56 protein-coding genes (2 of these 56 cut by a window edge) are annotated in these 55013 nt (G+C 65.2%); 35 read left to right on the top strand and 21 right to left on the bottom strand.

Translation table 11 applies throughout. The annotated features are described in order from the left end of the window. The 6 genes from dusB to ruvB all read left to right on the top strand — a co-directional run. A protein-coding gene (gene dusB, locus ACP7EY_RS13565; protein ID WP_426194363.1) for a tRNA dihydrouridine synthase DusB crosses the window boundary here: on the top strand, positions 1-219 show its 3' portion. Its footprint begins 807 nt before the window's first position; the window shows 219 of its 1026 coding nt (coding positions 808-1026); its start codon lies beyond the left edge, outside the window; it ends in the stop codon at positions 217-219. Between the two features lie 117 nt (positions 220-336). Beyond that, positions 337-570 carry a helix-turn-helix domain-containing protein gene (locus tag ACP7EY_RS13570; protein ID WP_426194365.1) on the top strand — a complete coding sequence of 78 codons (234 nt, stop codon included), beginning with the start codon at positions 337-339 and terminating at the stop codon, positions 568-570. Positions 571-640: 70 nt separating this feature from the next. Next, positions 641-2215, top strand: coding sequence for a bifunctional phosphoribosylaminoimidazolecarboxamide formyltransferase/IMP cyclohydrolase (gene purH, locus ACP7EY_RS13575; protein WP_426194367.1), 1575 nt, complete (start codon positions 641-643; stop codon positions 2213-2215). A gap of 63 nt (positions 2216-2278) precedes the next feature. Continuing rightward, positions 2279-2815, top strand: a complete 537-nt coding sequence (gene ruvC, locus ACP7EY_RS13580; RefSeq protein WP_426194369.1) for a crossover junction endodeoxyribonuclease RuvC — start codon at positions 2279-2281, stop codon at positions 2813-2815. Positions 2816-2855: 40 nt separating this feature from the next. Further along, positions 2856-3434: a Holliday junction branch migration protein RuvA gene (gene ruvA / locus ACP7EY_RS13585; protein WP_426194371.1), complete on the top strand. Its 579-nt coding sequence runs from the start codon at positions 2856-2858 to the stop codon at positions 3432-3434. Between the two features lie 31 nt (positions 3435-3465). Next, positions 3466-4539 (top strand): Holliday junction branch migration DNA helicase RuvB, encoded by a 1074-nt coding sequence (gene ruvB, locus ACP7EY_RS13590; RefSeq protein ID WP_426194373.1) that lies wholly within the window; start codon positions 3466-3468, stop codon positions 4537-4539. 51 nt (positions 4540-4590) lie between these two features. Here the strand turns inward: ruvB and ACP7EY_RS13595 are convergent, their stop codons facing one another. Beyond that, positions 4591-4995, bottom strand: coding sequence for a hypothetical protein (locus ACP7EY_RS13595; protein WP_426194375.1), 405 nt, complete (start codon positions 4993-4995; stop codon positions 4591-4593). Between the two features lie 167 nt (positions 4996-5162). On the opposite strand from ACP7EY_RS13595, the gene ACP7EY_RS13600 reads away from it, so the two are divergent. After that, the gene (locus ACP7EY_RS13600; protein ID WP_426194377.1) at positions 5163-5612 is read left to right on the top strand and encodes a YaiI/YqxD family protein; all 450 of its coding nucleotides are present in this window, start codon (positions 5163-5165) and stop codon (positions 5610-5612) included. A 15-nt stretch (positions 5613-5627) separates the two neighbouring features. On the opposite strand, the gene ACP7EY_RS13605 is transcribed toward ACP7EY_RS13600, so the two are convergent. Beyond that, positions 5628-6095, bottom strand: a complete 468-nt coding sequence (locus ACP7EY_RS13605; RefSeq protein ID WP_426194379.1) for a DUF2147 domain-containing protein — start codon at positions 6093-6095, stop codon at positions 5628-5630. A gap of 23 nt (positions 6096-6118) precedes the next feature. Then, complete coding sequence (locus ACP7EY_RS13610; RefSeq protein ID WP_426194381.1) at positions 6119-8923, bottom strand: valine--tRNA ligase; 2805 nt, start codon at positions 8921-8923, stop codon at positions 6119-6121. Between the two features lie 199 nt (positions 8924-9122). Here ACP7EY_RS13610 and ACP7EY_RS13615 point away from each other — a divergent pair, with 199 nt between their 5' ends. From ACP7EY_RS13615 to ACP7EY_RS13640, 6 genes are all read left to right on the top strand, one after another. After that, the gene (locus ACP7EY_RS13615; RefSeq protein WP_426194383.1) at positions 9123-9755 is read left to right on the top strand and encodes an ANTAR domain-containing response regulator; all 633 of its coding nucleotides are present in this window, start codon (positions 9123-9125) and stop codon (positions 9753-9755) included. Between the two features lie 255 nt (positions 9756-10010). After that, positions 10011-10415 (top strand): response regulator, encoded by a 405-nt coding sequence (locus ACP7EY_RS13620; RefSeq protein WP_426194386.1) that lies wholly within the window; start codon positions 10011-10013, stop codon positions 10413-10415. A gap of 87 nt (positions 10416-10502) precedes the next feature. Then, entirely contained in the window at positions 10503-11609 is a 1107-nt protein-coding gene (locus ACP7EY_RS13625) for an S-(hydroxymethyl)glutathione dehydrogenase/class III alcohol dehydrogenase (RefSeq protein ID WP_426194388.1), read from the top strand. 265 nt (positions 11610-11874) lie between these two features. Continuing rightward, positions 11875-13722 (top strand): M56 family metallopeptidase, encoded by a 1848-nt coding sequence (locus tag ACP7EY_RS13630; RefSeq protein WP_426194390.1) that lies wholly within the window; start codon positions 11875-11877, stop codon positions 13720-13722. Positions 13723-13848: 126 nt separating this feature from the next. After that, positions 13849-15087, top strand: a complete 1239-nt coding sequence (locus ACP7EY_RS13635; protein ID WP_426194392.1) for a hypothetical protein — start codon at positions 13849-13851, stop codon at positions 15085-15087. A 58-nt stretch (positions 15088-15145) separates the two neighbouring features. Further along, positions 15146-17452 (top strand): UvrD-helicase domain-containing protein, encoded by a 2307-nt coding sequence (locus tag ACP7EY_RS13640; protein WP_426194394.1) that lies wholly within the window; start codon positions 15146-15148, stop codon positions 17450-17452. A 70-nt stretch (positions 17453-17522) separates the two neighbouring features. Here the strand turns inward: ACP7EY_RS13640 and ACP7EY_RS13645 are convergent, their stop codons facing one another. From ACP7EY_RS13645 to ACP7EY_RS13655, 3 genes are all read right to left on the bottom strand, one after another. Next, complete coding sequence (locus ACP7EY_RS13645) at positions 17523-18290, bottom strand: BPSS1780 family membrane protein (protein WP_426194396.1); 768 nt, start codon at positions 18288-18290, stop codon at positions 17523-17525. Then, on the bottom strand, positions 18287-19246 hold the full coding sequence (locus ACP7EY_RS13650; RefSeq protein ID WP_426194398.1) for a homoserine kinase: 960 nt from the start codon (positions 19244-19246) through the stop codon (positions 18287-18289). Before ACP7EY_RS13650 ends, ACP7EY_RS13645 begins: the two co-directional genes overlap by 4 nt. Positions 19247-19352: 106 nt before the next feature. Further along, complete coding sequence (locus ACP7EY_RS13655; RefSeq protein ID WP_426194400.1) at positions 19353-19784, bottom strand: hypothetical protein; 432 nt, start codon at positions 19782-19784, stop codon at positions 19353-19355. Between the two features lie 210 nt (positions 19785-19994). Here ACP7EY_RS13655 and polA point away from each other — a divergent pair, with 210 nt between their 5' ends. Beyond that, the gene (gene polA / locus ACP7EY_RS13660; protein ID WP_426194402.1) at positions 19995-22745 is read left to right on the top strand and encodes a DNA polymerase I; all 2751 of its coding nucleotides are present in this window, start codon (positions 19995-19997) and stop codon (positions 22743-22745) included. A gap of 193 nt (positions 22746-22938) precedes the next feature. Then, complete coding sequence (locus ACP7EY_RS13665) at positions 22939-23688, top strand: ZIP family metal transporter (RefSeq protein ID WP_426194502.1); 750 nt, start codon at positions 22939-22941, stop codon at positions 23686-23688. On the opposite strand, the gene ACP7EY_RS13670 is transcribed toward ACP7EY_RS13665, so the two are convergent. Genes ACP7EY_RS13670 through ACP7EY_RS13680 form a run of 3 tightly spaced genes read right to left on the bottom strand, consistent with a single transcriptional unit; the run spans position 23689 to position 26576 of the window. After that, a complete protein-coding gene (locus tag ACP7EY_RS13670) occupies positions 23689-24525 on the bottom strand; it encodes a sulfurtransferase (protein WP_426194404.1) in 837 nt (278 codons plus the stop codon). Positions 24526-24535: 10 nt separating this feature from the next. Continuing rightward, positions 24536-25459, bottom strand: a complete 924-nt coding sequence (locus tag ACP7EY_RS13675; RefSeq protein ID WP_426194406.1) for a DMT family transporter — start codon at positions 25457-25459, stop codon at positions 24536-24538. A gap of 1 nt (position 25460) precedes the next feature. Beyond that, positions 25461-26576, bottom strand: coding sequence for an aromatic ring-hydroxylating oxygenase subunit alpha (locus tag ACP7EY_RS13680; protein ID WP_426194408.1), 1116 nt, complete (start codon positions 26574-26576; stop codon positions 25461-25463). Positions 26577-26994: 418 nt separating this feature from the next. Between ACP7EY_RS13680 and ACP7EY_RS13685 the strand changes: the two genes are divergently transcribed. From ACP7EY_RS13685 to dxs, 3 genes are read left to right on the top strand one after another with little or no spacing between them, the layout of a single operon-like run. Next, positions 26995-27279, top strand: a complete 285-nt coding sequence (locus ACP7EY_RS13685) for an exodeoxyribonuclease VII small subunit (protein WP_426194410.1) — start codon at positions 26995-26997, stop codon at positions 27277-27279. Further along, entirely contained in the window at positions 27276-28172 is an 897-nt protein-coding gene (locus ACP7EY_RS13690) for a polyprenyl synthetase family protein (RefSeq protein ID WP_426194412.1), read from the top strand. Before ACP7EY_RS13685 ends, ACP7EY_RS13690 begins: the two co-directional genes overlap by 4 nt. Next, positions 28173-30041, top strand: a complete 1869-nt coding sequence (dxs, locus tag ACP7EY_RS13695) for a 1-deoxy-D-xylulose-5-phosphate synthase (protein WP_426194414.1) — start codon at positions 28173-28175, stop codon at positions 30039-30041. A gap of 14 nt (positions 30042-30055) precedes the next feature. Here dxs and ACP7EY_RS13700 read toward each other — a convergent pair whose 3' ends face one another. After that, on the bottom strand, positions 30056-30607 hold the full coding sequence (locus ACP7EY_RS13700; RefSeq protein WP_426194416.1) for a cob(I)yrinic acid a,c-diamide adenosyltransferase: 552 nt from the start codon (positions 30605-30607) through the stop codon (positions 30056-30058). 74 nt (positions 30608-30681) lie between these two features. On the opposite strand from ACP7EY_RS13700, the gene ACP7EY_RS13705 reads away from it, so the two are divergent. The 3 genes from ACP7EY_RS13705 to glcF are packed head-to-tail and all read left to right on the top strand — an operon-like array spanning position 30682 to position 34495. Then, positions 30682-32163 (top strand): FAD-linked oxidase C-terminal domain-containing protein, encoded by a 1482-nt coding sequence (locus ACP7EY_RS13705; RefSeq protein ID WP_426194418.1) that lies wholly within the window; start codon positions 30682-30684, stop codon positions 32161-32163. A gap of 22 nt (positions 32164-32185) precedes the next feature. Continuing rightward, entirely contained in the window at positions 32186-33271 is a 1086-nt protein-coding gene (glcE, locus tag ACP7EY_RS13710) for a glycolate oxidase subunit GlcE (protein WP_426194420.1), read from the top strand. 3 nt (positions 33272-33274) lie between these two features. Beyond that, positions 33275-34495 carry a glycolate oxidase subunit GlcF gene (gene glcF / locus ACP7EY_RS13715; protein ID WP_426194422.1) on the top strand — a complete coding sequence of 407 codons (1221 nt, stop codon included), beginning with the start codon at positions 33275-33277 and terminating at the stop codon, positions 34493-34495. A gap of 19 nt (positions 34496-34514) precedes the next feature. Here glcF and ACP7EY_RS13720 read toward each other — a convergent pair whose 3' ends face one another. The 4 genes from ACP7EY_RS13720 to ACP7EY_RS13735 form a co-directional block, all read right to left on the bottom strand. After that, positions 34515-36461: a hybrid sensor histidine kinase/response regulator gene (locus ACP7EY_RS13720; protein WP_426194424.1), complete on the bottom strand. Its 1947-nt coding sequence runs from the start codon at positions 36459-36461 to the stop codon at positions 34515-34517. Positions 36462-36595: 134 nt separating this feature from the next. Continuing rightward, positions 36596-37078: a glutathione peroxidase gene (locus ACP7EY_RS13725; protein ID WP_426194426.1), complete on the bottom strand. Its 483-nt coding sequence runs from the start codon at positions 37076-37078 to the stop codon at positions 36596-36598. A 102-nt stretch (positions 37079-37180) separates the two neighbouring features. Beyond that, positions 37181-38317, bottom strand: a complete 1137-nt coding sequence (locus ACP7EY_RS13730) for a PilT/PilU family type 4a pilus ATPase (RefSeq protein ID WP_426194428.1) — start codon at positions 38315-38317, stop codon at positions 37181-37183. Positions 38318-38321: 4 nt separating this feature from the next. Continuing rightward, entirely contained in the window at positions 38322-39365 is a 1044-nt protein-coding gene (locus tag ACP7EY_RS13735) for a type IV pilus twitching motility protein PilT (RefSeq protein WP_426194430.1), read from the bottom strand. Between the two features lie 92 nt (positions 39366-39457). On the opposite strand from ACP7EY_RS13735, the gene ACP7EY_RS13740 reads away from it, so the two are divergent. Together ACP7EY_RS13740 and proC are read left to right on the top strand one after the other, a co-directional pair. Beyond that, positions 39458-40159: a YggS family pyridoxal phosphate-dependent enzyme gene (locus ACP7EY_RS13740; protein WP_426194432.1), complete on the top strand. Its 702-nt coding sequence runs from the start codon at positions 39458-39460 to the stop codon at positions 40157-40159. Beyond that, positions 40152-40985 carry a pyrroline-5-carboxylate reductase gene (gene proC, locus ACP7EY_RS13745; protein WP_426194434.1) on the top strand — a complete coding sequence of 278 codons (834 nt, stop codon included), beginning with the start codon at positions 40152-40154 and terminating at the stop codon, positions 40983-40985. Before ACP7EY_RS13740 ends, proC begins: the two co-directional genes overlap by 8 nt. A gap of 38 nt (positions 40986-41023) precedes the next feature. On the opposite strand, the gene ACP7EY_RS13750 is transcribed toward proC, so the two are convergent. Beyond that, positions 41024-41344, bottom strand: coding sequence for a DUF883 family protein (locus tag ACP7EY_RS13750; RefSeq protein WP_426194436.1), 321 nt, complete (start codon positions 41342-41344; stop codon positions 41024-41026). Positions 41345-41416: 72 nt separating this feature from the next. Beyond that, entirely contained in the window at positions 41417-42271 is an 855-nt protein-coding gene (ubiA, locus tag ACP7EY_RS13755) for a 4-hydroxybenzoate octaprenyltransferase (protein WP_426194438.1), read from the bottom strand. A 189-nt stretch (positions 42272-42460) separates the two neighbouring features. On the opposite strand from ubiA, the gene ACP7EY_RS13760 reads away from it, so the two are divergent. Further along, on the top strand, positions 42461-42880 hold the full coding sequence (locus tag ACP7EY_RS13760; protein WP_426194439.1) for a hypothetical protein: 420 nt from the start codon (positions 42461-42463) through the stop codon (positions 42878-42880). Positions 42881-42889: 9 nt separating this feature from the next. Here ACP7EY_RS13760 and ACP7EY_RS13765 read toward each other — a convergent pair whose 3' ends face one another. Further along, positions 42890-43879, bottom strand: a complete 990-nt coding sequence (locus ACP7EY_RS13765) for a hydrogen peroxide-inducible genes activator (RefSeq protein ID WP_426194441.1) — start codon at positions 43877-43879, stop codon at positions 42890-42892. A gap of 164 nt (positions 43880-44043) precedes the next feature. Here ACP7EY_RS13765 and ACP7EY_RS13770 point away from each other — a divergent pair, with 164 nt between their 5' ends. Together ACP7EY_RS13770 and ACP7EY_RS13775 are read left to right on the top strand one after the other, a co-directional pair. Beyond that, on the top strand, positions 44044-45216 hold the full coding sequence (locus ACP7EY_RS13770; RefSeq protein WP_426194443.1) for a PilT/PilU family type 4a pilus ATPase: 1173 nt from the start codon (positions 44044-44046) through the stop codon (positions 45214-45216). Positions 45217-45252: 36 nt separating this feature from the next. Next, positions 45253-45732 carry an adenylyltransferase/cytidyltransferase family protein gene (locus ACP7EY_RS13775; RefSeq protein WP_426194504.1) on the top strand — a complete coding sequence of 160 codons (480 nt, stop codon included), beginning with the start codon at positions 45253-45255 and terminating at the stop codon, positions 45730-45732. Between the two features lie 4 nt (positions 45733-45736). Here the strand turns inward: ACP7EY_RS13775 and trmL are convergent, their stop codons facing one another. Beyond that, positions 45737-46207, bottom strand: a complete 471-nt coding sequence (gene trmL, locus ACP7EY_RS13780) for a tRNA (uridine(34)/cytosine(34)/5-carboxymethylaminomethyluridine(34)-2'-O)-methyltransferase TrmL (RefSeq protein WP_426194445.1) — start codon at positions 46205-46207, stop codon at positions 45737-45739. Between the two features lie 45 nt (positions 46208-46252). Further along, positions 46253-46999 (bottom strand): phosphoribosyltransferase family protein, encoded by a 747-nt coding sequence (locus ACP7EY_RS13785; protein ID WP_426194447.1) that lies wholly within the window; start codon positions 46997-46999, stop codon positions 46253-46255. A gap of 97 nt (positions 47000-47096) precedes the next feature. Here ACP7EY_RS13785 and ACP7EY_RS13790 point away from each other — a divergent pair, with 97 nt between their 5' ends. From ACP7EY_RS13790 to ctaD, 3 genes are all read left to right on the top strand, one after another. After that, a complete protein-coding gene (locus ACP7EY_RS13790) occupies positions 47097-47993 on the top strand; it encodes a methyltransferase domain-containing protein (protein WP_426194449.1) in 897 nt (298 codons plus the stop codon). Between the two features lie 286 nt (positions 47994-48279). Beyond that, on the top strand, positions 48280-49476 hold the full coding sequence (gene coxB, locus ACP7EY_RS13795) for a cytochrome c oxidase subunit II (RefSeq protein ID WP_426194451.1): 1197 nt from the start codon (positions 48280-48282) through the stop codon (positions 49474-49476). Positions 49477-49489: 13 nt separating this feature from the next. Further along, positions 49490-51094, top strand: coding sequence for a cytochrome c oxidase subunit I (ctaD, locus tag ACP7EY_RS13800; protein WP_426194453.1), 1605 nt, complete (start codon positions 49490-49492; stop codon positions 51092-51094). Here ctaD and ACP7EY_RS13805 read toward each other — a convergent pair. Beyond that, on the bottom strand, positions 51087-51290 hold the full coding sequence (locus tag ACP7EY_RS13805) for a hypothetical protein (protein WP_426194455.1): 204 nt from the start codon (positions 51288-51290) through the stop codon (positions 51087-51089). The genes ctaD and ACP7EY_RS13805 overlap by 8 nt on opposite strands. Here ACP7EY_RS13805 and ACP7EY_RS13810 point away from each other — a divergent pair. The 3 genes from ACP7EY_RS13810 (at position 51289) to ACP7EY_RS13820 (ending at position 53007) form a co-directional block, all read left to right on the top strand. Next, the gene (locus tag ACP7EY_RS13810) at positions 51289-51864 is read left to right on the top strand and encodes a cytochrome c oxidase assembly protein (RefSeq protein WP_426194457.1); all 576 of its coding nucleotides are present in this window, start codon (positions 51289-51291) and stop codon (positions 51862-51864) included. The genes ACP7EY_RS13805 and ACP7EY_RS13810 overlap by 2 nt on opposite strands. Next, entirely contained in the window at positions 51864-52070 is a 207-nt protein-coding gene (locus ACP7EY_RS13815; RefSeq protein WP_426194506.1) for a DUF2970 domain-containing protein, read from the top strand. The genes ACP7EY_RS13810 and ACP7EY_RS13815 overlap by 1 nt, the downstream gene beginning before the upstream one ends. Positions 52071-52146: 76 nt before the next feature. Beyond that, the gene (locus ACP7EY_RS13820; protein ID WP_426194459.1) at positions 52147-53007 is read left to right on the top strand and encodes a cytochrome c oxidase subunit 3; all 861 of its coding nucleotides are present in this window, start codon (positions 52147-52149) and stop codon (positions 53005-53007) included. 91 nt (positions 53008-53098) lie between these two features. Here the strand turns inward: ACP7EY_RS13820 and ACP7EY_RS13825 are convergent, their stop codons facing one another. Further along, complete coding sequence (locus ACP7EY_RS13825; RefSeq protein WP_426194461.1) at positions 53099-53299, bottom strand: twin transmembrane helix small protein; 201 nt, start codon at positions 53297-53299, stop codon at positions 53099-53101. Positions 53300-53373: 74 nt separating this feature from the next. On the opposite strand from ACP7EY_RS13825, the gene ACP7EY_RS13830 reads away from it, so the two are divergent. The 3 genes in view from ACP7EY_RS13830 to ACP7EY_RS13840 are tightly spaced (at most 6 nt apart) and all read left to right on the top strand, a layout consistent with a single transcriptional unit that may run on beyond the window. After that, positions 53374-54084: an SURF1 family protein gene (locus ACP7EY_RS13830; protein WP_426194463.1), complete on the top strand. Its 711-nt coding sequence runs from the start codon at positions 53374-53376 to the stop codon at positions 54082-54084. Then, positions 54047-54691: an SCO family protein gene (locus ACP7EY_RS13835; RefSeq protein WP_426194465.1), complete on the top strand. Its 645-nt coding sequence runs from the start codon at positions 54047-54049 to the stop codon at positions 54689-54691. Before ACP7EY_RS13830 ends, ACP7EY_RS13835 begins: the two co-directional genes overlap by 38 nt. Before the next feature lie 6 nt (positions 54692-54697). After that, positions 54698-55013, top strand: the 5' end (the start) of a protein-coding gene (locus tag ACP7EY_RS13840; RefSeq protein ID WP_426194467.1) for a COX15/CtaA family protein. The gene runs 803 nt beyond the window's last position; the window shows 316 of its 1119 coding nt (coding positions 1-316); its start codon is at positions 54698-54700; its stop codon lies off the right edge, out of view.

Here is a 55013-nt window from a genome sequence, read left to right on the forward strand (position 1 = left end):
TACGGCGAGTTTCTGGGCGTGCGCACGGCGCGCAAGCACATCGGCTGGTATGTGCGCGAGCTCGAGGGCGGCGAAGAATTTCGCCAGCGAATGAACCTGCTGGAATCGACGGCGGACCAGTTGCACGCCGTCGACGCCTTTTTCAAAATGCAAGAATTGCGGGGCGAGCGGTTACAATACCGGCCCGCCAGCGTGTTGAGCGACGCCATGGCAGCTTGATGCGCGGGGGTGGCAGCACGACACAGCATGACAGAGCACCACGGCGCGGACCGGCGCCACAGACAGCCGGCCATTGCCGTGACGACAACAAAAACATCAGCCGGATGAAGTTATTACATGAGCAAAGAAAGTATCCAGGAAGTTGTCCAGAAAAGTCTTGAAGAATATTTCAACGACCTGGGCGAACAGCAGCCGTCGAATATCTACGACATGGTTGTATTAACCGTCGAAAAGCCCATTCTCGAAGTGGTGATGCTGCGCGCCGATGGCAACCAGTCGCACGCCGCCCAGATGTTGGGCATCAACCGCAATACCTTGCGCAAGAAGCTGCAGGAGCACGGCTTGCTGTAAAGCTGCCTGTCTTGCCGCCGCCTTTGCCGTCGCACCACCGCATTTATCACTCCTTGACCCGGCCCATCCCATGATCAAACAAGCGCTTATCTCCGTTTCCGACAAAACCGGCGTCCTCGACTTCGCCCGCGCCCTGGCCAGCGAAGGGGTGGCGATCCTGTCCACCGGCGGCACCGCCAAGCTGCTGGCCGACAACGGCGTCGCCGTCACCGAAGTGGCCGATTACACGGGCTTTCCCGAAATGCTCGACGGCCGCGTCAAGACGCTGCACCCGAAAGTGCACGGCGGCATCCTGGCGCGTCGCGATTTTCCCGACCATGTCGCCAAGCTGGCTGAATTTGCCATTCCCACCATCGACATGGTGGTGGTGAACCTGTACCCGTTCCAGCAGACGGTGGCGAAAGACAATTGCTCGCTGGAAGATGCAATTGAAAACATCGACATCGGCGGCCCCACCATGTTGCGTTCGGCAGCGAAGAACCACCGCGACGTGGTGGTGGTGTGCGACCCGGCCGACTACAGCGCCGTGCTGGCGGAAATGGACGGCGCCGATGGCGTCGGCTACGACACCCGCTTCATGCTGGCCAAAAAAGTGTTCGCCCACACGGCCCAGTACGACGGCGCCATCACCAATTACCTCACCAGCCTGGGCGCCGACCGCGCCCACGCCACCCGCGCCGCCTTCCCGCAGACGCTCAACATGACGGTGGAAAAAGTCCAGGACATGCGCTACGGCGAAAATCCCCACCAGGCGGCCGCCTTCTACCGCGACCTGGCGCCCGGCGCCGGCGCCCTGGCCAGCTACGTCCAGTTGCAGGGCAAGGAACTGTCGTACAACAACATCGCCGATGCCGATGCCGCCTGGGAATGCGTCAAGACGCTGGGCGGCTTCGAGCAGAGCGCCGGCTGCGTCATCGTCAAGCACGCCAATCCGTGCGGCGTGGCCATCGGCAACGATGCCTTCGATGCCTACGGACGCGCCCTGCAAACGGACCCGACCTCGGCGTTTGGCGGCATCATCGCCTTCAACGTCGAAGTCGACGGCAACACGGCCCGCGAAATCGCCAAGCTGTTCGTCGAAGTGCTGATCGCGCCCAGTTTCACCGGCGAAGCGCTGCAGGTCATGGCCGCCAAACAAAATGTGCGCGTGCTGAAAATTGCCCTGGGCAATGGCCACAACCCCTACGACGTCAAGCGCGTCGGCGGCGGCCTGCTGGTGCAGACACCCGACGCGAAGAACGTGGGCCTCGGTGAATTGCGCGTGGTCAGCAAGAAGCAGCCGACCCAGCAACAACTGCAAGACCTGATGTTCGCCTGGCGCGTGGCCAAGTTCGTCAAGTCGAACGCCATCGTGTTCTGTGCCGGTGGCATGACGCTGGGCGTGGGCGCCGGCCAGATGAGCCGGATCGACTCGGCCCGCATCGCCTCGATCAAGGCGCACAACGCCGGCCTGTCGCTGGTCGGTTCGGCGGTGGCGTCGGATGCCTTCTTCCCCTTCCGTGACGGCCTCGACGTCGTCGTCGATGCGGGCGCCACCTGCGTGATCCACCCGGGCGGCTCGATGCGCGACCAGGAAGTGATCGATGCGGCCGACGAACGGGGCGTGGTCATGCTCTACACGGGCATCCGTCACTTCCGCCATTAAACGAAACGCCGCCCTGGGGGGAAATCTCCCCCCAAGCGCGGGCCGCCGGTATACCATGCGCTCATGATTATTCTTGGTATAGACCCCGGCTTGCGCACCACCGGTTTCGGGGTGATCGAAAAGCACGGCAACAAGCTGCGTTACATCGCCTCCGGCACCATCAAGACGGGCAGCGAGGGCGCCTTGCCACCCCGCCTGAAGCTCATACTGGGCGGTATCAGCGAGATCGTGCGCACCTACCGGCCCGATTGCGCGGCCATCGAAAAAGTGTTCGTCAACGTCAATCCGCAATCGACCTTGCTGCTCGGTCAGGCGCGGGGGGCGGCCATCACCGCCCTCGTCGGCGCCGATCTCGAGGTGGCCGAATACACGGCCCTGCAAGTGAAGCAGGCCGTGGTGGGAACGGGCCGCGCCGCCAAGGAGCAGGTGCAGGACATGGTGGCGCGCCTGCTGGTGCTGCCGGGCCTGCCTGGTACCGATGCGGCCGACGCGCTGGGCGTGGCCATCTGCCATGCTCACAGCCACGACGCGCTGCTGCTGCTGGGCGCGCTGGCGCCCGCGCTGGGCACCCTGCGCATGAAGCGGGGCCGCCTGGTATGACCCTGTTACCACTCCACCTACTCTCAATAAAAGGCTGCCGATGATCGGTCGACTCTCTGGAATTTTGCTGGAAAAAAATCCGCCGCAGCTGCTGGTCGAATGCGCCGGCGTCGGCTACGAAGTCGACGTCTCGATGAGCACCTATTACAATTTGCCGGGACTGGGCGAGAAGGTGGTGTTGTTTACCCACCAGGCGATCCGCGAAGACGCCCACTTGCTGTTCGGTTTTGGCAATAGCGAGGAACGGGCGGTGTTTCGCCTGTTAATCAAGATCACGGGCGTGGGCGCGCGCACTGCCTTGTCGATCCTGTCGGGCATGACCATCGGCGACCTGGCACAGGCGGTCACCTTGCAGGAATCGGGCCGCCTGATGAAGGTGCCCGGCATCGGCAAGAAAACCGCCGAGCGCCTGTTGCTCGAATTGAAGGGCAAGCTGGGCGCCGACCTGGGCGCCGGTGGCGTGGCCGCCGCGCCGGACGCGAAATCGGATATCCTCAATGCCTTGATCGCGCTCGGTTACTCGGACAAGGAAGCCTTGATGGCGATCAAAAACATGCCGGCGGCCAGCACCGTCTCGGACGGCATCAAATACGCTTTGAAGGCGCTGTCGAAGGGTTAAGCGCGCCGTCACCACTACCAGAAAGATTGCATTGAGTATCCAGACCGACGATTTCAGCGAACAACGCCTCATTGCCGCGGTGCCGGCTTCGCCCAACGAGGAGGCGATCGAGCGGGCCCTGCGGCCGAAGCACCTGGACGAGTACGTCGGTCAGGAAAAAATCCGCGACCAGCTGGAAATTTTCATCACGGCCGCGCGCCGCCGCCGCGAAGCGCTCGATCACACCTTGCTGTTCGGTCCGCCAGGCCTGGGCAAGACCACGCTGGCCCACATCATCGCCCGCGAGATGGGCGTGAACCTGCGCCAGACCTCCGGCCCCGTGCTCGAGCGCCCGGGCGACCTGGCGGCCATTCTCACCAACCTGGAAGCGAACGACGTCCTGTTCATCGATGAAATCCACCGGCTCTCGCCGGTGGTCGAAGAGATCCTCTATCCGGCGCTGGAAGACTACCAGATCGACATCATGATCGGCGAAGGCCCGGCGGCCCGCTCCGTCAAGCTGGACTTGCAGCCGTTCACCCTGGTCGGCGCCACCACCCGCGCCGGCATGCTGACGAACCCCTTGCGTGACCGCTTCGGCATCGTTGCCCGCCTCGAGTTTTACAATACGCAAGAACTGACCCGCATCGTCACCCGCAGCGCCGATTTGCTGGGGGCGCCCATCGTCGAAGATGGCGCCCGCGAAATTGCCCTGCGCGCGCGCGGCACCCCCCGTATCGCCAACCGCCTGCTGCGTCGCGTGCGCGACTATGCGGAAGTGAAGGGCAATGGCGAGATCACCCGGCAGACCGCCGATGCCGCCCTCAAGATGCTCGACGTCGACAGCGTGGGCTTCGACGTGATGGACCGCAAGCTGCTCGAAGCGGTGCTGTTCAAGTTCGGTGGCGGCCCCGTCGGCATCGGCAACCTGGCCGCCGCCATCGGCGAAGAGAGCGACACCATCGAGGACGTGCTCGAGCCCTTCCTGATCCAGCAGGGGTATTTGCAGCGCACCCCGCGCGGCCGGATTGCCACGCCGCTGGCCTACCGCCACTTTGGCGTGGCGGCCCCGCGTACCAGTCCGACGGGCGATCTGTGGGATAGCGTGCCGGAAGCCCAGCAGTAGACGGTCAAACGGCGCCGCGCGGCGCCGTCGTCGTGGCGATGGTGGCGCAGCTCAGGGCAACACGCCCGTCGACTCGCGCGGGCGCAGGCGGCGCGCGGTCGAACGGCGGCCGGGAAACACGAAGGCCATGAACATGATGGCGGCGCTGCAAAACAGCGGCGCCAGGGCCCACACCGACTCGGGCAGATTGTCTTGCAGGAGGATGCCGATCGAACCGACCATCGGCACCGCCAGCAGCACGCCGGCGAGGACGCGCGCCCGCAGCGAACGCTTGAGGTGGTTGCCGGCCACGCCCACCATCAGGAAGCCGGAAGCGGCCAGGGCGATGGCGACGCAGGCCATGACGGCGCCGTTAAAATTGATGGCCCGCGTGGGCGACTCAGGCAGCAGGAAGAACGGCGCGCCCATGACGATGGCAACGCCGATCAGAAACGAAATACAACGAAGAAAAATCATGGAGGCTCCAGGCTGCGCTTGCCGCCAAGGTGCATCGACCGGCAGTTTGCTGCTACCGAATAACGATACCACAGCTAGCGGATGTGTTCTTAAAAGCAATGTCTGTTGTGGCTAAAACCAACAGATTTTTGATCAATTTGACAATTTTTTCTTGAGGAGTTACTAACATGCAAATCCTCGTCGATGGCGACGCCTGTCCCACCGTGTGCAAGGAAATTTTGTACCGACTGGCCGACAAGCGCCAATTGATGGTCACCCTGGTGGCCAACACCTTGTTGCGCGTGCCGGGCTCACGCTTCATCCGCGCCGTGCAGGTGCCGGCCGGCGCCGATGCGGCCGATGCGCACATCGTGCGCATGGTGACGCCGGGCGACCTGGTCATCACCGCCGACATTCCACTGGCCAGCCTGGTACTCGACCAGCAGGGCTATGCGCTCAATCCGCGCGGTGACTTTTTTACCGTGGACAATATTGCCCAGCAATTGAGCATGCGCACCTTCATGGAAACGCTGCGCAGCGGCGGCGTCGACACGGGCGGCCCGCCGCCGTATGGCAACAGCGACCGCCAGAATTTCGCCAACCAGCTCGACCGGCACCTGGCCCGCCTGGCCAGGTAGCGCGTCCAGAGCCGCCTACTGCTCGCGCAGCCAGATTTGCGAGCGGCCCAGCATCGGTACACCGAGGTAGCCGCGCACATCGAGTTTGTTGCCGCCGTCGATGAGTGTGAGCTTGCTCTTGTAGCTGGTGCCGTTGCCCGGATCGAGGATGTGGCCACCGCTGTAGGCGGCGCCCGATTTTTTCAGGCCCGCCAGGATGACCATGCCGACGATGGGCTGGTCTTTCAGCGCGCCCTCGCACTTGACGCACAAGGGGTTTTGGTCTTGTTCCACGGGCAGAAACAGCCGTTCGATTTTTCCTTGCAGCACACCATTGTGGTCGCTGATGCGGATCAATGCGGTCGGCTTGCCGGAGGCGTCGTCGATATTTTTCCACAGGCCCACGGGCGAGCCGTCGGCGGCCAGGGTGGGAACGGCAGCGCCGGCCAATACTGACAGTATGGCCAGCGCCAGGGTGCAGCGCACGGCACGCAGTGCTCGCATCGGTGTCTCCGCAAATTAGCGCATCAAGCCGTTGCCAGCTTGTCGAATTGTTCGCGCAGCTTGGCGATGGTGGCCGAGAAATTGACCAAGCGCTCATTTTCCTGCGCCACCACGGCCGCCGGCGCCCGTGCCACGAAGCTTTCGTTGCCCAGCTTGCCATTGACCTTGGCAATTTCTGCCTCGATGCGGGCAATTTCCTTGGCCAGGCGTTCGCGCTCGGCGCCGACGTCGATTTCCACCTTCAGCATCAGCTTGGTGGTGCCCACGATCGACACCGCCGCCGGCGACTCCGGCAAGGCGTCGACGATCTGCACGTCCGACAGTTTGCCCAGCGCCTGCACGTACGGGGCGAAGGCGGGCAGGGCGGCTTTCGCATCGACGCCCGGCTCGATGATCAGGGGCACCCGCAGCGACGGCGAAATCTGCATTTCGCCGCGCAGGTTGCGGGTGGCGTCGACCAGCAATTTCAATTGCGCCATCCAGGCTTCGGCCGCCTCGTCGATCAGTGCGGGATTGGCGATCGGATAGGCCTGGCGCATGACCGAGTCGCCGTTCGCATCGAGCGTCTTGCCGGCCAGCGGCGCCACGCTTTGCCACAGCGCCTCGGTGACGAACGGAATGATCGGATGGGCCAGGCGCAGCACCACTTCGAGCACGCGCAACAGGGTGTGGCGGGTGGCGCGTTGCTGCGCTTCGCTGCCGTGCTGCACTTGCACCTTGGCCACTTCGAGGTACCAGTCGCAGTATTCGTCCCAGACGAACTTGTAGATGGTCGAGGCGATGTTGTCGAAACGGTAGTCGTCGAACCCTTTGGCCACGTCCTGCTCGGCGCGCTGCAGGAGCGAAATGATCCAGCGGTCGGCCTGCGACAGGTCGTCCGGGGACGCACTGCAATCCTTGCCCTCGGTGTTCATCAGCACAAAGCGCGTCGCGTTCCACAGTTTATTGCAGAAGTTGCGGTAGCCTTCGGCGCGGCCCAGGTCGAAATTGATCGAGCGGCCCAGCGAGGCGTAACTGGCCATGGTAAAGCGCACGGCGTCGGTGCCGTAGGCGGCGATGCCGCTCGGGAATTCCTTGCGGGTCGCCTTTTCGATCTTGCCCGCTTCCTTCGGATTCATCAGGCCGGTGGTGCGCTTGGCCACCAGCGATTCGAGGTCGATGCCGTCGATCAGGTCGATCGGGTCGAGCGTGTTGCCCTTCGACTTGGACATTTTCTGGCCCTGGGAATCGCGCACCAGGCCGTGCACGTAGACCGTCTCGAACGGCACCTTGCCCGTGAAATGGGTGGTCATCATGACCATCCGCGCCACCCAGAAGAAAATGATGTCGAAACCGGTCACCAGCACGGACGAGGGCAGGAACAGTTTCATGTCCGCCGTCTCGTCCGGCCAGCCCATGGTGGAAAACGGCACCAGCGCCGACGAGAACCAGGTGTCGAGCACGTCGTCGTCGCGGCGCAGCACGCCGGTGACGCCGGCTGCGGCCGCTTTTTGCTGTGCTTCGGCTTCGTCGCGGGCGACGATGATGTTGCCGGCCTCGTCATACCAGGCGGGAATCCGGTGGCCCCACCACAACTGGCGCGACACGCACCAGTCCTGGATATTGCCCAGCCACTGGTTGTAGGTGGTGCTCCAGTTTTCCGGCACGAACTTGATTTCGCCGTTCGCCACTTTCTCCAGCGCCACTTCGGCGATCGATTTGCCGGGGAAGCGGGTGCCCTCGGGCGCCGGCTTGCTCATGGCGACGAACCACTGGTCGGTCAGCATGGGCTCGATGACGACGCCGGTGCGGTCGCCCCGCGGCACTTGCAATTTGTGCGGTTTGACTTCCTGCAGCAGGCCGATGGCGTCGAGGTCGGCGACGATCTGCTTGCGCGCGGCGAAGCGGTCCAGGCCCTGGTAGACGGCCGGGGCGTTCTCGTTGATCTTGGCGTCGAGCGTGAGAATGCTGATCAGGGGCAGCTTGTTGCGCTGGCCGACGGCGTAATCGTTGAAATCGTGCGCCGGGGTGATTTTCACGCAGCCCGTGCCGAAGGCCTTGTCGGCGTACTCATCGGCAATGAGGGGAATCTCGCGGCCCGTCAGCGGCAGTTGCAGCATCTTGCCCACGTGCTGCGCGTAGCGCTCGTCGGTCGGGTCGACGGCGACGGCGACGTCGCCCAACAGGGTTTCAGGGCGCGTGGTGGCCACCGTGACATGGCCGCTGCCGTCGGCGAAGGGATAGCGGATGTACCACATGAAGCCGTCTTCTTCTTCCTGCGCCACTTCCAGGTCGGACACGGCCGTGCCCAGCACGGGGTCCCAGTTGACCAGCCGCTTGCCGCGGTAGATCAGGCCCTGCTCGAACAGGCGCACGAACACTTCCGTGACCACTTTCGAGCGAGGCTCGTCCATGGTGAAATATTCACGGGCCCAGTCGGCCGAGGCGCCCAGGCGGCGCATCTGGCCGGTGATGATGTTGCCCGATTTTTCCTTCCACTCCCACACCTTCTCGACGAACTGTTCGCGCCCCAGGTCGTGGCGCGAAATTTTCTGCGCGTCGAGCTGGCGCTCGACGACGATCTGGGTGGCGATGCCCGCGTGGTCGGTGCCCGGCACCCACGCCGTGTTGTAGCCCCGCATGCGGTAGTAGCGGGTCAGGCCATCCATGATGGTCTGGTTGAAGGCGTGCCCCATGTGCAAGGTGCCGGTGACGTTCGGTGGCGGCAGCTGGATGCTGAACGAGGGCTTGTCGGCGTCCATGGTGGCGGCGAAGTAGCCGCGCTGTTCCCAGGCGGTGCGCCAGAATTGTTCAATATCGGCTGGCTCGAAAGACTTGGCTAATTCCATGGTGTGGGCAGAGTGAAGAGTGAGTGGGAATGCGGAAACGCCCATTATAGAGGACGCGCCGGCGTCCCTGTCCCGTTGCCAGCGGTTTTCGCGCGGTGGCGCGCACGCGCCGGCCCTGGTCGGGGCCCATCAAATGTCACACAGCCCCCCATGTAGCTCGTATAATATTTCCAACCGGACCATGATCGATTCTCAGACAATGAACGCCTCCGCCAGCACCAAACGCCTGATCCTGCTCGTCGACGACGACACCTTGTTGCTGCAATTTCTTGCTGAAGTACTCAGCCATGCCGGCTACGAGACGGACATCGCCGCCTCGGCCGCCGAAGCGATCCGCAAGATCGAGGTGCGCGAGCCTGACCTGGCCCTGCTCGATATTTCCATGCCCGGCATGTCCGGCCTCGAGCTGGCCCGCCACCTGCAGGAGAACACGGGCGTCGCGTTCATGTTCCTGTCGGGCAGCGCCGACGGCGAGTCGGCCCGCCAGGCGGCCCAGTTCGGCGCCGTGGGCTTTCTGCTCAAACCGATCGACGCCGCCCGCCTGATGCCGGCGTTCGAAGCAGGGCTGGCGCGCGCCGATGAAATCCGCCAGTTGCGTCGTACCGAGATCAACCTCAACGCGGCGCTGTCGGCCGGCCGCGAAACGAGCCTGGCGGTGGGCCTGCTGATGGGCCGCTACCACGCCGACCGCAACACCGCCTTCGAAGTGCTGCGCGACCATGCCCGCTCGAGCCGGCGCAAGATCAACGAAGTGGCCGACCAGTTGCTGGCCGCCGAAGAAATGTTGAACGCCTTGCACACGGGCTTTGCCAGCCGCATCAAGACCAAGTAAGCGCTCGCTCTTGACGGGCAGGCGCACCGGCGAGGCCGCCCCCCGGCCGCGCGCGACAAGGCTAGTTCGTAGTGAAGAGTGATGCAAGGCAACTTTTGCTTTATAATTGTGCATCCTCGGCACATACGCCACCGCTTTCCCTGTCAACCCGCCCCACGGCGGCTCCCATTTTTTCGGCCGCCCCCTCCCTGCTGCCAGCCCCTTCCGTTCGGCCCCGCTCCGCCGTATTTGATCCTGTTTCGCCGGAGTTCCACCATGAGTCTTGCCACCACCGATCTTCACTCCATCCTGTATGTCGAAGATGATTTACATGTCCGCACCACCGCCAAGCTGGTCCTTGAAGTGATCGGCAATTTCAGCGTGCGCGAATGCAGTTCGGGCCAGCAGGCCTTGCAGGCGGCGGAAGACTTTCATCCCGACCTGATCCTGCTCGATGTGATGATGCCCGAGCTCGACGGCCTGGCCACCCTCAAAGCGCTGCGCCTGTTGCCGCACATGGCCGACACCCCCGCGCTGTTCGTGACGGGGCTGACCATGCCGGAAGACCTGGCCCGCTACGTCGGCGTGGGCGCCATTGGCGTGATCGCGAAACCGCTGGTGCCGCTGCGGCTGGCGGGGCAGGTCAGCCAACTGTGGGAGCAGCGCCTGCAGGTGGTATAGCGTGAGCGGGCGAGGATTTTCGCTCCTGCGGGCAAGCTGAACCCTGTCGCGGTTATCATTGTGCCTATTTCTCGACACAGGAGCATCATGAAAACCAAAGCCGCAGTCGCCTGGAAAGCCGGCGCCCCCTTGACCATCGAAGAAGTCGAGCTCGAGGGCCCGAAGGCCGGTGAAGTACTGGTAGAAATCAAAGCCACCGGCATTTGCCACACCGACTATTACACCCTGTCCGGCGCCGACCCGGAAGGCTTGTTCCCCGCCATTCTCGGCCACGAAGGCGCCGGCATCGTCGTCGATGTGGGCCCCGGCGTGACCAGCGTGCGCAAGGATGATCACGTCATTCCCCTGTACACGCCCGAATGCCGCCAGTGCAAATTCTGCCTGTCGCAAAAAACCAATCTGTGCCAGGCGATCCGCTCCACCCAGGGGCGCGGCCTGATGCCCGACGCCACCAGCCGCTTCTCGATCGACGGCAAGCCCCTGTTTCACTACATGGGCACGTCGACGTTCTCGAACTACATCGTGGTGCCGGAAATCGCCCTGGCCAAGGTGCGCTCGGACGCCCCGTTCGACAAGATCTGCTACATCGGCTGCGGCGTCACCACGGGCGTGGGCGCGGTGCTGTTCACGGCGAAAGTCGAGGCGGGCGCGAATGTCGTCGTGTTCGGGCTCGGTGGCATCGGCCTGAACGTGATCCAGGCGGCGAAAATGGTCGGCGCCAACAAGATCATCGGCGTCGACCTGAACCCGGCCCGCGAAGCGATGGCGCGCAAATTCGGCATGACCGACTTCATCAATCCTGCCACCTCGGGCAATGTGGTCGACGACATCATCGCCCTCACCGACGGCGGCGCCGACTACAGTTTTGAGTGCATCGGCAACACCACCACCATGCGCCAGTCGCTCGAGTGCTGCCACAAGGGCTGGGGCCAGTCGATCATCATCGGCGTGGCCGAAGGCGGCGCGGAAATTTCCACCCGGCCGTTCCAGCTCGTCACGGGGCGCGTCTGGAAAGGCTCGGCCTTCGGCGGCGCGCGCGGGCGCACCGACGTGCCGAAGATCGTCGACTGGTACATGGACGGCAAGATCAACATCGACGACCTGATCACCCACCGCCTGCCGCTCGAGCGCATCAACGAGGGCTTCGACCTGATGAAGGCGGGCGAGTCGATTCGCTCCGTCGTCATGTACTGACGAACGCTCCGGCGGCGCGCCCCTGGCCGCGCCACTGTCCTTGCGGGGCCGGCTCTTGCCGGCCTTTTTTACGCCCCTTGCGCCATCCATTCCCCCTTTTCTCCGTTTCGTCGCAGCGCGCTGGCGGGCCGCCGCACGCCTGGCTATCGTCCATGGGTCGGCGTGATGAATTAATCTAGAAAAAATCTTCTAGACTTTTCGTTCTAGATATTTTATTCTACTTCCATCAAGGAGCCCCCATGCACCCACTGCAAGCGATGATGCGATGACGACCCCGTTCCTGTCCGCCCTGGCGTGGGCGCTGCTCGACTTTGTGTGGCAGGGCGCGCTGGTGGGCTGGTCGGCCGCCTTGTTGCTGGCGGCGATGCGGCGGGCCAGTGCCCAGGCCCGCTATGGCGTCGCGTGCGGCGCCTTGTTGCTGTGCGCCGCCTTGCCGCTGGCCGGGCTGCTCGCGCACTGGCAGACGGCGGCGGCGCCGGCGCCGCTGGCGCTGACGGTGGTCGCCGTCGCGCCCGTCGTCGAGACCATGGCCGTGCCGGCGATGCCCATCGACTGGCAGGCAATCGCGCAGCAACGCCTGCCGCTGGTGCTGATGCTGTGGTCGGCGGGGGCGGCCACGCTGGCGCTGCGGCTGATGCTGGGCCTGGTCTGGGTGCGCCGGCGCAGCGATCCCGCGCGCTGGCGGGCCGATGCGGCGTGGCAGGGGCGCGCCACCCAGATGGCCCTGCGGCTGGGAATTGCGCGGCCGGTGCGGCTGGGAATTGCCGACGATGTCTCGAGCCCGCTGACGGCGCTCTGGTGGCGCCCGCTGGTGTTGCTGCCTGCCGCGCTGGTGAGCGGCATGCCGGTCCCCTTGCTCGAAGCCTTGCTGGCGCACGAACTGGCGCACATCCGCCGCCACGATTACCTGGTGAACCTGCTGCAAAGCGCGATCGAGATCGTGCTGTTCTATCACCCGAGCGTGTGGTGGCTGTCGCGCCGCATCCGGGCCGAACGCGAGCAGGTCGCCGACACGATTGCCGCCACCTTGCTGGGCGAACCGCGGCGCCTGGCGGTGGCACTTGCCGAGCTCGATCGTTTTCAGCTCACCACCGCGCAGTACCCACTTGCCCACGCGCCACACGGAGGACATCTCATGCAACGCATCAAACGCCTGCTTGGCACCGAATCGGACCCCTCGGGCTGGAAAATGCTGGTCCCGCTTGCGGGCCTGGCCGCAGCCTGTGCCACCTTGTACGCCAATGCGCAATCGGCGCCGCCCGCGCCACCGGCCCCGCCGGCCCCGCCGGCGATGGCGGCCATGCCAGCGCCGCCAGCCCCGCCAGCGCGACCAGCGCCACCGGCGCCACCGGCCGTGCCGGCCCCGCCCGCCCCGCCCGCCCCGCCGGCGCGCCCACCACGCAGCGAGACGATGCACTTTCGCAGCGCCGAACCATTCGCCCTGGTGCGCCCCGGCCATGCCGGCATCAACGGCAGCAGTACCAGCGCCGACCGGCAGCAGCTCGAAGCGGCCAGGCGCCGCATCCCCGGTCAGTTCCTGTGGTTCCGCCAGGGCGCCAAGGCCTACGTGGTGACGGACGATGCCACCCTGGGCGAGGTGGCGCGGGCGTGGGCGCCGCTGGACCCCTTGAACGAGCAAATGCAGCGCTACGACGAACAGATGGATGCCCATGGCCGCGCGATGGAAGCGCTGGGGCGGCAGATGGAACGGCAGGTCGATGCAGGCAGCGCAGCGCAGGACGGGGAGATGGCGCGCCTGTCGCGCGAACAGGACCGGCTGGGCAATGAAATCGAGCGGCTGGGGCGCCAGATGGGCAGCGCCGACGCCGCCCGGCGCGCGCAATTGCAGGCGCAAATGCAGGAGCTTGGTGCCCGCATGGGGCGCACTGGCGCCCAACTGGGGCAGCACAGCGCCCGCCTGGCGCTGGCCCAGCGGCCCGTCGAAGTGACCGCGCGGCAGATGGAGCAGGCGGGCAAACCCATGGACGCGCTCGGTAAAACCATGGCGGACCTGGGCGCGCGCATCGAGGCGCAGGCCAGGCTGTCCGAGCAGGCGACCCGGCGCCTCATTGGCGAGGCGATGGCGAATGGCGTGGCCCGCAGCGCCCCCTGACAGCCCTCCTGCCAGCGCGTTGACAGGGTGGCACGCGCGGCGTAGATTGGGTGACAGGGCGCGGCCGATAGGGGACCGGGCCCGCCCTTCAACGCCGTCAACCGGGTCCCCGTGGGGACATCGACCGTGCAATCGACACCTGCATCGACCAGGCGCTGGCGCTGGCGCTGGGCGCCGGCGGCATGCGCGCTGCTGGCGGTGCTGGCAGGCTTCGCCTGGCTGATCGGCGCCGAGCGGGCCGATCAGCAGGCCCCCATCGTGGTGGCCAATGCGGCGCCGCCGCGCCCGCCTGCCGTGCGGGCGGTCGCCCCGGCCGCGCTGCCGGACCCGGCCACGCGGCGGCGCCAGTTGCTTGAACAGGTACAGTTGACCGAACACACCTATTGCAATTACCGCGACAGCAGCAAGTATCCCCACAATGCGCGCCCGATCGCCGAGCAGCCCGACCAGGTGTTTCCGAACGCCGCCGTCAACGAGACCAGTCCCATGCGCCGCGACGGTGGCGGCAGCGATCCCCAGGTCCTGATCCAGACCTCGCAGACGCGGGTCTACCTGGCCGCCGGCGAAGCGGTGTCGTTTTCGCTGCGCGCCGTCGACAGCGACGGCAAGGTGCTGCCGCTGGTGGTGACGGGCGCCAGCGCGCAGGCCCTGCCGGTGGGCCAGCAGCGGCCCCTGGCGGCGCTGGCGCTGGCCTTTGTCGACGACGGCAGCGGCGCCGACCCGGTGGCCGGCGACGGTGCCTTTGCCGCCACGCTGGCGCCGGGCCAGACGGCGCTGGCCCAGTTCAACGGCACCATCCGCACGCGGGTCAGTTACAACGTGGGCGGGCAGGGCGGCAGCGTGGCCTTCGACGTCATCCACAGCGCCGAGCTGCCGGCCGTGTGGAGCGGCCCCGCGCGCGAGCTGCGCGAGAACGGCGGGCTCACGTATCTATTGAAGGCGGACATCCGCACGGCCGGGCGCTACGTGGTCAGCGGCCGGGTCGACGATGCCCGTGGTAAACCGTTTGCCCTGCTCAGTTTCAACGAGGTGCTGCCCACGGGACCGAACGAGATCCGCCTGAGCGTGTTCGGCAAGCTGCTGCGCGACCAGGCGGCGGCGCTGCCGCTGACCCTGCGCGACGTCGATGCATATTTACTTAAAGAAAACACCGACCCGGACCGCGCCTTGATGCCGCGCCTGGAGGGCACGGTGTTGACCGGCAAGTCCTACCCCCTGCACAGTTTCGATGACAGCGAGTGGCACAGCGAGGAGCGCCAGCGCCACCTTGCCGAGTTCGCCAAGGATGCGCGGGCGGCGCGGGCGGCGTGGACCAGTTTCGACGGCGCGGCGTCCTTGCCGGCACCCGCCTGCCCCTTGCCCTGAGCCGCCGCGGCGGCGGCGTCCGCTACGGAACGCCCGCCTCTGCCGGTATAATGGCAGGATGCAGAAACTCCTCCACAACCTCAATCCCGAACAACTTGCCGCCGTCACCTTGCCGGCCCAGAGCGCCCTGATCCTGGCGGGCGCCGGCTCGGGCAAAACGCGGGTGTTGACCACGCGCATAGCCTGGCTGATCAAGACGGGCCAGGTGTCGCCGGCCGGCATCATGGCCGTCACCTTCACCAACAAGGCGGCCAAGGAAATGCTCACGCGCCTGTCGGCCATGTTGCCGGTGTCGACGCGCGGCATGTGGATCGGCACCTTCCACGGCTTGTGCAACCGCTTTCTGCGCACCCATTACCGCGACGCCGCCTTGCCGCAGGCGTTCCAGATTCTCGACTCGCAAGACCAGTTGTCGATGATCAAGCGCTTACTCAAAGCCAACAACGTCGACGATGAAAAATACCCGGCCAAGGCGCTGATGTATTTTATTAATGGCGCCAAGGACCAGGGGCTGCGCGCCAACAAGGTCGAAGCCTTCGACCCCATCGAGCGCAAGATGGTGGAGCTGTACGAACTGTACGACCAGCAATGCCAGCGCGAAGGCGTGGTCGACTTTGCCGAATTGCTGCTGCGCGCCTTCGAACTGCTGCAACGCAATCAGCCCCTGCGCGAGCATTACCAGCAGCGCTTCCGGCACATCCTGGTCGACGAGTTCCAGGACACCAATGATCTGCAATACGGCTTGCTGAAAATGCTGGCCGGTCACGGCACCAGCATCGGCGGCGCCCTGTTCGCCGTCGGCGACGACGACCAGAGCATCTACGCCTTCCGCGGCGCCAACGTGGGCAATATGAGCGCCTTCGAGCGCGAGTTCCGGGTCGAAAATCTGATCAAGCTCGAGCAGAATTATCGCTCGCATGGCCACATTCTCGACAGCGCCAACGTGCTCATCGCCAACAATACCAAGCGCCTGGGCAAGAACCTGCGCACCGATGCGGGGCACGGCGAGCAGGTACGCATCTACGAAGCCTCGTCCGACCTGGAAGAAGCGCAGTGGATCGTCGAAGAGAGCAAGAGCCTGGTGGCCGACGGCGCCTTGCGCCGCGACATCGCCATCCTGTACCGCTCGAATGCGCAGTCGCGCGTGATCGAACACGCCCTGTTCGCCGCCGGCCTGCCGTACACCGTGTATGGCGGTCAGCGCTACTTCCAGCGCGCCGAGGTCAAGAGCGCGATCGCCTACCTGCAGCTGATGGACAATCCCAATAACGATCAGGCATTTTTACGCGTGGTCAATTTCCCCACGCGGGGCATCGGCATGCGCTCGATCGAAACCTTGCAGGCGGCGGCCGAGCAGTACGGCATTTCCCTGTACGCGGCCGTGCCTTACGTGAGCGGCAAGTCCGGCTCCTCGCTGGGCGGGTTCGTCAAGCTGATCGAGGGCGCCCGGTTTGAAACGCAGCAACTGGCGTTGCCGGAAATGGTGCGCGTGGTGCTCGAGGCGAGCGGCTTGCTGATCCACTACGGCAAGGAAAAAGAAGGCGCCGACCGCATCGAAAACCTCGAGCAAATGGTCAACGCGGCCACCCAGTTCGTCCAGGAAGAGGGCTTCGGGCAGGGCGCACCGGCCCACCTGGGGCCGCCGGCCCAGCCGCAGGCCGGTCCCGGCGTCGTGTTCGGGGACGGCATCGACATTCTCGACGCCGACGCGCCCCTGGCGACCATCATGTCGCCCCTGTCGGCCTTCCTCTCGCACGCCTCGCTCGAAGCGGGCGACGCCCAGGCGCAGGCGGGCCAGGACGCCCTGCAGCTGATGACGGTGCACTCGGCCAAGGGGCTCGAATTCGACGCCGTGTTCATCACCGGCCTGGAAGAGGGCCTGTTCCCGCATGAGTCCAGCTCGCGCGAGCTCGACGGCGTCGACGAAGAGCGCCGCCTGATGTACGTGGCGATCACGCGCGCCAGAAAGCGCCTGTACATGAGCTTTGCGCAAACGCGCATGCTGCATGGCCAGACCCGGTATAACGCCAAGTCGCGCTTTTTCGACGAGTTGCCGGAAGAATCGCTCAAATGGCTGTCGCCCCGCGTGCAGTCGCACTGGTCCGGTAACCGCAAATCGGCCTGGGATGAACCGACCTTGAGCCTGTCCGGCTCCGACAACAAGATCGCCCAGGCGATTACCCAGAAGCAAACGGGCTCCGGCTGGCGCATCGGCGAGTCCGTTGCCCACGCCAAGTTCGGCGAAGGGGTGATCGTCAATATCGAGGGCAGCGGCAGCTCGGCGCGGGCGCAGATCAATTTTGGCCGCACGGGCATGAAGATGCTCGACCTGTCGGTTGCCAAGCTGGACCGGGTGGCCCGCTGAGCTGGCGCGCCAGCACACGCAAAGAAGCCGGGCGCATGCGCCCGGCTTTTTTTTGGGGATTGTTGGAGGGCTAGGGCTTGGCCAGGCTGACCGCTTTGCCGGGCAGCCCGAATATTTGCCGGTAGCTGGCAAACATGGCGCATTGCAGCAGCAGGATGAACAGGAAACCCACCCAGGCCATGACGACAAAACCGACCGCGGAGTTGCCCAGCACGGCGCGGGGGACGATGCTGATCAGCACGAACAAGCCCAGCCAGGCCATCAGCATCACCACGAACACGCGGGCCGAGCGCCACACGGCGAAAAAGCTGTAGAACAGCGCTTTCACGGGGGCCATGTTTTGCCAGGTGGCCAGCGGGGCGGCGAAGGACAGGGCGACGATGGCGAAAATCTGCACCACGCTGCACAGCATCAGCACGAACGCGTCGCCGCCGGTGATATTGCCCGGGGTAAGGGGGGCGCCGCGCAACACCGTGTCGCCCAGCACCAGCAAGCCGGGCAGGGTGGTCACGATCACCACCGCCAGGTAGGCCACGCCGATTTTGATCAGCTTGAACACCAGCGGCTTTTGAAAGCCCGTCAGCAGCACGGGCAGGGTGACGCGCTGCTTGTTTTCGATCAGCAGGCACGCTTGCATCAGCGCCATGCTGAACGAGGGAATGAGCAGCACGGCAACGAACTGGCCCAGCAGGGGAATGGCGTGCAGCAGCAGCACCAGTAACACATTGGCAAACAGCACCGTGGTCAGGGCGGCAGGTTGCTGGCGGAACAGGGTCATGCCTTGCTTGAGCCATAACCAGCCGGTCTTTGCGGTGATATTGGCGGGGGTGGTGCTCATTGACTTAACTCCGGTGCCGTGACGGCGATACGTTCGCGCAGGATGCGCTCGAAATGGGTGGGATCGTGCGGGGTCAGCAGTTCTGCCGCGCGCGGTTGGTGCCAGTCGACCAGCCGCGACAGCCAGAAGCGCAGGGCGGCGGCGCGCAGCATGGGCTGCCACAGGCGCCGTTCCGGGGCCGTGAACGGGCGCACGGCGTGATAGGCGTCGAGCATGGCGCGCACGCGGTCCGTGTCGAGCACGCCACTGGGCAGGTCCACGCACCAGTCGTTGACGGTGACGGCCAGGTCGAACAGCCAGCTGTCGCAGCCGGCAAAATAAAAGTCGAAAAAGCCCGTCAGGCGCGTGCCGTCGAACATCACGTTGTTGCGGAACAGGTCGGCGTGGATGGGGCCGTTCGGCAGGGCCGCGTAGTCGGCGCTGGCGGCGGTGGCCGTCTGCAGGCCCATCTCGCTGCGCAGCAGGCCGGCGCTGTCCTGGTCCATCAGCGGCAGCACCTGTGGCGTGGCCCAGGTCCACCAGGCCAGGCCCCGCAAGTTCGGCTGCTGCAGGGGAAAGTCGCGCGCTGCCAGGTGCATCTTCGCCAGCATGGCGCCGACGGCGGCGCAGTGCACGGGCGCCGGGTCCATCTGCGAACGGCCTTCGAGCTTGCTGACGATGGCCGTCGGCTTGCCGTGCAGGTTCGCCACCAGGGCGCCGGCGCGGGTGGCGACGGGCGCCGGCACCAGCACGCCGCGCTGTGCCAGGTGGCCCATCAGTTCGAGATAGAACGGCAATTGCGCGAAGCTGAGGTTCTCGAAGATGGTCAGGACAAATTCGCCGCTGTCCGTGCTGAGGAAGAAATTGCTGTTTTCAATGCCCGAAGCGATACCCTGCAGGGCGGTCGCTTTACCTAGGGGGAATTGCTCGATCCAGGGGGTGAGGTCGTCCAGGCTGACCGCGGTAAAAACTGCCATGTGCGAGCGATGAAGGGTTAGTAAATAAAAGGCGGGAAAGCCGGTGGGCAGGGTGTGCCAGGCCGGGCGGACGGTCGGCGACCGCCGCCCTGGCAGGGGCTTGGACTTACTTGACCGTCTGCGGTGGCGGTGCGTTGACGGTGGTGTCGGCACCGGCCGCTTCAGGATCGGATTTCTTTTTCTTGTTCATGTCGAATTCGAGCACCTTCCACTGGGGCGGCTGCACCGTGCTGCCCCCTTGCGCGTTCATCTCGGCGACCGAGCCGGGACGTACACCCTTCATGGTGTAATGGCTGCCGCCGGCGCTGACCTGGACTTCCTTGACGCGGCCGCCTTCCTTGGTTTGCGAGATTTTATTCTTGCTGCGGGTTTGCGGCGTGATGGTGACGGGCGTGTCGCTGCCCGGTTCGATGCGCTCGAGCTGCTGCTGCGGCGGTGCCGCGCTGGGGGTTTGCTGGGCCAGGGCGACCCCGGCCGTCACCAGCATACTGAGCAGAAAAGCGGTCTTGGTAGCAATCTTACGTGGGGTACGCGCCATGGTCGTTCGCCTTGAAATTCGATAAGCATCATTGTAACAAATCGACACCTGCGCTTCGTGCGCGCGTCGAATTGGTCCCTGTATGGATAGCATACAGGCTTGTAGGGGCCGGCGTTTTCTTCGAGCGGATGTGGCGGGCGATTCTGCGATAATGGCTGCCACTTTGCCGCCGCGGCGGCCATCCCGCTTCACTCTCATTTCAGTTCCATCATGCAAAATACCCTGCTGTTAGTCGACGGTTCCAGCTATCTCTACCGTGCGTTCCACGCCTTGCCCGACCTGCGCAGCGCCGAAGGCCATCCCACCGGCGCCATGCACGGCATGGTCAATATGCTGCGCCGTCTGCGCGCCGATTACCCGGCGGCGTTCATCGCCTGCGTGTTCGATGCCAAGGGCAAGACCTTTCGCGACGATATGTACCCGGAATACAAGGCCACGCGCGCGTCGATGCCGGACGACCTGCGCCTGCAGATCGAGCCCATCCACGAAGCCGTCAAGCACATGGGCTGGCCCATCCTGATGGTCGACGGCGTCGAGGCGGACGACGTGATCGGCACGCTGTCGGTGGCCGCCAGCAAGCTGGGCATGCACACCGTGGTGTCGACGGGCGACAAGGACCTGGCGCAACTGGTCAACGACAAGGTCATGCTGATCAACACGATGAGCAATGAAAAGCTCGACGAGGCGGGCGTGCTGGAAAAATTCGGCGTGCCGCCCAATCGCATCATCGATTACCTGACCCTGATCGGCGACACGGTCGACAATATTCCCGGCGTGAGCAAGTGCGGCCCGAAAACCGCCCTCAAGTGGCTGGCGGCGTATGACAGCCTCGACGGCGTGATGGAACACGCCGGCGCCATCGGCGGCGCCGTCGGCGAAAACCTGCGCCAGGCGCTCGCGTGGTTGCCGAAAGGGCGCGAGCTGATCACCGTCAAGATCGACTGCGACTTGAGCGCGCACATGCACTCGATCACGCAGTCGCTGGTGGCGCAGCCGGAAGACAAGGAAGCGCTGGCGGGCTTTTTCCAGCGCTTCGGCTTCAAAACCCTGCTGCGCGAAATCGTCGCCAATCCCGATGCGGGCCGCGCGCCGGCGCCGGCCCTGAACTCCCCCGAGGGCGACCAGTTTGCCGCGCCCGCCTTGCTGCCCCTGATCCGTGGCGACTACGACAGCGTCACCACGCTCGAGCAGCTTGAACACTGGCTGGCCCTGATCAACCAGGCGGCGCTGACCTCGATCGACACGGAAACGACCTCGCTCGAGCCGATGACGGCGCAGCTGGTGGGCATTTCCCTGTCCGTCGAGCCCGGTCACGGCTGCTACATCCCGCTGGCGCATCGCTACGCGGGCGTGCCGGAACAATTGCCGCGCGAGTTAGTGCTGGAAAAAATGCGCGCCTGGCTGGAAAACCCCGCCAAGCCGAAGCTGGGCCAGAACCTCAAGTACGACAGCCACATCTTCGCCAACCAGGGCATTACCCTGCGCGGCATCGTCGAGGACACCCTGCTCGAATCGTATGTGTTCGAGTCGCACAAGCCGCACGACATGGACAACCTGGCCCTGCGCCACCTGGGCTACACCACCATTGCGTTTAGCGAAGTGTGCGGCAAGGGCGTCGGCCAGATCTGCTTCGACCAGGTCGAACTGTCGCGCGCCACCGAGTATGCGGGCGAAGACGCCGACATCACCCTGCGCCTGCACCAGGCCATGAAGGGCCACGTCGAGAGCGATCCCAAGCTCGACTATATCTACCGCAAGATCGAGCTGCCCACCTCCGTGGTGCTGCACAAGATCGAGCGCAACGGGGTGCTGGTCGACGCCGACCTGCTCAACGTGCAATCGGCCGAGTTGGGCAAGCGCATCATGGAACTCGAGCAGCAAGCCTACGAGCTGGCCGGCGGCCCCTTCAACCTGGGTTCGCCCAAGCAGATCGGCGAGATTTTCTTCGTCAAGCTGGGCCTGCCGGTGATCAAGAAAACCCCCACCGGGGCGCCGTCGACGGACGAGGAAGTGCTGCAAAAGCTGGCCGAGGATTTCCCGCTGCCGAAAATTTTGCTTGAATACCGGGGCATGTCGAAACTGAAGTCGACCTACACCGATAAATTGCCGCGCATGGTCAACCGCGACACGGGCCGCGTGCACACCAATTACGCGCAGGCGGTGGCGGTGACGGGGCGCTTGTCGTCGAACGATCCGAACCTGCAAAACATTCCGATCCGCACCAAGGAAGGCCGCCGCATCCGCGAAGCCTTCATTGCCGGGCCCGGCAATGTGATCGTCTCGGCCGATTACTCGCAGATCGAACTGCGCATCATGGCCCATATCTCGGGCGACGAGGCAATGCTGCGCGCGTTCGCGCAAGGCGAAGACATTCACCGCGCCACCGCGGCGGAAATTTTCGGCGTGCTGGCGGCCGAGGTCGACAACGAGCAGCGCCGCTACGCCAAGGTCATCAATTTCGGCCTGATCTACGGCATGAGCGCCTTCGGCCTGGCCGGCAACCTGTCGATCGAACGCTCTGCCGCGCAGAACTACATCGACCGCTACTTCGCCCGCTTTTCCGGGGTGCGCCAGTACATGGAAGACACCCGCGTCCAGGCCAAGGCGCGCGGTTACGTCGAAACCGTGTTCGGCCGCCGCCTGTGGCTGCCGGAAATCAATTCGCCGAACGGCCCGCGCCGCCAGGGCGCCGAACGGGCCGCCATCAACGCGCCCATGCAGGGCACCGCGGCCGACCTGATCAAGCTGGCCATGATCGCCGTGCAGGACTGGCTCGAACACGATGGGCTGGCCACCCGCATGATCATGCAGGTGCACGATGAGCTGGTGCTGGAAGTGCCGGAGGGCGAACTGGCGCTGGTGAAAGTGAAATTGCCGGCGCTGATGGCGGGCGTGGCGAGCTTGCGGGTGCCGCTACTGGCCGAGGTGGGCGTGGGCAAGAACTGGGACGAGGCCCACTGACGGGGCGGCACGCTGGCAGGGCCGGCGCCATCGGCGCTGGACGTCGGACGAGTTCGTCTAAAAGTGCGACATCAGCGCGCAAACCGCCCCACGACGGGGATTTGACCCGGCCTGTGCAGTACAATGCGCGGTCGCCTGCGTGGCGGCGACCGTATCCACGAGGCTAAAAATCGATCCCGTTCTCATCTCCATCTTGCTGGCGACCACGCTTGCCGGCGTCGTCAGCATTACCGCCGCGGCGGTGTTTTCATTCACCTTCCTGTCGAAGATGGTCGAGCGCATGGTCAGCCTGTCGGTTGGCATCATGTTGTCGACGTCCCTGCTGCACGCCTTGCCGGAAGCGTTCGAATCGAAGGCCGATCCGCGCAGCCTGTTCGCCACCCTGCTGGGCGGGCTGCTGTGCTTTTTTTTGCTGGAAAAGCTGGCCATCCTGCGCCACTCGCACCACCACGAGGGAGACGGCCACCACCACGCCCACGGCCATGACGCCATCGAAGCGGGCCGCGCCGGCTGGATGATCCTGATCGGCGACGGCATGCACAATTTTACCGATGGCATCCTGATTGCCGCCGCCTTCCTGGCCGACCCGACACTGGGGCTGGTGACGGGCGTGGCCATCATCGCCCACGAAATTCCGCAGGAAATCGGCGATTTCATCGTGCTGCTCAACGCGGGATTTTCGCGCACGCGCGCCTATGTGTTCAATCTGCTGTGCAGCCTGCTGGCGGTGGCCGGCGGCCTGCTTGGCTACTTCACGCTCGACCGCGCCAGCGGCCTGATTCCCTACGTGCTGGTGTTTGCCGCTTCAGGCTTTATTTATATCGCCGTGAGCGACCTGATGCCGCAAATGCAGCGACGGGCGACGGTGAAGGAATCGGTACCGCAGGTGCTGCTGATCGGCCTGGGCGTGCTCATCGTGCTGTTCCTCACCGGCCGCCACTGATCAACCGCGGGCGACGGGGCGGGCCGGATCGGCGCTCCACTCGCTCCACGAACCGGGGTACAGGGCCGCGCCCGGCATGCCCGCCACCGCCAGCGCCAGCAGGTTGTGGCAGGCCGTCACCCCCGAGCCGCACTGCATGACGGCACGCGCCGGATCGCCCACCAGCGCCAGTTCCGCGCGCAGGGTCGCCGGGTCCTTGAAGCGTCCGTCGGCGGCCAGGTTGTCCTTGAAAAAACGGTTGATGGCGCCGGGGATATGCCCACCGACCGGGTCGATGGTCTCGTTTTCGCCGCGAAAACGGTCGGGTGCGCGGGCGTCGACCACGGTCAGCGCCAGCGTGTCCAGGTTGGCCAGCAGCGTGGCGGCGTCGACCGTGCCAACCAGGGCAGGGCGGGCCGTGATGGTGCCCGGCGCCTTCGCGGGCGGCGGCGCTGTCGTCAGTGCTGCCGTCCACGCGGGCAAGCCGCCATCGAGCACCGCCACCGCTTCGTGTCCGAGCGAGCGCAGCAGCCACCACAGGCGCGCCGCATACATGCCTGCGTGGGCATCGTAGGCGACGACCTGGGTGGCGTCACTGACGCCCCAGCGGCGCAGCAGCGCCAGCAAATCGGCTGGCGCTGGCAGCGGATGGCGGCCCTGGAAGACGCCGGCCGCATCGCGCTTCGGTCCCGACAGTTCGTGTTCCATGTCGGCAAACACGGCGCCGGCGATGTGGCCGGCCTCGTAGGCGGCGCGCCCGGCCGCCAGGTCCAGCAGGTCGTGGCGGCAATCGACGATGACGAGTTGGTCAGGGCTGTGGCTGGCCAATTCGCTGGCGCTGATCAAGGTGGTGAACATGGGCGTCTCCTCAGGTTTCGCTGGCGATGGGATCGGTTTTTTCGACCGCGGTGCCGCGCTCGGTGCTGCGGGTATTGTAATAGGTGACGGCCAGGCCGGAGCCGAGAATGACGGCCATGCCCAGCCAGACGTGCCAGCCGAAGCGGTCGCCCCACAGCAGCATGCTCCACAGGCTGGAAAAAATGATGCCCGTGTATTGCAGGTTGGCCACGACGAGCGTGTTGCCGACGGCATAGGCGCGCGTCATCGCCAGTTGCGCCAGGGTGGCCGACAGGCCCATCACCAGCAACAAGCCGCCACTGCGCCAGTCGAGCGCGTGAAAGGTGACGACGGCGGGATCGAAGGCGGTGGTGGCGCTGCCGGCCAGGCCGGCCGCCAGGTTGATGCATGCGAAGAAGAACACGACGCGGTATTCCGGCTCACCGAGCAGCGACAGTTTGCGCACCTGCAAGTATGCGGCCGCCGAGAACACGCCCGAGGCCAGCGTGGTGATCGCCCCCAGCCACTGGCGCGCTTCGAAGGCGGGCTGCAGCACCAGGGTGACGCCGACGAAGCTGCACAGGATCGCCGCCACCAGCGGCCAGGCGACGTGGTCTTTCGAGTGCCACCAGCCGGCGCAGAACAGGAAGGCCGCCATCCAGATGGGCGACATGTAATTGAGGGTGACGGCGGTGGCCAGCGGTAGTTTCGTAATGCCGTAAAACCACATCCACAGCGACACCACGCCCACCGTGCCGCGCCACAGGTGATCCTTGATATGGGCGGTGCGCAAGGTGCCGCCTTGCTGGCGCACCATCACGGCCAGCAGGACGACGCCGATCAGGCCCCGGTACATGACGATTTCGGCCACCGTGAAATGGTCGGAGGCCAGCTTGACGCAGGCCCCCATCACGGAAAACAGGAAGGCCGCAGCCAGCATCCACAGCGAGGCCACCCTAGCCGGCCCCGTCGGTCAGGTCGATCTTGCTGCGGTACCACTCGTGAAAATGCTGCATGCCGTCTTCCATCGGTGACTGGTAGGGGCCGCTCTCGCTGACCCCGCGCGCCAGCAGCGCGCGCCGGCCGGCATCCATGCGCAGGCCGATTTCATCGTCCTCCACGCAGGTTTCCAGGTAAGCGGCCCGCTCGGCTTCGACAAACTCGCGCTCGAACAGCACGATTTCTTCGGGATAATAAAACTCGACGACATTGCGGGTTTTCTGGGGGCCGTCCGGCCACAGGGTCGAAACGATCAGCACGTGCGGGTACCACTCGACCATGATGTTCGGATACAGGGTGAACCAGATGGCGCCCTTGTCGGGCGGCACGCCGCCGCGAAATTTCAGCACCTGCTCCTGCCACTTCTGGTAAATCTTCGAGCCCGACTGTTGCAAGCCGCGGTTCACGCCCACCGTCTGCACCGAGTAATCGCGGCCGAATTCCCAGCGCAGGTCCTCGCAACTGACGAAGCCGCCCAGGCCCGCGTGGAAGGGCTCGACGTGGTAATCCTCGAGGTAGACTTCAATAAACGTCTTCCAGTTGTAATTGCACGTTTGCACTTCGACATGGTCGAGCAGGTAGCCGGAAAAGTCGAAATCGGCCGTCACGGACAAGTTACCCAGTTGCTCCATGACGTGGTAGCCGTTCTGCTCGAACAGCAAGCCATTCCAGTTCTGCAGGGGCGTCTTCGACAGGTGCAAGCACGGCGTTTCGGCGAAATGGGGTGCGCCGATCAGTTCGCCCTTGAGGTCGTACGTCCAGCGGTGCAGGGGGCAGACGATGTTGGCGGCGTTGCCGCGGCCATTGAACATCAGCGCCTGGCGGTGACGGCAGACGTTCGACAGCACCTCGATGCCATCCTTGTTGCGCACCAGCATGCGACCCTCGTGCTCGGCGGGGAGAGTGGCGAAATCGCCCACATTGGGCACCATTAATTCGTGGCCAATGTAGCGCGGCCCGGCCTTGAACAGGGTCTGCAACTCGCGCTGCAACAGCGCTTCATCAAAATACACATCTACCGGAAGCTGCGCGCTTGGTCGCGCCAGCTTGGCGTGGGTAGCCAGATCGGACATCCCAACCCCCAATCAAAGTTGCATCGAATAAAGTCTCGAGCACAGCAAAAGAAGAAATCCAGGCGCCCTCTGCCGGGCTGCGCAGGACGGGTTTTCGGACAGAACCGGCGATTATACCTGCTAACGGACACAACAGTCTCCCCCGCATGCGGCAACACGGGTGGGTGGGGCGGCCAAAGCTTGATTGATCAACAATTTTTTGCAGTCGCACCACGGGACGGCGCGGCGCTTGCGATAAAATGCCTGTTTGGCCGCCATGGCAAGCTTGCCAACCGTGGTCACGAATACCCGGGATTGTTCTAGAATAAGGAATTGGACCGGCCGCCGCCGCCGAAGTTGCGCACACAATGTGCTCTTGCTTGCGCAAGACGCCGTGCGTGGCGCCGTTGGCGCGGCCGGTCCCCATCAAAAAGCACCTATGGCAAAGAAAATAATAGCCGATGACGCGCTCGCCCCCGGCGCCCCCGTCTCGTTCGAAGCAGCAATGGCGGAACTGGCGCAGCTGGTGAGCCAGATGGAATCGGGCACGCTGGCGCTGGAGGCGTCGGTGGCCGCGTATGCGCGCGGCGCCGAACTGGTCAAGTATTGCGCCGCCCAGCTGGAAAAAGTCGAGGCCCAGGTCAAGGTGATCGAGGGCGACATGCTCAAGCCGTTCGCGGCCGAGGCGCTGGCCGGCGCCGGCGTCGAAGGCGACGCCCCATGACCCTGATCGCCAGCTTCGATGGCTGGATGCAGACGGTGCAAACGCACGTCGAAGAGGCGCTCGGGCGTTACCTGCCCGCGGCCGCCAGCGAGCCGGCCCGCCTGCACGAAGCGATGCGCTACACGGTGCTGGGCGGCGGCAAGCGGGTGCGCCCGCTGCTGGTGTTCGCCGCCGGCGTCGTCAGCGGCGCCGAACTGGACGTGCTGGCGCGTGCGGCGGCCGCCGTCGAAATGATCCACGCCTACTCGCTGGTGCACGACGACATGCCGTGCATGGACGACGACGCCCTGCGCCGCGGCCAGCCGACCGTGCACATCGCCTACGACGAGGCGACCGCCCTGCTGGTGGGCGACGCCTTGCAGGCGCAGGCCTTCGAGGTGCTGGCCAACGACCCGCTGGTGCCGCCGGCGCGGCTGCTGGCGATGCTGCGCGTGCTGGCCGGCGCGGCCGGTTCGGCCGGCATGTGCGGCGGCCAGGCGATCGACCTGGCCAGCGTGGGCGTGAGCCTGACGCTGGCCCAGCTCGAGCGCATGCACCAGCTGAAAACGGGCGCGCTGCTCAAGGCCTCGGTGATGCTGGGTGCCTTGGCCGGCCGCCCCGTCACGGACGCCGAAAGCGCCGCCCTGGCCACCTATTCGAACGCCATCGGCCTGGCCTTCCAGGTGGTCGACGACGTGCTCGATGCAACGGCCGATTCGGCCACGCTGGGCAAAACCGCCGGCAAGGATGCCGCCGCCAACAAGCCGACCTACGTGTCGATCCTGGGGCTGGACGAATCGCGCGCATTGGCGCAAACATTGAGGCGGGACGCGCATGAGGCGCTCCTGCCATTTGGCGAACAGGGACGGCGTCTGCGCGAGCTGGCCGACCTGATCGTGCAGCGGAAAGCATAAATGAACTTGCTAGAGACTATCAATCAACCAGCCGAGCTGCGCAAGCTCGCGCGCACCCAACTGACCCCGCTGGCGGCCGAACTGCGCCAGTACCTGCTCGAATCGGTGGCCAGGACGGGCGGCCACCTGTCGTCGAACCTGGGCACGGTGGAGCTGTCGATCGCGCTGCACTACGTGTTCAATACGCCGTACGACCGCATCGTCTGGGACGTCGGCCACCAGACCTATTCGCACAAAATCCTCACCGGCCGGCGCGAGCGCATGCACACGCTGCGCCAGTTCGCCGGCCTGTCGGGCTTTCCGAAGCGAGACGAAAGCGAGTACGACACCTTCGGCACGGCCCACTCGTCGACCTCGATCTCGGCCGCGCTGGGCATGGCGCAGGCGGCCAAGATCAAGGGCGAGCACCGGCACGCCATCGCCGTCATCGGCGACGGCTCGATGACCGCCGGCATGGCCTTCGAGGCGCTCAACAACGCCGGCGTGCAGGAAGACCTCAATTTCCTCGTCATCCTCAACGACAACGACATGTCGATTTCGCCGCCCGTGGGCGCGCTCAACCGCTACCTGGCGCGCCTGATGTCAGGGCAGTTCTACGCCGCCGCCAAGAACGTCGGCAAGTCGGTGCTGCCGCCGCCCGTGCTGGAACTGGCCAAGCGCTTCGAAGAACATGCCAAGGGCATGGTGGTGCCGGCCACGATGTTCGAGGAATTCGGCTTTAACTATATCGGCCCCATCGACGGCCACGACCTCGACTCGCTCATCCCCACGCTGGAGAACATCAAGAAGCTCAAGGGGCCGCAGTTCCTGCACGTGGTGACCAAGAAGGGGCAGGGCTACAAGCTGGCCGAGGCCGAGCCGATCCTGTACCACGGCACCGGCAAGTTCAATCCCACCGAGGGCATCAAGCCGACCGCGGCCGGCAAGACCACCTACACCGAGGTGTTCGGCAGCTGGCTGTGCGACATGGCCGCCAGCGATGCGCGCCTGGTCGGTATCACCCCGGCCATGCGCGAAGGCTCGGGCATGGTGCGCTTCGAGCAGCAGTACCCGGACCGTTATTTCGATGTCGGCATCGCCGAGCAGCACGCGGTGACGTTCGCCGGCGGCCTGGCCACCGAGGGCATGAAGCCGGTGGTGGCGATCTACTCCACCTTCCTGCAGCGCGCCTACGATCAGCTGATCCACGACGTCGCCCTGCAAAACCTGGACGTGGTGTTCGCGCTCGACCGCGCCGGCCTGGTCGGCGCCGACGGCGCCACCCACGCGGGCAACTACGATATCGCCTACCTGCGCTGCATTCCCAACATGGTGGTGATGGCCGCGTCGGACGAAAACGAGTGCCGCCGCATGCTCACGACGGCGTTTCATTACAAGGGCCCCGCCGCGGTACGCTATCCGCGCGGCGCCGGCATTGGCGCGGCCATCGAAACCGGTCTCACCTCGATCGAGATGGGCAAGGGCGAAATTCGCCGCCAGGGCAGCAAGGTGGCCATTCTCGCCTTCGGCTCGATGGTGGCGCCGGCCAGCAAGGCGGGCGAGGAGCTCGACGCGACGGTGGCCAATATGCGCTTCGTCAAGCCGCTCGACATCGACCTGGTGCGCCAGCTGGCGGCCGACCACGATTTCCTGGTGACGGTGGAAGAGGGCTGCATCATGGGTGGCGCCGGATCGGCCGTGGCCGAGGCGCTGGCCGCCGAAGGCATCGTCAAGCCCCTGCTGATGCTGGGCTTGCCCGACCTGTTCATCGACCATGGCGACCCGGCCACCCTGCTGGCCGGGGTCGGGCTCGATGCGCGCGGCATCGCCGCCTCGATCACCAAGCGCTTCGGCGTGGGCGAGCCGCGGCTGGTGGTCAACAACGCCTGAAAGGGGGGAGCGCCTTAGCGCTTCCGTTCGTGCTGCCACAGCACGTCGCTGCCGCCGGCGAAGCGATTGAGCACGCGCGCCAGCACGAACATCAGGTCCGACAGCCGGTTCACATACTGGCGCGGATGGTCGTTGATCGTTTCCGTGTGGCCCAGCGTGACGATGGCCCGCTCGGCGCGCCGGCACACGGTGCGGCATACGTGGGCAATCGACGCCGCCCGCGAGCCCGCCGGCAAAATGAACTCCTGCAGCACCGGCAGGGTGGCGTTGTATTTCGCCAGCAGCGCGTCAAGCCGTTCGACGTGCGCTTCGGTGATCATCTGGTAGCCGGGAATGCACAGTTCGCCGCCGAGGTCGAACAGGTCGTGCTGGATGCTCACGAGTTCTTCGCGCAAGTCGTCCGGCATCGGCTCGCACAGCAGCAAGCCCACAAAACTGTTGAGTTCATCGACATCGCCCAGCGAGGTGATGCGGGCGCTGTCCTTTTGCGTGCGGCTGCCGTCGCCCAGCCCGGTGGTGCCGTTGTCGCCGGTGCGCGTGGCGATTTTCGATAGCCTGTTTCCCATGATGCGTTCCTGTATTTTTTGGTGTTGAAGAAGGCCGAGGATACGGCAAAACCAACATCCAGTACAATCAGTGCATGTCCGAATCCATCGCCATCGATCCCCTCCGCCGCCAGCAGGTCGCCGACGCCCTGCGCGCCGCCTTGCCGGCCCGCGTCGTCCTGTCCGATCCCGAGGACACCCGCCCCTACGAGTGCGACGGCCTGGCCGCCTATCGCCAGTTGCCGATGGTGGTCTGCCTGCCCGATTCGGAAGACCAGATCCTCACCATCCTGGCCATCTGCCGCGACCTGAAGGTGCCGATCGTGCCGCGCGGCGCTGGCACCGGCCTGTCGGGCGGTGCGCTGCCGCTGGCCGACGGCGTGGTGCTGTCGACGGCGCGCCTGAACCGCATCGTGCGCATGGAACCCCATTCGCGCAGCGCCGTCGTCCAGCCCGGCGTGCGCAACCTGGCCATCTCCGAGGCGGCCGCCATCCACGGCCTGTACTACGCGCCCGACCCGTCCTCGCAGATCGCCTGCACCATCGGCGGCAACGTGGCCGAAAATTCGGGCGGCGTGCACTGCCTCAAATACGGCCTGACCGTGCACAACGTGCTGCGCGTGCGCGTGGCCACCATCGACGGCGACATCATCGAACTCGGTAGCGAGGCGCTCGACGCTCCCGGCCTCGACCTGCTGGCCGTGTTCATCGGCTCCGAAGGCATGCTCGGCATCGTCACCGAGGTCACCGTCAAGCTCGTGCCCAAGCCGGCCGCCGCGCGCGTGATCATGGCTTCGTTCGGCGACGTCGTCACCGGCGGTAACGCGGTGGCCAGCGTGATCGCCGCCGGCATCATCCCGGCCGGCCTGGAAATGATGGACCGCACCTCGGCGCGCATGGTCGAGCCCTTCGTCAAGGCCGGCTACGACATCGACGCCGCCGCCATCCTGCTGTGCGAGGCGGACGGCACCCACGAAGAAGTCGAAGAAGAAATCGCCCGCATGACTGCGGTGCTGGAAACGGCCGGCGCGAGCGCCATCTCGGTGTCGCAAACGGACGCCGAGCGCATGAAGTTCTGGTCCGGCCGCAAGAACGCCTTCCCGGCGGCGGGCCGCATTTCGCCCGACTACTACTGCATGGACGGCACCATCCCGCGCAAGCGCCTGGCCGAGGTGCTCACTGGCATCGAGCTGAGGGAAGCCGAATACGGCCTGCGCTGCGCCAATGTGTTCCACGCCGGCGACGGCAACCTGCACCCCCTGATCCTGTTCGACGCCAACCAGCCCGGCGAATTCGACCGCGCCGAAGCGTTCGGCGCCGCCATCCTGGCCCTGTGCGTGGCCGTCGGCGGCACCATCACGGGCGAGCACGGCGTCGGCAAGGAAAAGATCAACTCCATGTGCGTGCAATTTACCCGCGCCGAACTGGACGCCTTCTTCGCCGTCAAGCGCGCCTTCGATGTGCCCTTCCTGCTCAATCCCGACAAGGCCATCCCCACCCTGAACCGCTGCGCCGAATTCGGCAAGATGCGCGTTACCGCCGGCTTGCTGCCGTTTGCGGACCTGCCCCGTTTTTAACGTACCGAAGGAAATCGTCCCCGTGCAGCAGATCGACTCATTGCGTCAACAGATCCTGGCCGCGGCCGCCGACCAGCGCCCCTTGCGCATCCGCGGCGGCGGCACCAAGGACTGGTACGGCGGCGCGCTGGCCGGCGACATCCTCGACATGCGCGCGCTGTCGGGCATCATCGATTACGAGCCGACCGAACTGGTGATCACCGCCCGCAGCGGCACCCCGCTGGCCGAGATCGAGGCGGCGCTGCGCGAGCGCAACCAGATGCTGGCCTTCGAGCCGCCCCATTTCGGTCCCGCCGCCACGCTGGGCGGGGTGGTGGCGGCCGGCCTGTCCGGCCCGCGCCGCGCCAGCAGCGGCGCCGTGCGCGACTTCGTGCTGGGCGCGGTGCTGATGGACGGAGGCGGCGAGGTGCTCAATTTCGGCGGGCAGGTGATGAAAAACGTCGCCGGCTACGATGTCTCACGCCTGCTGGCGGGCTCGATGGGCATGCTCGGCGTGATGCTCCAGCATTCATTGAAAGTGCTGCCGCGCCCCGTGTGCGAGGCCAGCGTGCGCTTTGCCAGCAGCGAGATCGACGCCATCGCCCGCCTCAACGCCTGGGGCGGCCAGCCGCTGCCGCTGTCGGCCAGTTGCTGGCATGACGGCGTGCTGACGGTGCGCCTGTCGGGCGCCGGCGCGGCGGTCGACGCCGCCCTGCGCGCGTTTGGCGGCGAGCAGCTCGATGCCGACGCCGCCGACGCCTTCTGGGCCGACGTGCGCGAACAGCGCCATGCCTTTTTTGCCGATGCCGACGCCGGCGGGGGCGCGCTGTGGCGCCTGTCGGTGCCCTCCGTCACCGGGGCGCTGGTGATGGGTGGCGCGCAGCTCATCGAATGGGGCGGCGCGCTGCGCTGGCTGAAAGTGGCGGCCGGCGACGACGCCGCGCGCGCGGCCAGCATCCGTGCCAGCGTGCGCGCCGCCGGCGGCCACGCCACCTTGTTCCGCAAGGGGCCGGGCAGCAGCGGCGTGCCCGTGTTCGAGCCGCTCGCCCCCGCCATCGCCCGTATCCACGCGCGCCTCAAGCAGGCGTTCGACCCTGCCAACATTTTCAATCCCGGACGGATGTTCTGATCCATGCAAACCAATCTCGCCGATTTCATGAAGGGCACGGCCGATGGCATCGAAGCCGAATCGATCCTGCGCGCCTGCGTCCACTGCGGTTTTTGCACGGCCACCTGTCCGACTTACCAGATTCTTGGCGATGAGCTCGACGGCCCGCGCGGGCGCATCTACCTGATCAAGCAGGTGCTCGAAGGGGCCACGCCAACCCGCAAGACCCAGCTGCACCTGGACCGCTGCCTGACCTGCCGCAACTGCGAAAGCACCTGTCCGTCGGGCGTCAAATATGGCCGCCTGATCGACATCGGCCGCCGCGTGGTGGACGAGCGGGTGCCCCGTCCGCCCATGGAACGGCTCACCCGCACGGCGCTCAAGGCGTCGTTGCCGCGCGCCTGGGTCTTCAAGCCGGCCTTCAAGGCGGGCCAGCTGGTGCGGCCCCTGCTCTCGCCGTCCCTGCAGGACAAGCTGCCCAAGACGGCGCCGGCGGGCCTGTGGCCCAGCCGCGTCCACGCGCGCAAGATGCTGGTGCTCGATGGCTGCGTGCAGCCGTCGATGGCGCCCAACATCAACGCCGCCACCGCGCGCGTGCTCGACGCCGTGGGCGTGCAACTGGTGGTCGCGCCCAAGGCGGGCTGCTGCGGCGCGCTGCGCTACCACCTGAACGACCAGGACGCGGCGCTCGACGACATGCGCCGCAACATCGACGCCTGGTGGCCGCTGCTCGACCAGGTCGAGGCGATCGTCATGACCGCCTCCGGCTGCGGCGTCACCGTCAAGGAATACGGTCACCTGCTGGCGCACGACGCCGCCTACGCGGCCAGGGCGGCGCGGGTGTCGCTGATGACGCGCGACCTGTCGGAAGTGATGCCGCAGTTCGAGGCCGAACTGGCGGGGCGGCTGGCCGGCAAGGCGGGCAAGCGGGTGGCCTGGCATCCGCCGTGCACCCTGCAGCACGGCCAGCAGATCCGCGGCAAGGTCGAAGCGCTGCTGCGCGCCGCCGGCGTCGACGTCGTGCTGTGCGCCGACAGCCACCTGTGCTGCGGCTCGGCCGGCACGTATTCGGTGCTGCAACCGGAATTGTCGAAAGCGCTGCGCGAGCGCAAGCTGGCCAGCCTGGCCGCCACCGGCGCCGACGAAATCGTCTCGGCCAATATCGGCTGCCTGACCCACCTGCAGGCGGGCACCAGCACCCCTGTCACCCACTGGATCGAACTGATCGACCGCATGCTGGCCTGAGGCGGCCGGCGCAAGGGGGTCAGCGGCGCGGTACCACCTGGGCCAGCAGCTGCGCCAGCTGGTCGATGTCGACCGGCTTGGTCAGGTGATGATCGATGCCCGCCTGGCGGCTGATGGCGCGGTCGGCCGGGCTGCCATAGCCGGTGACGGCGATGATGGTGGCGTCGACGCCGCCCGGCATGGCGCGCACGGCGCGCGCCAGCTCGTAGCCGCTCAGGTCGGGCAGGCCGATGTCGAGCAAGAATACATCGGGCCAGCTGCGCCCCGCATGGCAGAGGGCATCGACGCCATTGAACGCCAGCGCCACCTGGTGGCCGGCCTCGGCCAGCAGCATGCCCATCATCTCGGCGGCGTCGCGGTTGTCGTCGACGATCAGCAGCCGCAGCGGGGCCGGCGCGATGCTTGCCGGCGCCGGTGGCTCGCCCCTGTCGGCGATCGCGCACTCGCCCGACGACAGCGGCAGGCTGACCACGAATTCACTGCCCATGCCCTTGCCCGCGCTGCGCGCGCGCACCTGGCCGTCATGGCGTTCGACCAGGGTTTTTACCAGCGCCAGGCCCAGTCCCAGGCCGCCGGCGGTGCGGTCGGACGAGCGGTCGGCCTGGCTGAACAGAGTGAACGCGTTGGCCAGCGTGCTCGCATCCATGCCGATGCCGTTGTCGCTGACGCTGATGCAGGCGCGGCAGTCGGCGCACTCGAGGCGCAGATTGATGGTGCCGCCATCCTGGGTGTACTTGGCGGCGTTGTTGAGCAGGTTGACCAGCACCTGCACCAAGCGCTTGTCGTCGCCCTCGACGCAGACGGGGCCGGGCGCGATCTGCAGGTTCAGGTGGTGGCGGTGCTGCTCGATCATGGGGCGCGCCTGTTCGACGGCATCGACGATGATGTGCTTGAGTTCGATGCGTTGCATGTCCAGCGACACCAGGCCCTGGGTGACGCGGGCGGTGTCGAGCAGGTCGTCGAGCAGGCGGTTCATGTGGCGCGCCTGGCGGTCGATCACGGCGCCGGCCCGTTGCGTCATGCGCTCATTGGCCCCGCCCAGCGCCAGCAACTGGGCGGCGGCGCTGATCGGCGCGAGCGGGTTGCGCAGTTCGTGCGCCAGCATGGCCAGAAATTCGTCTTTTTTGTGAGCGGCATCGCGCAGCGTTTCCGTCAGCGCCATGCGCTCGGAAATGTCGTCGACGATGCCGAGCAGGCGCGGGTGGGAGTCGGGGCGCAGCGCGCTGCGGTAGCAACTGCCCTGCATGGTGATCCAGTGGACGCTGCCATCGTGCCAGCAGATGCGGCTGTCGAAGTGCAGGGTGGCGCAGTTGGCCAGGGCGAAGTCGAACACGCTGGCCACGCGGGCCCGGTCGTCCGGGTGAATCCGCGCCAGCAGCGCAGCCAGGTTCCACGAAGGCGCCCCCGGCGGGTGGCCGAAACAGGCGTCGAAACGCTCATTGTGCAGCCAGGCGCCCGTGACCAGGTCGATTTCCCATTCGCCCAGCCGGGTCGCGGCCAGCGTGAACTGCAATCGCGCGGCCGTTTCCAGATCATGGTCGATCGCCTCGCGCAGCGCCGACATGTCGCGCGATACCGCCAGCAGGCGCTCGACCGTGCCGTCCGCCGCCAGCATGGGGGTGAGCACCACGTCCCACCACCTGAGGGTACCCCTGGCGGTCGGGCAAAGGGCGTCGAAGCGCTCCACGCGCCCGGTCAGGGCGCCGGCAATGGCCGCCAGCACGGTGGGGCGGGCCGCTTCCGGCCACAGATTGGCCCAGCTGGTGCCGTAGAACTGGCCGACGTCGTCGATTTCGAGGGCGCTCTGGCCGTTGCGGTTCATCGCCAGCAGATTGCCGTCGGGCGCGATCAGCTTGATGCAGTCGGGGCTTTGCTCGAAGGCCCAGTCCAGGCTGACGGGCGCGGTGCAGGATCCAGGGTGCTGATCGGTTTGATCAGGGGGGGCAGCGTGAAGGGGGGCTTCCATGTACAGCGCTTTGCGATAACAACATGGAAAGATAATACCTGACGGCATCGGCCACGCGATTGAAATGGTCGCAAATTACCAATCGTACTTTACACGCGTTTACTGATAGTAAGTTTAATCCGGGCCCCGGCGCCTCAGGCGGCGGCCAGCGCGGCGATGTCTTTCAGCAATGCCGCTGGCGTGGTGGTGGGCGCGTAGCGTTTTACCACCGTGCCGTTGCGGTCGACCAGGAACTTGGTGAAATTCCACTTGATCGCTTGCGTGCCCAGCAAGCCCGGCGCATCGTGCTTGAGCTGTTTGAACAGGGGGTGGGCGTGGGCGCCGTTCACGTCGACCTTGGCGAACAGGGGAAAGCTGACGCCGAAGTTTTTTTCGCAAAAGGCGCCGATCTCCTGCTCAGAGCCTTTTTCCTGGGCGCCGAACTGGTTGCAGGGAAACCCGAGCACCTCCACGCCCTGGTCGCGGAACTGCTGGTAGAGCGCTTCGAGGCCCTTGTACTGGGGCGTGAAGCCGCAGGCGCTGGCGGTATTGACGATCAACAGCACCTTGCCCTTGTACTGGGCCAGGTCGACCGCTGCGCCGGCCAGCGAGGTGGCGCTGTGTTCATAGATCGTCATCAGGGGCTTTCCAGGGATGGCGGCGCCGGCCGCGGGATCGGGCTGAAACGCTGCTGCGCTGCAATGATAGCTGAATGACAGCTTAATGACAGCGCAAGGACCTTAGACGATGCCCAGGTGCTCGGTGCCGGCCGACAGGTCGCGGTTCTTCGCATCCTTGCCCTGCAATTTGATGGCCAGCCGCAGATCGTTGACGGAGTCGGCATTGCGCAGCGCGTCTTCGTAGCTGATTTTATCGGCCTCGTGCAGGTCGAACAGGGCCTGGTCGAAGGTCTGCATGCCCAGTTCGCGCGACTTCTTCATGATTTCCTTGATCTCGTGCACCTGGCCCTTGAAGATCAGGTCGGAAATCAATGGCGAGTTGAGCATGATTTCAATGGCCACCACGCGCCCTTTCGATGCCTTGCGGGGAATCAGGCGCTGCGACACCATGCCCTTCAGATTGAGCGACAGGTCCATCAATAGTTGCGCCCGGCGCTCTTCGGGGAAGAAGTTGATGATGCGGTCGATCGCCTGGTTCGAACTGTTGGCGTGCAGGGTGGCCAGGCACAAGTGGCCCGTTTCGGCGAAGGCGATGGCGTGTTCCATCGTTTCGCGGTCGCGGATTTCGCCGATCTGGATCACGTCGGGCGCCTGGCGCAGCGAGTTTTTCAGGGCTGCTGCGAAGCTGTCCGTGTCGACCCCCACTTCGCGCTGGGTGATGACGCAATTCTTGTGGGGGTGCACGAACTCGACGGGGTCTTCGATGGTGATGATGTGGCCGTAGCTGTGCTCGTTGCGGTAGCCCACCATCGCCGCCATCGTCGTCGACTTGCCCGAGCCGGTGGCGCCCACCATGATCACCAGGCCCCGCTTGGTCATGATGATGTCCGACAGGATGGCCGGCAACTCCAGGTCGGCCAGCTTGGGAATGGTGGTGGTGATGGTGCGCAGGACCATGCCCACGCAGCTCATCTGGACGAACGCCGACACCCGGAAGCGACCCAGTTCGCCGGGGCTGATGGCGAAATTGGCTTCTTTCGACAATTCAAAGCCGGCCGTCTGCTTGTCGTTCATGATGGAACGGGCCAGGTCGGCCGTGTGGGCGGCCGTCAGCGGCTGGCTCGACACGGGCGTCATCTTGCCGTCGATCTTGATGGCCGGCGGAAAGCCGGCGGTGATGAACAGGTCCGAGCCGCCCTTGCTGGTCATCAGCCGGAGCAGGTCGAACATGAATTTTGAGGCCTGGTCGCGTTCCATTGTCTTACCCGGGGAAATTGTCTGGCGTTTTCGCCGCGGAACGGGCGGCGCTGTTGGAAATGATGTTGCGGCGTACCAGGTCGGTCAGGTTCTGGTCCAGCGTCTGCATGCCGACATTCGATCCCGTCTGGATGGCCGAATACATCTGGGCGATCTTCGACTCGCGGATCAGGTTGCGGATGGCGGGCGTGCCGATCATGATTTCGTGCGCCGCCACGCGGCCCGTGCCATCCTTGGTCTTGAGCAGGGTCTGCGACACCACCGCCTGCAGCGACTCCGACAGCATGGCCCGCACCATTTCTTTTTCATCGGCGGGGAAGACGTCGACGATGCGGTCGATGGTCTTGGCCGCCGACGAAGTGTGCAAGGTGCCAAACACCAGGTGGCCCGTTTCGGCCGCCGACAGGGCCAGCCGGATCGTTTCCAGGTCGCGCAGTTCGCCCACCAGGATGCAGTCGGGGTCTTCGCGCAGGGCCGAGCGCAGGGCGTTGTTGAACGAGAGCGTGTGCGGCCCCACTTCGCGCTGGTTGATCAGGCATTTTTTCGAATCGTGGACGAACTCGATGGGGTCTTCGATGGTGAGGATGTGGCCGTACTCGTTTTCGTTGAGGTGGTTGACCATGGCCGCCAGCGTCGTCGACTTGCCCGAACCGGTGGGGCCCGTCACCAGCACCAGGCCGCGCGGGCGCATGGCCAGGTCGGCAAAAATGCGGGGCGCGTTGAGGTCTTCGAGCGACAGGATTTTCGATGGGATGGTGCGCAGCACGGCCGCCGCGCCCCGTTCCTGGTTGAAGGCGTTGACGCGAAAGCGCGCCAGGCCGGGAATGGCGAAGGAAAAATCGCATTCGAGCATTTCCTCGTACTGCTTGCGCTGGCCGTCGTTCATGATGTCATAGATCATGCCGTGCACATCCTTGTGCTCGAGCGGCGGCAAATTGATGCGCCGCACGTCGCCGTGCACGCGGATCATGGGCGGCAGGCCGGACGACAGGTGCAGGTCGGACGCCTTGTTCTTGACGGAGAATGCGAGTAATTCGGAGATGTCCATTTATAATCCTTGAGCCGTGAAAATGGGCGCGTTCGGCAAGTATGCGCGTAAGCATCACCTCGGTCCGCTTTTAATTGCCACCTGACAAGATTATGTCCACAATCGCCCACAAACTGCAAGCTGTCGATTCAACCATCCAGGCCGCCTGCGCGGCCGCCGGACGTCCCCGCGGGGCCGTGCAATTGCTGGCCGTTTCCAAGACCTTCGGCGCCGATGCCGTGCTCGAGGCGATCGATGCGGGCCAGCACGCGTTCGGCGAAAACTACCTGCAGGAAGCGCTCGACAAGATCGCCGCCGTGGCCGCGGCCCGTCCCGGCACGGCCGTCGAATGGCATTTTATCGGTCCCATCCAGAGCAACAAGACGCGCCCGCTGGCCACCGGGTTTGACTGGGTGCACACGGTCGAGCGCCTGAAAATCGCCCAGCGCCTGGCCGAACAGCGGCCGGCCGGCTTGTCGCCCTTGAATGTGTGTTTGCAGGTAAATATTAGCGGCGAGGCCAGCAAGAGCGGGGTGGCGCCGGCCGAGCTGGCCGCGCTGGCGCAGCAGGTGGCCGCCTTGCCGCAACTGGCATTACGGGGGCTGATGGCGATTCCCGAGCCGGACACCGACGTCGCCCGGCAACGCGCCGCGTTTGCGCAGGTGCGCGCCCTGTTCGACCAATTGAACCAGGACGGCTTTGGCCTCGACACCTTGTCGATGGGCATGTCGGCCGACCTGGGCGCCGCGATTGCCGAAGGCGCCACCATCGTGCGCGTCGGCAGCGCCATTTTTGGAGCACGCAACTATGCATGAAGAACGGGGACTGCGATTGACCTTCATTGGCGGCGGCAATATGGCCGCCGCCCTGATCGCCGGCCTGGCCGGGCCCATGACGGCGGGCAGCAATATCCACGTGGTCGACCCCAATCCGGCCCAGCTGGCGCGGCTGGCGGCCAGCTTTGGCGTGAGCACGGCGGCGGCCATCGACGAGCGCGTGGCGGCCAGCGATGTCATCGTGCTGGCGGTCAAGCCGCAGCAGATGCGCGAGGTGGCGGCGGCCCTGTTGCCCCACCTGGGCGGGCAGCCGTTGCTGCTGTCGATCGCCGCCGGCATCCGCAGCGCCGACCTGTCGCGCTGGCTCGGTGGCTATCGCACCATCGTGCGCAGCATGCCGAACACGCCGGCCCTGATCGGCCAGGGCATCACCGGCATGGTGGCGCCGGCCGGCCTGTCGGCCAGCCACCACGAGGCGGCCGGGCGCATCATGGGCTCGGTGGGCCAGACCGTCTGGCTGGACGACGAAAGCCTGATCGACCCGGTGACGGCGGTGTCGGGCAGCGGCCCGGCCTATGTGTTTTTCTTCATCGAGGCGATGCAGCAGGCGGCGCTGGAGCTGGGCTTGTCGCCCGAGCAGGGCAAGCAGCTGGCGCTGGCGACGTTTACGGGGGCGGCGCAACTGGCGGCGCAGTCGCCCAATGAGGTGGCGGTGTTGCGCGAACGGGTGACCTCGAAGGGCGGCACCACCTATGCGGCCTTGCAGAGCATGGAGCAGGCGGGCGTGAAAGAGGCGATCGTGCGCGCCATCAAGGCGGCGGCGGCGCGCGGGGTGGAACTGGGCGCCGAACTGGGCCGGGACTGAGGGGGACGGCACCGCGTGGTGCCGGTCCCGCTACCACATTACTCCTTGCGGGAGATCGCCACGCCCAGCAGCAGGCCGATGGTGGCGCCGATGGCGATCGAGCGCCATGGATTTTCGTGCACGAACTCGTCGGTGGCCTTGGCCGCCACCTTGGTTTTTTCCACCACCGCATCCTGGTAGTAGATCACGTTGTCCTTGGCGCTGGTGAGCGTGCGCTCGAATTTTTCCTTGGCGGCCCGCAGGTCCTCGCCCGTCAGCGAGCTGTTGCGCAGCCAGCCTTCAGCGTCCGAGATGACCGATTTCAAATCGCTCATCAGTTGATCACGGGTGCCGGTCTGGGTGGGGATTTTTTCCATCATGGAATGCCTCATTAGTGTTTGTTAGAAAGCCAGCGGCGGACAGGCGTCCTGCGCGCTGTTATTGGTACGACATCATCTGAATGCGTAGTCTAACGCGACTCCGCCAAAAAGCGCCGCACCCAACCAATTGTTGTGGCGAAAGGCGGCAAAACAAGCCATGCGTTCGCGTCCGCGGATCAGGCGGTAGTGGTACAGGGCCATGCCGGCCGCCACCGCCACGCCGGCGGCGAACCACCAGCGCAGGCCCAGCGCCCAGCCACAGGCCAGGTCGATCGCCAGCGCCGCGCCATAGCACAGCATGATGGCGGCGACGTCGAAGCGGCCGAAGGTGATGGCCGAGGTGCGGATGCCGATTTTCAGGTCATCGTCGCGGTCGACCATCGCATACTCGGTGTCGTAGGCCACCGCCCAGAACACGTTCGCCACCAGCAGCGCCCAGGCCAGCGCCGGCACCTGGCCCTGCACGGCGGCGAAGGCCATCGGGATGCCGAAGCCGAAGGCAATCCCCAGATAGGCCTGGGGAATGGCAAAAAAGCGCTTGAAATACGGGTAGCTGCCGGCGATGAGCAGGGCCGCCACCGACAACTGCCTGGTCAGCGCGTTCAGTGGCAGCACCAGCAGGAAGGCCAGTGCCGCCAGCACGCCCGCCACCGCCAGCGCTTCCCACGGGGCAATCTTGCCGCTCGTTAAAGGGCGCTCGGCGGTGCGCTTGACGTGCTTGTCGAAGTCGCGGTCGGCGTAGTCGTTGATGGCGCAGCCGGCCGAACGCATCAAGGCCGTGCCCACGGTAAAAATGAGCACCACCTGCGGGTCGGGCCGGCCGTCGGCGGCCAGCCACAGGGCGATCAGGGTGGGCCACAGCAGCAGCAGGATGCCGATCGGTTTGTCGGCGCGGATTAGCTTGAAATACAGGATCAGTCTTGGCATCGAAGGTCTTCCAACAACGGGGAACCCCGATTTTGTCAGGGGAGGGCGTGCACAGCAGTTTTATGCGCAAGCTTGCATAATTGATGCTGTCGAAATTTTAAGCTTTACAAGATGCTATGATTGATCTGGCGCGTCTTGGCGCGCCAACGCCGGCCTATACTTGTTTGCCCTTCACTTCGGATCAATATCATGCAACTCAAGCATTTTACTTTGTGCGCCGTCTCGCTGGCCACCGGCGGCGCCCAGGCGCAGGCGCAACAATTTGTGCAGGTCAATTCGCTCAAGGAATTGCCGGCGGCAGTGCAGCAGCAACTGGGGGTGGGCAATGCGGCCGATCCCATCGCCGACCGGGGCGAGCCGTTCAACGGCGGTTGCGTGATTGCCGATGCGACGCCGCGCAGGCGCTTCCTGATGGGGGCGCTGGGCACGGATGTGGTCGTGGTCGCCGTCGAAGTGGGCGGCTTCGCCCATGACTCCGTGACCGCCGAGTGGCGCCGCCATGGCGAGCACTGGATCAAGCAGGTGCGCAGGAGCGCGCCGCGGTTTCCGAAAACCTTGCAGGAGTTGCTGCAGGACAGCAAGCAGCCGGTGCTGACCGCCCGCAATTGAGCGGGGGGCTCAAGCGGCTTGGGCGTGCCCGAGCGCGCGCGCGGCAAGCCCGGGCAGCGCATCCTGCAGTTCCAGTTCAGCCATCTCCACGCCGGCCAGATTGCACGCCGCCACCGCCTGGCAAATGGCGTCGATGGCGGCCCGGCGCGTAAAACTTTTTCTCCACACCAGCACCACGCGGCGCGAGGGCACGGGGGCGCTGAACGGCACGAAGCGCAGCATGCCGCTCTTGTCGTTCATGTCAGGCACGGAGGCGCGCGGCAGCACGGTCAGGCCGATGCCGCTGGCCACCATGTGGCGGATGGTTTCCAGCGAGGACCCTTCGAAGGTGCGCTGCATGCCATTGCCGGGCGTGGAAAAGCGCGCCATTTCCGGGCACACTTCCAGCACCTGGTCGCGAAAGCAGTGGCCATTGCCGAGCAGCAGCATGGTTTCCGTCTTCAGGTCTTCGGCCGTGATGGCGGCGCGCCGCGCCCACGGATGGCTTTTCGGCATGGCCACCACGAAGGGCTCGTCGTACAGGGTTTGCATCGACATGCCGTGATCGGGCAGGGGCAGGGCCATGATGGCGGCGTCAAGCTCGCCCTGGCGCAGCAGTTCGAGCAGGCGCACCGTGAAATTTTCCTGCAGGATCAGGGGCATTTGCGGCACGTTGTCGATCATGTTCTTCACCAGCGGCGGCAGCAGGTAGGGGCCGATGGTGTAGATCACGCCCAGCCGCAGGGGGCCGGCCAGCGGATCCTTGTTTTGCTTGGCCAGCTCGCGGATGGCGGCGGTCTGCTCGAGCACCCGTTCGGCCTGGGCGATGATCTGCTCGCCCAGCGGCGTGACCGACACTTCGGTGCCGCCCCGCTCGAACAGGACCACGCCCAGTTCATCCTCGAGCTTCTTGATCGCCACCGACAGGGTTGGCTGGGCGACATGGCAGGCTTCGGCGGCATGGCCGAAGTGGCGTGCGCGGGCGACAGCAACAATGTATTTGAGTTCTGTGAGGGTCATGATCGTCGAGAAGGCCAGGCAAAGCGGGGAAGGCGTGGTCGAGCGTGCGTGCTGCCACGGGGCGCGTTGCAATTTCGTCCAGCAAAGTTTTTATATTTTACCGGAAGCCCAGTCGATATAATTGCCGGGCCAGCGATTTTTGTCGATTCATTTCCGAGGTTTCCATGTCCACCCAGTTCGGCCCCGTCGAAGCGCAGGCGTATCTCCACAAGCTCCTCACCGTCATGCAGCACCAGGGCGGTTCCGACCTGTTCATTTCGGCCGACTTCCCGCCTAGCATGAAGCACCAGGGCGCCATGAAAGCGCTGAGCCAGCAAAAGCTGAGCGGGGACGTCACGCGCGCGCTGGCCCTGTCGATCATGAACGACAAGCAAAAGCGCGAGTTCGAGGCGGAAATGGAGTGCAATTTCGCCATCTCGCTGCCGAATGTCTGCCGCTTCCGCGTCAATGTATTTGTCCAGCAGCAGTGCGTGGCCATGGTGGTGCGCACGATTGCCTCGGAAATCCCGAATTTCGACAAACTGGATCTGCCCGAGGTGCTCAAGGACGTCATCATGACCAAGCGCGGCCTGGTGCTGGTGGTGGGCGGCACCGGTTCGGGCAAGTCGACCACGCTGGCGGCGATGATCGATTACCGTAATGCCAATTCGGCCGGCCACATCATCACCGTCGAAGACCCCGTCGAATACGTGCACAAGAACAAGGGCTGCCTGATCACCCACCGCGAAGTGGGGGTCGATACCCTGTCGTGGCACAACGCGCTGAAAAACACCCTGCGCCAGGCCCCCGACGTGATCCTGATCGGCGAAATTCGCGACACGGAAACGATGGAACACGCGATCGCCTTCGCGGAAACGGGCCACCTGTGCCTGGGCACGCTGCACGCCAACAACTCGAACCAGACCATGGACCGCATCATCAACTTCTTCCCGGAAGAGCGGCGCAGCCAGTTGCTGATGGACCTGTCGTCGAACCTGCGGGCGATCGTCTCGCAACGCCTGGTGCGCACCGAGGATGGCAAGGGGCGCAAGGCGGCCATTGAAATCCTGCTCAATACGCCCACCATCGCCGAGATGATCTTGAAGGGCAATTTCCCGGGCATCAAGGAAATCATGCACAAGTCGCGCGAGCTGGGCATGTGCACTTTCGACCAGGCCCTCTATGACCTGTATAACAAGGGTTTTATCGGCTACGACGAAGCGATCCGCAATGCCGACTCGGCCAACGGCCTGCGCCTGCAAATCAAGCTGCGCGGCGAGCGCAAGGAGCCAGGCGTGAGCGGGGCCACCACCTCGGACGACCTGTCGATGCTGGCCGACGAAGTGCCCGAGGACTAGCAGTCCTGCCTTTTATTTTTCCACCATTCCATGACCATGCCCGCCTTCGAACAAAAAATCTGTGCCCGCGCCGACCTGGCCGAACGGGTCGCCGCCCTGCCCAAGCCGGTGGTGCTGACCAACGGCGTCTTCGACATCTTGCATCGCGGCCACGTCACCTACCTGGCGCAGGCGCGCGCGCTGGGTGCCTCGCTGGTGGTAGCGGCCAACACCGACGCCTCCGTCAAGCGCCTGGGCAAGGGCGACGACCGCCCCCTGAACACGGCGGACGACCGCCTGGCGGTGCTGGCGGCGCTCGAATCGGTCAGCCTGGTGGTGTCGTTCGACGAAGACACGGCGCTCGAGGTGGTGCTCGAAGCGCGCCCCGACATCTACGCCAAGGGCGGCGATTACGCCATGGCGGCGATCCCCGAAGGGCAGGCGGTGCTGGCGTATGGCGGACAAGCCGTCGCCATCGATTTCGCCCACGACCGCTCGACGACGAAACTGCTCGACAAGGTGCGTGCGCAGGGCTGAGCGCTCAGGCGCCGCCCGCGTAACCGTTCTGGCGCCACGCCTCGTAGACCACCACCGCCACCGTGTTCGACAGGTTCAGGCTGCGGTTGTCGGGCCGCATGGGCAGGCGAATGCGCTGCGCGACGGGAAAACTCTCGCGCAAGGCCGGCGCCAGGCCGCGCGTTTCCGAACCGAACACGAAGACGTCACCCGGCACGAACGTCGCCTGGGAAAACGGCGCCGAACCATGGGTGGTCAGGGCGAACATGCGCGCCGGATCGGGCGCGACGTCGTCGATGAAGGCTTGCCAGTGCTTGTGCACTTTCATGGTGGCGTAATCGTGGTAGTCCAGGCCGGCACGCTTCATCTTGCTGTCGTCGAGCGGGAAGCCGAGCGGTTCGATCAGGTGCAACTGCGCCCCCGTGTTGGCACACAGGCGGATGATGTTGCCCGTATTGGGCGGGATTTCCGGTTCGACCAGTACGACGTGGAACAAAGTGCGTCTCCTTGAGATTTTTTTCGCCATGGTACAGCAGTCGCTTTACTTCGGCGGGGTACGCGCCACCACGTAGTTGCTCACGCGCAGCGCGCCCGCTTGCTTGAGGGCGCTGGCCAGGGCGTCGAGGGTGCGCGCGCTGGTCATGACGTCGTCGACGATGCCCACGTGCAGGCCGGCCACGGGCGCCGTGATGGCAAAGGCGGCGCGCACATTGGCCGCGCGCGCGGCCGGGGCGACGGCCGATTGGGGCGCCGTTTCCAGCACCCGCGTGGCCAGGCGCGCATCGAGCGCCACCCCCAGCATGCGCGAGAGGGGGCGCGCCACTTCGAGCGCCTGGTTGAACCCCCGTTCGGCCAGCCGGCGCCGGCCCAGCGGCACGGGCGCGAGCACGTCGGGCAGGGCACCAGCGGTGGCCGGATCGCGCAGGGCCTGGTCGCGCAGCAGGGTGGCGAACCACGGCGCCAGCGGCAAGCCAGCGCCAAATTTGAGTTGCAGCACCAGTTGATCGAACGGCGCCTGGTAGTCGGCGGCGACGACGGTGGCGTCGAAGGCGGGCGGCGCCGCCACGCAGGCGCCGCAGTCGCGGCCGGCGGCGGCGTCGCGCGGCGCCAGCGGATTGGCGCAGCGCCGGCAGCGCGTCCGTGGCCGCACGGCATCGGCGCGGCAGCCGTCGCAGACGACGCCGGGGCAGCGCTGGCCGCACAGGGCGCAGGACGATGGTAGCAAACCCGGTAGTAAACCGGGCAACAAGCCCGGCAGCACCCTGCTCAGCGCGCGCAGCGTCCACATGCTTCACCTCCTTCGACCTGGCCGTCACGATGTACACTGCCGCCATTATCCCTTTTCCGTTTTGTTCGCCATGGCCACACCCCAAGCTCCCAGCAAAATGAGCGCCCCAATCGATGGCGCCACCGTGCGCCGGCTGTTCAATGATCCGGCCAGCGTCGCCGGGTCCGATTTCCTGCGCCGCGAAATCGCCAGCCGCATGCACGAGCGCCTCGAACTGGTGAAAATTGCGCCCCAGCGGGTGCTCGATGCGGGCTGCGGCGCGGGCGCCGACCTGTCCCTGCTGCAAAAAGACTATCCGGCCGCCCAGGTCATCGGCATCGACGCCGCCGCCGGCATGGCCGCCGCGGCCGCCGCGCGCACCCCGGCGCCCGCCCTGCGCGCGCTCAACCAGATGCTCAGCCGCCTGATGCCGGCCAGGGCGGGCGTCGACGTGCTGGCGGGCGACTTCGGCAATCTGCCGTTCGCACCGAACTCGATCGACCTGGTGTGGTCTAACCTGGCGCTGCACTGGCACCCCCAGCCCGACCGCGTGTTTGCCGAATGGCGCCGCGTGCTGCGCATCGACGGCTTGCTCATGTTCTCCAATTTCGGTCCCGACACCCTGCGCGAGCTGCGCCGCGCGTACGCCGAGATCGATGAGCATCCCCATGTGCTGCCGTTTGTCGACATGCACGATTTCGGCGACCAATTGGTGGCGGCTGGTTTTTCCACCCCCGTCATGGACATGGAGCTGATCAAGGTCACCTACGACAGCGCGGCCAGCCTGCTGGCCGATGTGCGCGCGCTGGGCGGCAATCCGCTGGCCACGCGCGCGCGCGGCTTGCGCGGGCGCGCTGCCCAGCAGCGCCTGCTGGCGGCGCTGGAGAAGGGGCGCGACGCTTCTGGCAAGCTGGTATTGAGCTTTGAAGTGATCTACGGCCACGCTTTTCGGCCGGCGCCCCGTGCCACGGCGGCGGGCGAGTCCATTGTCCGTTTCCAGCCACGCAGGCCGTGACGGGGGCGCCAGCAATTTTCTTGATGCTTTTGCTACGCAATGAGTATAATCAACGACTAATTTTGCCGCCCCGTCCATACATGCTAAAAAGGCAATCATGGTGCATGGCCAGGCCGGCAGCCGCAACAGCAAGTCGTCGTTCATCGGTGTGCTTTGCTCATCCTTGGCCGATGTCCCGGCGCCATGTTCACCATGGCGCCGTTGCGAGACGGTAGGGAGATGCGGCGAACCATGTCTGGCTCGCTGACTATAAAAATATTTTTATTTTTTGGTGGTTGGGGAAAACATGACATATGTGAAGCAACTTCAGGCCTGGTTGTTCGGACTGGCGATTGCCGCCAGCCTTGCCGTCAGCACGACGGCCCTTGCCGCAGAAGAAATTACCGGCCAACCCACGGTTCGCCAGCTCAACCTGCAACCACCCGTTACCCGGATCGCCGCCGAAATCAATGCCCTGCACACCTGGATGATGGTGGTGTGCGTGGCCATTTTCGTCGCCGTGTTCGGCGTCATGTTTTACTCGATCATCAAGCACCGCCGTTCGGTCGGTCACAAACCGGCCACCTTCCACGAGTCCACCGCCGTCGAGCTGGCCTGGACCATCGTCCCGTTCCTGATCGTCATCGGCATGGCGCTGCCGGCCACCAAGACCGTCGTCGCCATGAAAGACACCTCGAACGCCGACCTGACCATCAAGGTCACGGGCATGCAGTGGAAATGGGGCTACGACTACCTCAAAGGCGAGGGCGAGGGGATCTCCTTCCTGGCCAACCTGGCCACCCCGCGCGCGCAGATCGGCTCTCCCGGGGTCGCCCCCACCGCCGAACGGGGCGCGTTTTATCTGATGGAGACGGACAACGACGTCGTCGTGCCCGTCAACAAGAAAATCCGCCTGGTACTGACTGCCAACGACGTCATTCACTCGTGGTCGATTCCCGCGTTCGGCGTCAAGCAGGATGCGATTCCCGGTTTCGTGCGCGACACCTGGTTCCGCGCCGAAAAAATCGGCATGTACCGCGGCTATTGCTCCGAGCTGTGCGGCAAGGAGCACGCCTTCATGCCCATCGTCGTCAAGGTCGTCTCGGACGCCGATTACACGGCCTGGGTGGCCGGCAAGCAAAAAGAAATGGCGGCGCTGGCCGATGACCCGAGCAAGGTCTGGACCATCGACGAGCTCAAAGTCAAGGGCGAAAAAGTGTACGCCGCCAACTGCGCGGTGTGCCACCAGGCCAACGGCAAGGGCTTGCCGGGCGCCTTCGCCCCACTGGACGGTTCGCCCGTGGTCACGGGGCCGAAAGGCGAACAGATCAACGTCTTGCTCAATGGTAAAAAGAGCGGCGCTTACCCGACCGAAATGCCGGCATGGAAGCAGTTGTCCGATTCCGACATCGCTGCGGTGATCACGTTCACGCGCAACAGCTGGTCGAACAAGGCTGCGGAAAACATCGTTCAACCGGCCGAAGTCCTGGCTGCACGCAAGTAATCGGGAGCAGAAGATGAGCACAAGCACCAGCATCGATCACGCCGCCGGCCATGCCCACGGCCACGACCATTCCCACGACCACCCGCACGGCTACCAGCGCTGGCTGTTCGCCACCAACCACAAGGATATCGGCACGCTCTACCTGTGGTTTTCGCTGATCATGCTGATGTCGGGCGGCGTGCTGGCCCTGATGATCCGCAGCGAACTGTTTCAACCGGGCCTGCAGTTCTTCCAGCCCGAATTTTTTAACCAGTTGACCACCATGCACGGCCTGGTGATGGTGTTCGGCGCCATCATGCCTGCCTTCGTCGGCTTCGCCAACTGGATGATTCCCCTGCAGGTGGGCTGCGCCGACATGGCGTTTGCCCGCATGAACAATTTCTCGTTCTGGCTGCTGCCCCCGGCGGCGCTGCTGCTGGCCGGCTCCTTCCTCGCCCCCGGCGGCGCCACCGCCGCCGGCTGGACCTTGTACGCGCCCCTGTCGACCCAGATGGGCCCCGGCATGGACATGGCCATCTTCGCCATGCACCTGATGGGCGCCTCGTCGATCATGGGGTCGATCAACATCATCGTCACCATCCTCAACATGCGCGCGCCTGGCATGACGCTGATGAAAATGCCGATGTTCTGCTGGACCTGGCTGATCACCGCCTACCTGCTCATCGCCGTCATGCCCGTGCTGGCCGGCGCCATCACCATGACGCTCACCGACCGCCACTTCGGCACGGCCTTCTTCAATGCCGCCGCCGGCGGTGATCCCGTCATGTACCAGCATATTTTCTGGTTCTTCGGCCACCCCGAGGTCTACATCATGATCTTGCCCGCCTTCGGCATCGTCTCGCAGATCCTGCCCGCCTTCGCCCGCAAGCCCCTGTTCGGCTACGCCTCGATGGTGTACGCCACCGCCTCGATCGCCATCTTGTCGTTCATCGTCTGGGCCCACCACATGTTCACCACCGGCATGCCGGTCACTTCGCAGCTGTTCTTCATGTACGCCACCATGCTCATTGCCGTGCCCACCGGCGTGAAGGTGTTCAACTGGGTCGCCACCATGTGGAAGGGGTCGATGACCTTCGAGACGCCGATGCTGTTCTCGGTCGGCTTCATTTTTGTCTTCACCATGGGCGGCTTCACGGGCCTGATCCTGGCCGTGACCCCCATCGACATCCAGTTGCAGGACACGTATTACGTCGTCGCCCACTTCCACTACGTGCTGGTGGCCGGTTCCCTGTTCGCCCTGTTTGCCGGCTTCTATTACTGGTCGCCCAAGTGGACCGGGCATATGTACAACGAAGGGCGCGGCAAGTTCCACTTCTGGGCTTCGCTGATCACTTTCAATATTACCTTCTTCCCCATGCACTTCCTGGGGCTGGCGGGCATGCCGCGCCGCTACGCCGATTACTCGGCGCAGTTCACCGACTTCAATGCCATCGCCACCATCGGCGCTTTCGGTTTCGGCCTGTCGCAGGCCTACTTCCTGTTCTTCGTCGTGCTGCCCACCATCCGCGGCGGCGCCAAGGCGCCCGCCAAGCCGTGGGATGGCGCCGAAGGCCTCGAGTGGACTGTGCCGAGCCCGGCGCCGTTCCACACCTTCGAGGTGCCGCCGATCGTCAAGTAAGTGATAGGCTTGCGTCGTCACGTAATTTTGGAGCATCGGAAAGCAGGGCAGCGCTTTCCGCCTCGGGGTAGCGGCAATGTCTGACGGTAAAAAACCAAGCAATTCCCGGTTGGGCCTGATATTGGCCGGCGTCGCGCTGTTTTTCTTCGCGATGGTCTTCATCAAGCGGATCTGGCTGTGAACGGGGCGCCGGCATGAGCGTCGCGCCAAAGCGCCTGTTGCGGCTGAACCGGGCCATGCTGGGCAAGCTGCTGGTGGTGACGGTGGTGATGTTCGGCTTCGGCTACTCGCTGGTACCCGTGTACCGCCAGATGTGCGAGCTGCTCGGTATCAATGTGCTCACGCAACAGGATGGCACGGTGGCGCGCCCCGCCAACACCCAGGTCGACACCAGCCGCAGCATCACGGTCGAGCTCGATGGCAATGCCCAGGGGCCGTGGCGCTTTCGCCCCACCACCCGCAGCATCGTGGTGCACCCGGGCGAACTGGCCACGGTACTGTACGAAGTGGTCAACACGCAGGACCGCGCGGTGCAGGCCCAGGCCATTCCCAGCTACGCGCCGCAGTCGGCCACGCCGCATTTCAAGAAGGTCGAGTGTTTCTGTTTCAAGCAGCAAACCATGCAGCCGCACGAAGCGCGCCAGATGCCGGTGGTGTTTTTCATCGACCCGGCGCTGCCCCGTGAAGTGAGCACGATTACCTTGTCGTACACCTTTTTCGAAGTGGGCGGGACCACCGGCAATCCCGCCAAGACGGTGGCGTCCCGATGATGGACCCGCAAGCGCCCCGCAAGGCCCGGCTGGGGGCCACCATCAAGGCGGTATTCTGGTCGTTTTTCGGGATCCGCAAGAAGAGCGATTATGAAAGCGATGCCGCCAATCTCAATCCGCTGCACCTGGTCATCGCCGGTGTGCTGGGGGCGGCGCTGTTTATCGGCATCCTCGTGACGATTGTCCACTTTGTGGTGGCAAAATAGCAGCATAGAAAATAGCAGTACAGTGGCAACCTAAAAAAGCAGGCAACGACAACACCAAGTTGACAGGAGATTTCAGATGAGTGCATCACACGGCGCAGCGCCGCACTATTTCGTGCCAGGCCCCTCGAAATGGCCCTTGTTGGCCGGCATGTCCCTGTTGGTGACGATGGCCGGTGCCTCCGGTTGGGTCAACGGCCAGGGCTGGGGGCCGGCCGTGAACCTGGCCGGCATCGCCGCCGTGCTGATCGTGCTGTATTTCTGGTTCGGCGACGCCATCGGCGAATCGGAGGCGGGCCAGTACGGCGCCAAGGTCGACCTGTCCTACCGCTGGTCGATGAGCTGGTTCATTTTTTCCGAGGTGATGTTCTTCGCCGCCTTCTTTGGCGCGCTGTTCTATGCCCGTACCATCAGCATGCCGTGGCTGGGCGACCTCGATCACAAGCTGATCTGGCCCGATTTCGCCGCCCACTGGGGCAACACGGGCCCCGCCGGCGTGGTCGACCCGTTCCAGACCATGGGGCCGTTCCCGATCCCCACCATCAACACGGCCTTGCTGCTGACCTCGGGCGTGACCCTGACCATCGCCCACCACGCCCTGCTGGCCGGCCAGCGCGCCAAGACCGCCACCTGGTTGTTCGCCACCATCTTGCTGGGCGCGACCTTCATGGGCTTCCAGGCCTATGAATACATGCACGCCTACAGCGAACTGAACTTGAAGCTGACCTCGGGCATTTACGGTTCGACGTTCTTCCTGCTGACGGGGTTCCACGGCTTTCACGTCACGGTGGGCGCCATCATGCTGTCGGTGATGCTGTACCGCGTGCTCAAGGGGCACTTCACGGCGGACCACCATTTCGGCTTCGAAGGGGCGGCCTGGTACTGGCACTTCGTCGACGTCGTCTGGCTGGGCCTGTACGTCGTCATCTACTGGTTGTAGTCGGCGGCCGGCGCCGCCGGCGATAAAAAAAGCCGCACGGGGACAGGCGCCCCGTGCGGCTTTTTTCTGCCAGCGTGCGTGCAGCGAGGTCCTAGTGCAGGCCGGTGGGGGCGATCCAACCCATCTTGTACGAACCCAGTAAAATCAGGAACAGGGTGATCGACAGCGCCACCCGCATGGCCAGGGCCTGCACGGTGCGGTTGCTCTTGCCCTTGTCGCGCATCAGGAAAAACAGGGCGATGCTCAGGCTCGACAGGATCAGGATAAACGCAATGGCGATCAGGGATTTCATGGTGGGCAGAAGAGCGGCAAAGTGTGATTGTAATGCGTAAACCCCGGCTATTTTCGCGTTTTGCGTGGCGGCCCGTGCCCTTGATCGTCACCATCGTGCTGGTGCTGCTCGGCGTTTGCCTGGGCAACTGGCAAACGGGCAGGGCGCACCAGAAGCAGGCCCTGCAACAGCGCCTGGACGCGGCCGCGCGGCAGGCACCGCTGGCGCTCGATGGCGCCACGCTGGCGCAGGGCGCGCAGCTGGAATTTCGCGCCGTGCGCCTGACGGGCCAGTTCGTCGACTGGCCGCTGGCCCTGAACAACCGCCCGCTGCACGGCCAGGCGGGCTTTTACCTGGTGATGCCGTTCAGGCTGGCCGACTCCAACACCCATGTGCTGGTGGCGCGCGGCTGGCTGCCGCGCAATGTGGCCGACCCCGCCAGTTTGCCGCCCTTTCGGACGCCCGTCGGCCAGGTCACCATTGAAGGCGTGCTTAAAACGGGGCTGGGGCATATCATGCAGCTCGGCACGCCCGCGCCCCTGGCGGCGGGCGCCATCGTGCAAAACCTGGCGCCGGCAGAGTTTGCCAGCGCCAGCGGCCTGCCGACGCTCCCCTTGATCCTCGAGCAGACGGGCAAGCAGGCCGATGGCCTGGTGCGCGACTGGCCGGCGCCCTCGCTGGGCGTGGACAAGCACCAGGGCTATGCCTTCCAGTGGTATGCGCTGGCCGTGATGGCCGCGCTGTTTTTCCTAATGACAGGATTTCGACGTGCAAGCAAGCCCAAGCAAGATACCGAACCCCGATGAGCAGCGCCGCCGCGGCCGCTGGAAGCTGCTGGCCGTGCTGGCCGTGTGCGCCGCGCCGCTGATTTTTTCGTACCTGACGTATTACGTCATCAAGCCCACCGGCCGCACCAATTACGGCGACCTGATCGACCCGCGCGCGCACCCGATGCCCCAGTTGGGCACGAGCAGCCTGGACGGCAAAAGCGTCGAACTGGGCGCCTACCAGGGCAAATGGCTGATGCTGGTGGCATCGCCGTCGGCCTGCCCGAAAGCCTGCCTGGACCAGATGTACGCGATCCGCCAGGTGCGCGCCATGCAGGGCAAGGAGATGGAACGGATCGAACGGGTCTGGCTGATCACCGACCAGGCCCCGCTCGACACCATGCTCATCCGTGAGCTGGACGGCGTGCGCATGCTGCGCGCGCGCGCCGCGGCGGTGACGGCCTGGCTGCCGCCGCCACAGCAGGCCGGCGCGGCATCGCCGATCTACCTGGTCGACCCGCTGGGCAACCTGATGATGCGCTTTGCGCCGCCGCCGGCGGGCGCCACCGAAGCGCAAGCCGTCGAACACTACGCCCGGATCAAGAAAGATATCGCCAAACTCCTCAAAGCCTCGGCGATCGGATAATCACGAATGCAAACTGCAACCTTGGTGCAACTGGGCGTCACCGGCCTGCTGGTGGCAAGCCTGCCCCTGTCGATGGTGTGGCTGTCCGCGGACGCCAACAAATACCGCAAACTGGTGTGGGTGGCCGTGTTTCTCACCTTTGACCTGATCGTGTTCGGCGCTTTTACGCGCCTGACCGACTCGGGCCTGGGCTGCCCCGACTGGCCCGGCTGCTACGGCCTGGCCAACCCTTTCCAGGCGCACGAACAGATCACCGCGGCCCAAACGCTGTTGCCGACCGGCCCCGTCACCGTCGTCAAGGCGTGGATCGAGATGATCCACC

This window comes from Massilia sp. DWR3-1-1, assembly GCF_049898325.1.
Classification (GTDB): Bacteria; Pseudomonadota; Gammaproteobacteria; order Burkholderiales; family Burkholderiaceae_D; genus JAFCUW01.

Excerpts from the sequence above, each read along its gene's own strand:
- ACP7EY_RS13625 (WP_426194388.1), top strand. The coding sequence starts at position 10,503 with ATGAAAACCAAAGCCGCAGTCGCCTGGAAAGCCGGCGCCCCCTTGACC.
- ACP7EY_RS13785 (WP_426194447.1), bottom strand. The coding sequence starts at position 46,999 with ATGTGGACGCTGCGCGCGCTGAGCAGGGTGCTGCCGGGCTTGTTGCCC.
- ACP7EY_RS13805 (WP_426194455.1), bottom strand. The coding sequence starts at position 51,290 with ATGCCGGCGCCCCGTTCACAGCCAGATCCGCTTGATGAAGACCATCGC.
- ACP7EY_RS13595 (WP_426194375.1), bottom strand. The coding sequence starts at position 4,995 with ATGATTTTTCTTCGTTGTATTTCGTTTCTGATCGGCGTTGCCATCGTC.
- ctaD (WP_426194453.1), top strand. The coding sequence starts at position 49,490 with ATGAGCACAAGCACCAGCATCGATCACGCCGCCGGCCATGCCCACGGC.
- ACP7EY_RS13655 (WP_426194400.1), bottom strand. The coding sequence starts at position 19,784 with ATGGCGCGTACCCCACGTAAGATTGCTACCAAGACCGCTTTTCTGCTC.
- ACP7EY_RS13825 (WP_426194461.1), bottom strand. The coding sequence starts at position 53,299 with ATGAAATCCCTGATCGCCATTGCGTTTATCCTGATCCTGTCGAGCCTG.
- ruvA (WP_426194371.1), top strand. The coding sequence starts at position 2,856 with ATGATCGGTCGACTCTCTGGAATTTTGCTGGAAAAAAATCCGCCGCAG.
- ACP7EY_RS13690 (WP_426194412.1), top strand. The coding sequence starts at position 27,276 with ATGACCCTGATCGCCAGCTTCGATGGCTGGATGCAGACGGTGCAAACG.
- ACP7EY_RS13725 (WP_426194426.1), bottom strand. The coding sequence starts at position 37,078 with ATGACGATCTATGAACACAGCGCCACCTCGCTGGCCGGCGCAGCGGTC.
- ACP7EY_RS13720 (WP_426194424.1), bottom strand. The coding sequence starts at position 36,461 with ATGGAAGCCCCCCTTCACGCTGCCCCCCCTGATCAAACCGATCAGCAC.
- ACP7EY_RS13650 (WP_426194398.1), bottom strand. The coding sequence starts at position 19,246 with ATGGCAGTTTTTACCGCGGTCAGCCTGGACGACCTCACCCCCTGGATC.
- proC (WP_426194434.1), top strand. The coding sequence starts at position 40,152 with ATGCATGAAGAACGGGGACTGCGATTGACCTTCATTGGCGGCGGCAAT.
- ACP7EY_RS13570 (WP_426194365.1), top strand. The coding sequence starts at position 337 with ATGAGCAAAGAAAGTATCCAGGAAGTTGTCCAGAAAAGTCTTGAAGAA.
- ACP7EY_RS13820 (WP_426194459.1), top strand. The coding sequence starts at position 52,147 with ATGAGTGCATCACACGGCGCAGCGCCGCACTATTTCGTGCCAGGCCCC.
- ACP7EY_RS13600 (WP_426194377.1), top strand. The coding sequence starts at position 5,163 with ATGCAAATCCTCGTCGATGGCGACGCCTGTCCCACCGTGTGCAAGGAA.
- ACP7EY_RS13610 (WP_426194381.1), bottom strand. The coding sequence starts at position 8,923 with ATGGAATTAGCCAAGTCTTTCGAGCCAGCCGATATTGAACAATTCTGG.
- ACP7EY_RS13705 (WP_426194418.1), top strand. The coding sequence starts at position 30,682 with ATGTCCGAATCCATCGCCATCGATCCCCTCCGCCGCCAGCAGGTCGCC.
- ACP7EY_RS13680 (WP_426194408.1), bottom strand. The coding sequence starts at position 26,576 with ATGTCCGATCTGGCTACCCACGCCAAGCTGGCGCGACCAAGCGCGCAG.
- ACP7EY_RS13815 (WP_426194506.1), top strand. The coding sequence starts at position 51,864 with ATGGACCCGCAAGCGCCCCGCAAGGCCCGGCTGGGGGCCACCATCAAG.
- ACP7EY_RS13615 (WP_426194383.1), top strand. The coding sequence starts at position 9,123 with ATGAACGCCTCCGCCAGCACCAAACGCCTGATCCTGCTCGTCGACGAC.
- ACP7EY_RS13740 (WP_426194432.1), top strand. The coding sequence starts at position 39,458 with ATGTCCACAATCGCCCACAAACTGCAAGCTGTCGATTCAACCATCCAG.
- polA (WP_426194402.1), top strand. The coding sequence starts at position 19,995 with ATGCAAAATACCCTGCTGTTAGTCGACGGTTCCAGCTATCTCTACCGT.
- ruvC (WP_426194369.1), top strand. The coding sequence starts at position 2,279 with ATGATTATTCTTGGTATAGACCCCGGCTTGCGCACCACCGGTTTCGGG.
- ACP7EY_RS13645 (WP_426194396.1), bottom strand. The coding sequence starts at position 18,290 with ATGAGCACCACCCCCGCCAATATCACCGCAAAGACCGGCTGGTTATGG.
- ACP7EY_RS13765 (WP_426194441.1), bottom strand. The coding sequence starts at position 43,879 with ATGACCCTCACAGAACTCAAATACATTGTTGCTGTCGCCCGCGCACGC.
- glcF (WP_426194422.1), top strand. The coding sequence starts at position 33,275 with ATGCAAACCAATCTCGCCGATTTCATGAAGGGCACGGCCGATGGCATC.
- ACP7EY_RS13770 (WP_426194443.1), top strand. The coding sequence starts at position 44,044 with ATGTCCACCCAGTTCGGCCCCGTCGAAGCGCAGGCGTATCTCCACAAG.
- ACP7EY_RS13640 (WP_426194394.1), top strand. The coding sequence starts at position 15,146 with ATGCAGAAACTCCTCCACAACCTCAATCCCGAACAACTTGCCGCCGTC.
- purH (WP_426194367.1), top strand. The coding sequence starts at position 641 with ATGATCAAACAAGCGCTTATCTCCGTTTCCGACAAAACCGGCGTCCTC.
- ACP7EY_RS13775 (WP_426194504.1), top strand. The coding sequence starts at position 45,253 with ATGCCCGCCTTCGAACAAAAAATCTGTGCCCGCGCCGACCTGGCCGAA.
- ACP7EY_RS13730 (WP_426194428.1), bottom strand. The coding sequence starts at position 38,317 with ATGGAACGCGACCAGGCCTCAAAATTCATGTTCGACCTGCTCCGGCTG.
- ACP7EY_RS13630 (WP_426194390.1), top strand. The coding sequence starts at position 11,875 with ATGACGACCCCGTTCCTGTCCGCCCTGGCGTGGGCGCTGCTCGACTTT.
- ubiA (WP_426194438.1), bottom strand. The coding sequence starts at position 42,271 with ATGCCAAGACTGATCCTGTATTTCAAGCTAATCCGCGCCGACAAACCG.
- ACP7EY_RS13790 (WP_426194449.1), top strand. The coding sequence starts at position 47,097 with ATGAGCGCCCCAATCGATGGCGCCACCGTGCGCCGGCTGTTCAATGAT.
- ACP7EY_RS13700 (WP_426194416.1), bottom strand. The coding sequence starts at position 30,607 with ATGGGAAACAGGCTATCGAAAATCGCCACGCGCACCGGCGACAACGGC.
- ACP7EY_RS13750 (WP_426194436.1), bottom strand. The coding sequence starts at position 41,344 with ATGATGGAAAAAATCCCCACCCAGACCGGCACCCGTGATCAACTGATG.
- ACP7EY_RS13760 (WP_426194439.1), top strand. The coding sequence starts at position 42,461 with ATGCAACTCAAGCATTTTACTTTGTGCGCCGTCTCGCTGGCCACCGGC.
- ACP7EY_RS13735 (WP_426194430.1), bottom strand. The coding sequence starts at position 39,365 with ATGGACATCTCCGAATTACTCGCATTCTCCGTCAAGAACAAGGCGTCC.
- ACP7EY_RS13620 (WP_426194386.1), top strand. The coding sequence starts at position 10,011 with ATGAGTCTTGCCACCACCGATCTTCACTCCATCCTGTATGTCGAAGAT.
- ACP7EY_RS13670 (WP_426194404.1), bottom strand. The coding sequence starts at position 24,525 with ATGTTCACCACCTTGATCAGCGCCAGCGAATTGGCCAGCCACAGCCCT.
- dxs (WP_426194414.1), top strand. The coding sequence starts at position 28,173 with ATGAACTTGCTAGAGACTATCAATCAACCAGCCGAGCTGCGCAAGCTC.
- coxB (WP_426194451.1), top strand. The coding sequence starts at position 48,280 with ATGACATATGTGAAGCAACTTCAGGCCTGGTTGTTCGGACTGGCGATT.
- ACP7EY_RS13685 (WP_426194410.1), top strand. The coding sequence starts at position 26,995 with ATGGCAAAGAAAATAATAGCCGATGACGCGCTCGCCCCCGGCGCCCCC.
- ACP7EY_RS13605 (WP_426194379.1), bottom strand. The coding sequence starts at position 6,095 with ATGCGAGCACTGCGTGCCGTGCGCTGCACCCTGGCGCTGGCCATACTG.
- ACP7EY_RS13810 (WP_426194457.1), top strand. The coding sequence starts at position 51,289 with ATGAGCGTCGCGCCAAAGCGCCTGTTGCGGCTGAACCGGGCCATGCTG.